Origin of the sequence: Micromonospora sp. DH13, from assembly GCF_020873825.1 — a bacterium.
In the GTDB taxonomy this organism is placed as follows: Bacteria; Actinomycetota; Actinomycetes; order Mycobacteriales; family Micromonosporaceae; genus Micromonospora; species Micromonospora haikouensis.
In genome coordinates, this window is record NZ_JAHWGR010000009.1 from 112829 (window position 1) to 169529 (window position 56701).

A 56701-nucleotide genomic window follows, 5' to 3' on the forward strand; every position below is an offset into this window, starting at 1 on the left:
GGCGCCGGCCCGGCCCTGAGCGCACGGGAGCCGGCGCGGACGCGCCGGGGCGGCCCGCTGCACCGCGCTGCGGTGGGCGGACCGCCCCGGCGACGTGCGTCGGTCGGTCAGGCGGTCGGGGTCAGGGACGACTCGGGGCGGGTGTCGGTCGGGTCGCCGGTGAGGTCGGCGACGGGGGCTTCCATCTGCCGGGCGCGGCGGCGCTCGGCCACCACGTCCCGGATCCGCCGCTGCATCTGCCGACGGATCCGGATCATCTCGCTGTTGCTGATCACGCTGGCTCCTCCCCCGAAGGCGCGTGCCGGGGCATACCCGGTATATGAATGGTAAGACGTACGGGCGAGCGAATTAGTTGCCCTGGTCGCGGAAATTTCTCCGACCCGCCCCTGGTGCGGGCGCCGCACCCCGCTACCGCCCCTCCACTACGGTTGCTTCCATGAGTGACAGGGCTGCCAGGAGCGACAGCAGCGGGCGCGGTCCGGCCCGCGAGCCGGGGCGGGAGCGGCACCGGGGCGCGGTCACGCTGCGTCGCGGCGCGATCCCGACCAGCACCGCCGACCAGCGGCTGCTGGACTCGCGCGGCCGTGGCGACTGGAAGACGAAGGACGCCTGGCGGGCGCTGCGCATCCTGTCCGAGTTCGTGGAGGGTTTCGACACCCTGGCCGACCTGCCGCCCGCGGTCAGCGTCTTCGGCTCTGCCCGCAGCAAGCCGGACAGCCCCGAGTGTCGGCTGGCCGAGGAACTGGGCGCCGCCCTGGCCCGCGCGGGCTACGCCGTGATCACCGGCGGCGGGCCGGGCGTGATGGAGGCGGCCAACCGGGGCGCCAGCGAGGCCGGCGGGCTCTCCGTCGGGCTCGGCATCGAGCTGCCCTTCGAGCAGGGCCTCAACGACTGGGTCGACCTGGCCATCGACTTCCGCTACTTCTTCGCCCGCAAGACCATGTTCGTCAAGTACGCCCAGGCGTTCGTGGTGCTGCCCGGCGGGTTCGGCACCATGGACGAGCTGTTCGAGGCGTTGACGCTGGTGCAGACCGGCAAGGTCACCCGGTTCCCGGTGGTGCTGATGGGCACGGACTACTGGCGGGGCCTGCTCGACTGGCTGCGCGACACGATGGCCGCCGACGGCAAGATCGGGCCGGTCGACCTGGAGCTGATCTGCCTCACCGACGACGTGGACGCCGCCGTGCGGCACATCGTGGCCGCCGAGGCGGCCCTCTCCGCCGAGCAGGAGGCGATCCGCGAGGAGGCGGTCGCGCGCACCGAGGCCGACCAGCGGGCCGCTGCCGAGGGTGCCGCCGCCGACCAGGCCCGGGAGGGCTGAGCCGGTGGCCGCGATCTGCGTGTTCTGCGCGTCCTCCCGCACCCTCGACCAGCGCTGGCTGGACCTCGCCGCCGAGACCGGCCGGGAGATCGCCCGGCGCGGGCACACCCTGGTCAGCGGCGGCGGCTGTGTCGGGATGATGGGGGCGGTGGTGGACGGTGCCCGGTCGGCCGGCGGCCGCACGGTCGGGGTGATCCCGCAGTCCCTGGTCGACCTGGAGGTCGCCGACCTCGCCTCGGACGAGCTGCTGGTCACCGCCAGCATGGCCGACCGCAAGACGCTGATGATCGAGAAGTCGGACGCCTTCCTCACCCTGCCCGGCGGGCTGGGCACCCTGGACGAGCTGTTCGAGGTCTGGACGACCGCCACCCTCGCCCTGCACACCAAGCCGATGGTGCTGGTTGACGCGGACGGCTTCTACCGCCCCCTGCTCGACTGGCTCACCACTCTCACGGACCGCCACTTCCTCAAGCCGGCGGGCCAGGACCTCCTCCTGGTGGCCGACACCATCCCCGCCGCCCTGACCACCCTGGAATCCCACCTCCCCTGACCCGCCCCCTTGCCCCTTGCTCCGCCCCGCTCCGCCTCCTCCCGCCCCCCGCAGGGCGAGGCTGCGGAGGGAGGGGCCGGGGCCGGGGCGGGGGTGGGAGGAGGCGGAGCGGGGCGGGGAGGCCCGGGGTGGGGTGAGTGTCGGTGGGGCGTGGTGGGATGGGGGGATGCAGGCGTACCGGCTGGTGCGCCGGCCTGTCGAGGCGGCCCGGGGGGACCGCCGGTCCGACGGGGCGGCGTTGGGGGGCGGTCGGCCCGAAGGGGCGGCCGGGCGGGAGCGTCGGGCCGGCGGGCCGGGCGGCGATGGCGCGCAGGCCGACCACGGCGGGCAGACCGGTCACGGCGGGTTCGACAACGGCGCGCGGCAGGGCGTTGGCGTGCGGCCGGGCGACGACGTTCGGCAGCCCGTTGGCCTGCGGCAGCGCGTTGACCTGCGGCAGGACGTCGACGTGCGGCAAGACGATGACACACCGCCGGGCGACGGCGTGCGGGGTGGCGCGGCGGGGCTGGCGTGGGGCGACGGGTGGCGGGACGACCCGGTGCAGGCCGAGGTCGTGGCGCACACCGACGGGCCGATGCTGGTCGTCGGTGGGCCGGGCACCGGCAAGAGCAGCGTGCTGGTGGAGGCGGTCGCTGCCCGGGTGGCCGAGGGGGTCGACCCGGAGCGGGTTCTGGTGCTCACCTTCGGCCGGCGGCAGGCCACCGACCTGCGCCGCCGGATCGAGGCCCGGGTGGCCGGCGACGGGCAGCGGGCGCTGCGCGAGCCGCTGGTGCGCACCTTCCCGGCGTACGCCTATGGGCTGCTGCGCCGGGCCGCCGCCGAACGGGGCGAGCCGTCGCCGCGCCTGCTCACGGGTCCCGAGCAGGATCTGATCATCCGGGAGCTGCTGGACGTGGTCGGCGAGGAGCCCGACGACGACCCGGTCGGCTGGCCGGAGGACCTGCGGCCGGCCCTGCGCACCCGGGCGTTCGCGGCCCAGCTCCGCGACCTGCTGATGCGGGCGGCGGAGCGCGGGGTGGGCCCGGTGGAGCTGGCCCGGTTGGGCGAGCGGCTGGGTCGCGCCGACTGGCCGGCCGCCGCGCGTTTCCTGCGGGAGTACGTGGCCGTGCTCGCGCTGCGCGACGTCAGCAACCGTGGCTCGGTCGCGTACGACCCGGCGGAGCTGGTCCGGGCCGCCACCGGCCTGCTGCTCGACGACCCGGGGCTGCTGGACGCCGAGCGCCGCCGCCTCGCCCACGTCTACGTCGACGAGCTGGCCGACACCGACCCCGCCCAGCTCGACCTGCTCGCCGTGCTGGCCGGCGGCGGCAAGTCCCTGGTCGCGTTCGCCGACCCCGACTCGGCCACGTACGCGTTCCGGGGCACCGACCCGGCCGGGGTGGCCGCCTTCCCGCACCGCTTCCGCACCGCCTCCGGGGCGCCGGCCGCCCAGGTCGTGCTGACCACGTCGTACCGGGCGGGGCCGGGGCTGATCGCCGCGACCCGGCGGCTCGCCGGCCGGCTGCGTGGCCCGGCGGCCCACCGGCGGCTGCGCCCGCTGCCCGACGCCCCGCCCGGCACGGTGGAGGTGCGCACCTTCCGCTCGGCCACCAGCGAGGCCGCCTGGCTCGCCCAGGCGCTGCGCGCCGCGCACCTGCTCGACGGGGTGCCGTGGTCGCGGATGGCGGTGCTGGTGCGCTCGACGGCCCGGCAGTTGCCGGCGCTGCGCCGGGCCCTGCACACGGCCGGGGTGCCGACCGTGGTGCACGGCGAGGACCTGCCGTTGCACCTCCAGCCGGCGGTCGCCCCGCTGCTGCTCCTGCTGCGCTGCGCCCTGGAGCCGGCCCGGTTGGACGAGGAGGCGGCGGTGGCGCTGCTGCACTCGCCGCTGGGCGGGGCCGACCCGCTGGCCGAGCGGCGGCTGCGCCAGGGGCTGCGGGCGCTCGCCCTGGCGGTCGGTGACCGCCGCCCCTCCGGCGAGCTGATCGTCGACGCGCTGCGCGACCCGGAGGAGCTGTCCGGGATCGACCGGCACTGGGCGGAGCCGGCGCAGGCGGTGGCCGGGCTGCTGGCGATCGCCCGGGAGGCGGCCCAGCGGCCGGGTGCCACCGCCGAGGACGTGCTCTGGGCGGTGTGGGACGCCAGCGGCCTGGCCGAGCGCTGGGCGGGCGCGATCGCGCTCGGACGGGCGGCGACCGGGGAGCACGAGACCGCGCGGCGGTGGCGGGCCGAGGCCGCCGACCGGGATCTCGACGCCGTGCTGGTGCTCTTCGACGCGGCGGCCCGGTTCGCCGACCGGCTGCCCGGCGCGCGCACCGAGGTCTTCCTCGACCACGTGCTCGGCCAGGATCTGCCGGCCGACACCCTGGCGCCGACGGCGGACCGGGGGGAGGCCGTCCGGCTCCTCACCGCGCACGCGGCGAAGGGGCTGGAGTGGGACCTGGTCGCCGTCGCCGGGGTGCAGGAGGGCGTCTGGCCGGACCTGCGGCTGCGCGGCAGCCTGCTCGGCTCCGAGCGACTGGTGGACGTGCTCGCCGGCCGCGACGCCGGCGGGAACGACATCGGCGGGAACGACATCGGCGGGTACGACATCGGCCAGACCGGGCGGGCCGCCGGCGACGGCGGCCGCGGTGGGCAGGCTCCGGGCGACGGCGGGCGGGCGGTCCTCGTCGGGCAGACCTCCGCCCTGCTCGACGAGGAGCGCCGGCTCTTCCACGTGGCCGTGACCCGGGCCCGCCGCCGGCTGCTGGTCAGCGCGGTCGCCTCGGCCGCGGTGGGCGGCGACGACCACGAGGAGCAGCCCAGCCGGTTCCTGTACGAGCTGGACCCGACCCCGCCGCCGGGCGGCGACTCCGCCGGCCCGGCCCCCGACGGCGGCCCGGACGGCGGTGGCGACACCGGCCCTGCGACGAGCGGCGAAGCGGGGGCCACCCCTGTGGCGAGCGGCGGCCATGCGGGCGGCGAGGCGGGGGCCGGCACGCCGGCCGACGGCGGTGCGGAGCCCGGCCGGGGGAGTCTGCCGGTGGCCGGGCCGCCCCGGGCGCTGACCCTGCCGGCGTTGGTGGCGGAGCTGCGTACCGCCGTGGCCGACCCGGCCGCGCCCTACCACCGGCGCAGCGCGGCGGCGGCCGAGCTGGCCCGCCTCGCCGCCGCCGGGGTGTCCGGCGCGCACCCCGACGACTGGTGGGGGCTGCGCGGCCTCTCCGACGACCGGCCGCTGGTCGACGAGGGGGAGCCGGTGCGGGTCACCCCGTCGGGCATGGAGAGCGCTTTGCGGTGCAGCCTGCGCTGGCTGCTGGAGCGGCACGGCGGCAGCGGCCCGGCCAGCGCCGCGCAGGGGGTGGGCAACCTGGTGCACGCCGCCGCGATGCTCGCCGAGGACGCCAGCGCCGACCGGTCGGCGCTGCTGGAGTACGTGGCGGCCCGGTTCGACGCGATCGAGCTGGCCGCCCGGTGGATGGTGGGTCCCGAGCGGGAACGCGCCGAGGCGATGGTGGACAAGCTGCTGCGCTGGCTGGCGGGCAACCCGCGCCGGCTGTTGGCCATCGAGCACGAGTTCGCCGTGCGCCTGGACGATCCGCAGCGGCCCGTCGAGCTGACCGGCCGGGTCGACCGGCTGGAGGTCGACGCCGACGGCCGGCTGGTGGTGGTCGACCTGAAGACCGGCAAGTCCACCGTGGTCACCGAGCGGGAGATCGGCGAGCACCCGCAGCTCGGGGCGTACCAGGCGGCGGTCGAGGCGGGGGCGTTCGCCGAGTACGGCGACGAGTCCGGCGGGGCGGCCCTGGTACAGCTCGGCACGGGGGCGCGCGACGCCCGGGAGCAGAGCCAGCCGGCGGCGGGGCAGGGGCCGGCGGCCGGCTGGGCGACCGCGCTGGTCCGGCGCACCGCCGATACGATGGCCGCCGCCACCTTCGCCGCGGTCGCCAACTCCAAGTGCCGGGTCTGCCCGGTGCGCACGAGTTGCCCGGTGTCCGGGCAGGGGCGCCAGGTGGTCGAGCCGCCGACCCTCCGCCGGGAGCAGCCAGAGTGAGCTTGCGAGTCGCGCAGTCGCGAACTGAGGACCTCCCGTGACCCAGCCCGCCCTGTTCAGCGCCGCCACCCCGGCGCCCCGGGCCGCCGACTCCGGCCCCCGCTACACGCCGGTCGAGCTGGCGAAGCTGCTCCGGCTGCCCGCGCCCACCCGGGAGCAGGCCGCGATCATCGCCGCGCCGGTCGAGCCGCTGCTGGTGGTCGCGGGGGCCGGCTCGGGCAAGACCGAGACGATGGCCGCCCGGGTGGTCTGGCTGGTGGCCAACGCGTACGTCCGGCCGGAGCAGGTCCTCGGCCTGACGTTCACCCGCAAGGCGGCCGGCGAGCTGGCGCACCGGGTGCGTACCCGGCTCGACCAGTTGGTGCGCCGGCTGGGGCGGCGGGGCCGTGACCCGCTCGACGACCCGCTGGCCGGCGAGCCGACGGTGTCCACCTACCACTCGTACGCGGGGCGGATCGTCACCGAGCACGGGCTGCGCGCCGGGTACGAGCCGACCACCCGGCTGCTCACCGAGGCGTCCCGCTGGCAGCTCGTGGACCTGCTGGTGCGCAACTACGACGGCGACATGACCGGCGTGGACCGGATGCCCAGCACGATCACCGACGCGGTGCTGGCCCTGGCCGGCGAGCTGGACGAGCACCTGGTCGACCCGGACGCCCTGGCCGCCTGGACGGGCCGGTTCTTCGCCGACGTGCAGTCCCGCCCCGGCCGGGTCTACGCCGACGTGCGCAAAGCGCTCGCCCTGCAGCAGACCCGGCTGAAGCTGCTGCCGCTGGTCCGCGCGTACGGCCGGCGCAAGGACGACTTCGAGGCGATGGACTTCGCCGACCAGCTCGCCCGGGCGGCCCGGGTGGCCCGGGACCACCCGGCGGTCGGGGCGATCGAGCGGGACCGGTTCCGGGTGGTGCTGCTCGACGAATACCAGGACACCAGCCACGCGCAGGTGGTGCTGCTCAACGCGCTGTTCGGCGGCGGTCACCCGGTGACCGCCGTCGGCGATCCCTGCCAGTCCATCTACGGCTGGCGCGGGGCCAGCGCGGGCACCCTGGACCGCTTCCCGGCCGAGTTCGCCCGCGTCGACGGCACGCCCGCCGCCGTGCTGGGGCTCACCACGAGCTGGCGTAACCGCCCGGAGATCCTGGGGGTGGCGAACGCCCTGGCCACGCCGCTGCGGGCGGCGGGGGCCCGGGTGCCGGAGCTGCGCGCCGCGCTCAGCGTCGCCGACCCGATCGGCCACCGCACGCCGGGTGGCCTGGCCGCCGGCACCGTGCACTGCGCGCTCCTGCCGACGTACGCCGACGAGGCCGACTGGATCGCCGACAGCGTTCTCGCGGCGTGGCGGGGGGCGGCGGGGATGCCGGGCGCGCTGCCCGAGCACGTACCGGTGCCGCTGCGGCCCACCACCGCCGTGCTGGTGCGGCTGCGCAGCCAGATCCCGGCGCTGGCCACGGCGCTGCGCGCCCGGGGGCTGCCCGTCGAGGTGGTGGGGCTGGGCGGGCTGCTGGACACCCCCGAGGTGCGGGACGTGGTGTGCACCCTGCGGGTGCTGGCCGACCCGACCGACGGGGCGGCGCTGCTGCGGCTGCTCACCGGGGCGCGTTGGCGGATCGGGCCGCGCGACCTGGTGGCCCTGCACCGGCGGGCCCGGTCGATCGCCGCCCAGCGTCGCCGGCTCGCCGCCGGGGACGAGCCGGAGGTCGCCGTGGACCTGCTCGACGAGGCCACCCACGTGGAGGCGCTGGCCGACCTCGGGCCGGCCCAGGCGTACTCCGACCAGGGGTACGCGCGGCTGCGCGCGTACGGCGAGGAGCTGGCCCTGCTGCGCTACCGCCTGGACCAGACGCTGCCGGAGCTGATCGCGGACGTGGAGCGGACCATCGGCCTGGACGTGGAGGTGGCGGTGCGGGCGGGCCGGGACGGCACCGGCGACGCCGGCCTGGCCCGGGGCCACCTGGACGCCCTCGGCGACGTGGCGGCCCGGTTCAGCGGGGAGTCCCCGGCGGCGACCCTGTCGGGGTTCCTCGCCTACCTGGCCGCCGCCGAGGACGAGGAGCGCGGCCTCGCCCCGGGCGAGGTGGAGGTGGTCGACGGCGCGGTGCAGATCCTCACCGCGCACGCCGCGAAGGGCCTGGAGTGGGACGTGGTGGCGGTCGCCGGCCTGAGCCGGGGCGTCTGGCCGGGGCCGGTGCGCAACTCCGACCACTGGCTGGGCGGGCTGGGGGTGTTGCCGTTCCCGCTGCGCGGGGACGCCGACGGGCTGCCCGAGCTGGGCCTGGCCGACGCCGCCGACCAGCGCGCGGTGGCGCGGGCGCTGGCCGACTTCACCGACGCGTGGCGGGCGCACGACGAGCGGGAGGAGCGCCGCCTGGCGTACGTGGCGGTGACCCGCCCCCGGCGGCTGCTGCTCTGCTCCGGCTACTGGTGGGGCGAGGGCACGAAGCGCCCGCGCGGCCCGTCGGCGTTCCTGCGGGAGGTGTACGACGCGTGCTCCGGCGGCGGCGACGGGCTGCTGGTGGACCGGTGGGCCCCGGAGCCGGCCGGTGACGCGGTGAACCCGACCACGGAGGTGGTGCTGCGCGCCGAGTGGCCGGCCGATCCGCTGGGCGGGCGTCGTCCGGCGCTGGCCGAGGCTGCCGCGCTGGTGCGCCGCTTCCTCGCCGACCCGGACGCAGAACCGATCGCCCCGGGTGCAGGCCCGGCCGTCCCCGGCGGCGAGGCCGCCGTCCCGGGTGGACGCTCCGGCCGCGCCGGCGACGAGCGGGGGCCGGTCGTCGCCGAGGACCCGGAGGTGGCGCGCTGGCGGCGGGAGGCCGACCTGCTCCTCGCCGAGCGGGCCGAGCTGGTTGCCGGGGCGGGGGCGGTCGAGGTGGTCCTGCCCGGGCAGCTTTCCGTCACCCAGCTGGTGGCGCTGCGCCGCGACCCGGGTGAGCTGGCCCGCGCCCTGCGCCGGCCGATGCCGAGCGTGCCGAACCCGTACGCCCGGCGGGGCACCGCGTTCCACACCTGGCTGGAGCAGCGCTTCGGCGCGGACCGGCTGCTCGACGTGGACGAGCTGCCCGGGGCGGCCGATGCCGACGCCGCGCCGGACGAGGCGCTCGCGGAGTTGCAGGCGCGCTTCCTGGCCGGCGAGTGGGCGCAGCGGGTGCCGGTGGAGGTGGAGGTGCCGTTCGCCACGGTGATCGCCGGGGTGGTGGTGCGGGGCCGGATGGACGTGGTGTTCGCCCGGCCGGGCGGGCGGTTCGACGTGGTGGACTGGAAGACCGGGCGGCAGCCGGTCGGGGTGGAGGCCGAGGCGGCGGCGGTGCAGCTCGCCGTCTACCGGCTGGCCTGGGCCGAGCTGGCCGGGGTGCCGGTCGACCGGGTCGGCGCGGCCTTCCACTACGTGCGGGACGGGGTGACCGTCCGCCCGGCGGACCTGCTGGACGCCGATGGGCTCACCGCGCTGGTCGCGGGCGTGCCGGAGGCCGGCCGCGGCCACGTCGCCACGGGCGCCGACGCTCCGGCGGCCGGGGCGCGGCCAAAAATTTCCGGGTGACGGGCGACAAGATCCGTGCTAGCCTTGCTGCGTTGCAGTTATGGTTCCCAGAGACTCTGTGTGCGCCTGGCGGATTGTGGCCCCAGGCGCTCTTTGTTGTGTCCGGAGTTCTCCGGGCGGGGCGACCAGAAGCGACAGGCGATTCGCGCATCCCGCGCGGAGCGCTCCTCTTCGGGCCCGCAACAGGTGCGGGTCCGACGTTCCGTCAAGGAGACGAAACACATGGCAATTGGCACCGTCAAGTGGTTCAACGCTGACAAGGGCTTCGGCTTCATCACCCCGGACGGCGGCGGCGCCGACGTCTTCGCCCACTTCTCGGCGATCCAGACCTCCGGCTACCGGAGCCTGGACGAGAACCAGCGGGTCGAGTTCGAGATCACCCAGGGCCAGAAGGGCCCGCAGGCGGAGAACATCCGCCCGCTCTGATCTCCGGCACCCGTTCCACCCGTAACATCCGTCGCGCCCTCCGGGCGTGACGACGTGGCCGGTCCGCCCCTCGTGCGGCGGGCCGGCCACGACCCCATTCGGTTCGTGCTTGTGAGTCCGGGCGGCCCCGGCCGCCGCTCGACAGCGCCATCCCGGCGCCCTCCCTCGACACGTGCCGCGTCGAGGAAGGCTTTGCCATGACCACCGTTCTGCCCTCTTTCTCCGCCACCGGCCTGGCGCCCGCGCTGCTTGCCGAGCTGACCGCGCAGGGCATCACCGAGCCGTTCCCGATCCAGTCGGCGACGCTGCCGGATTCGCTGGCCGGCCGGGACGTGCTCGGCCGGGGCCGCACCGGCTCGGGCAAGACCCTCGCCTTCGGGCTGCCGCTGCTGCACCGCACCGCCGGCCGCCGCGCCCGCCCCGGGCGTCCGCTGGCGCTGGTGCTGGTGCCGACCCGTGAGCTGGCCCAGCAGGTGACCACCGCGCTCGCCCCGTACGCCCGGGTGCTGGGGCTGCGCGTCGCCACCGTGGTCGGCGGCCTGTCGCTGGGGCGGCAGGCGGACGCGCTGCGCGCCGGCGCCGAGGTGGTCGTGGCCACCCCCGGCCGGCTGCACGACCTGATCAACCGCGGTGACGCCCGGCTCGACCAGGTGGCCGTGACGGTGCTGGACGAGGCCGACCAGATGGCCGACATGGGCTTCCTGCCGCAGGTCACCAAGCTGCTGGAGCAGGTGGCCGGCGACGGCCAGCGGATGCTCTTCTCCGCCACCCTCGACGGCGGCGTGGACAAGCTGGTCCGCCGGTTCCTCACCGACCCGGTCTCGCACTCCGTCGACCCCGGCACGGCCACGGTCACCGCGATGACCCACCACGTGCTGCACGTCGAGGCGGAGGACAAGCCGGCCACGCTGACCCGGATCGCGGCCCGCGAGGGCCGCACCATCCTGTTCATGGGCACCAAGCACCGCGCCGACCGGCTGGCCCGCCAGCTGCTGGCCAAGGGCGTGCGGGCCGCCGCCCTGCACGGCGGCAAGTCCCAGCCGCAGCGCACCCGGATCCTGGAGCAGTTCCGCACCGGTCAGGTGACCGCGTTGGTCGCCACCGACGTGGCGGCCCGGGGCATCCACGTCGACGGCCTCGACATGGTGGTCAACGTCGACCCGCCGACCGAGGCGAAGGACTACCTGCACCGGGGTGGGCGCACGGCGCGGGCCGGCGAGTCGGGGACCGTGGTCACCCTGGTCCTGCCCGAGCAGCGCCGGGAGGTGTCCCGGCTGATGGCCACCGCCGGCATCCGGCCGCAGGCCACCCAGGTCCGCCCGGGCGAGGAGGCGGCGCTGGCCCGGGTCACCGGTGCCCGCGAGCCGTCGGGTGTGCCGGTGACCGTCGTCGCCCCGCCGCCGCAGCGGTCCGCCCCGGCGGCATCCGGCCGGGGCTCGCGGTCCGCCCGCGCCGCCCACGGCACCGCCGCGTCCGGCGGCACGCCCCGTTCCGCCGGTGCCCAGGGGGACACCCCGGCCGGCCGTGACGCGGCGGGCGGTGACGGGCGACGCACCGGGCACCGCGCGTCGGGCCGGTCGCGTCGCCCGCGTCGCCCCCGTTCCGCCTGACCCGTCGCCGCCCGGAGGGGCCGTGCCCCGGCTCCTGGCTGCCCCACTCGCCGGTCGTGGACCGCGCCCCGGTTCCTGGCTGAGTCGATAATCAGGCTACTGAGTCGGGAATCAGGCAGGCGCGGGTCCGATCGGTGACTGTCGCCCGCGCGCCTGGTGGAAGATGCTAGCCGTGGGGGAACACGGCCGGTGGGGACCGGCCTTGCTGGGGGGAGGAAGACCATGACGGGCGACGTCGAGTCGGGGGCGGCACGGGAGCTGCTGGTGGTGTTGGCGGTCGCGGGGGCGGGGCTGCTGCTCGCCACGGCGGCGGCCTTCTCGCCGTGGCATCCCACCCGCAGTGCCCGACAGCCCGCCGGGGTGGTGGGGCTGCACAATCCGGACGGGGCGGACGCGAAGCTCACCGGCGCCGTCATCGGGGTGACCGACCGGTCCGCCGGCTGAGCCCGCACCTCCGACTGCCGGGGTGCTGCTGCCGGCCGGCGACCAGCCGGCGAGCCCGTGCCGCCCAGCCCGCTGAGCCGGCACCGCCTCGCCGGTGGACCGGCCGGTCAGGCCCCGCCGACCGGGTCGGCGACGGGCGTGGCGGCGGCCCCGGCCGTCGCCACGGCCCCGTCCCGGGCGGCCGGTTCCCGGCCCTCACCGGTGAGCAGGTCGGCCAGGGTCGTCCGGTCCACCACCAGGGCGATCGCCCCGTCGACCGCCAGCCACACGTCGCGCAGTCCGGCGGCCACGCCGTGATAGCCGGCGACCTCGGCCGGCAGGCCGCGCACCGAGGTGAGCGACCCGCCGACCGCGCGGAGCACGTCTCCGACGCTGATCTCGGTGGCCGGCCGGGCCAGGGCGTAGCCGCCGTCGGTGCCCCGGTGGCTGAACAGCAGCCCGGCCCGCCGCAGGTCGAGCAGGATGCCCTGGAGGAAGCTCAGCGGGATGGCCTGACTCTCCGCCAGGGCCGCCGCCTTGGCGAGTTCGCCGCCGGGCGCGGTGCCCGGGCCGTGGGCCGTGGCGGCGACGGCCAGCATGGCCCGGAGCGCGTAGTCGCTGCGCGCGGAGACGTACACGTCACTGCCCGGCCTGGTCCAGCACGCCCCAGCGGCGGCGGATCGCCTGGTCCGCCGCCCCGAACGCGGCGTCGACCCCGAGGCCGACGACCAGGATGACGATCATCGTGGAGAGCAGCCAGGGCGCGTCGGCCAGCTCCCGGGCGTACGTCAGCTGCGCGCCGAGCGAGGTCTGCGAGATGCCCACCACGATCAGCTCGCCGGCCATCAGGCTGCGCCAGGAGAACGCCCAGCCCTGCTTCAGCCCGGCGACGATGGCGGGCAGGGCGGCCGGGGCGATGACGTACCGGTAGAGGTTGAGCCCCCGGGCGCCGAGGTTGCGCCCGGCCCGTTGCAGCAGCGGCGGCACGTAGTCCACCCCGCTGATCACCCCGTTGGCGATGGACGGGGCCGCGCCGAGCACCACGACGAAGAAGATGGCCTTCTCGCTGAGCTCGAACAGCAGGATCGCCAGCGGGAACCAGGCGATCGACGGCATGGTCTGCAACGCGGTGATCATCGAGCCGATGGCCGCCCGCAGCACCCGGAACCGGGCCACGGCGAGGCCGAGCAGCAGGCCGACGCCGACGGAGAAGACGTACCCGAGGGCGGCCCGGCGCAGGGTGGTGACCAGGCCGTCCCAGAGCTGCGGCCCGCTGGCCTGACGGACCAGCTCCTGCCAGACCGGGCCGGGCCCGGGCAGCGAGTACGGCGGCCAGATCTCCGCCCACACCACGACCTGCCAGACGGCGATGGCGATGGCGAGCGCGGCCAGCTTCGGCCAGGTGGACGCCCAGAGGGTCGCGGCCCGGGTGGTCGTCTTCTGCCGGCCGGCGATCTCCAGCGCGTCGAGCCCGGAGATCTCCGCGTCGGCGCGCGCCTCGGCGATCGTGTCACTGGCCATGGCGGCCCACCTCCGTACGGAGCCGGTCGGTGACGTCGGCGGCGATCGACGCGATCTCCGGGGAGTCGATGCGTCGGGGCCGGGGCACGTCGACCCGGGTGGAGTAGATGATCCGGCCGGGCCGGCTGGACAGCAGGATGATCCGGTCGGCGAGCCGCGCCGCCTCCCGGACGTTGTGGGTCACGAAGAGCACGGTGAGCTTGCGCTCGGCCCAGATCCGCTCCAGCTCGTCGTGCAGGATGTCCCGGGTCATCGCGTCGAGCGCGCCGAACGGCTCGTCCATCAGCAGGACCGGGGTGTCCAGGGCGAGGGTGCGGGCGAGCGCGACCCGCTGCCGCATGCCGCCGGAGAGCTGGTGCGGGCGCTTGCGGCCGAACTCGGCTAGGTGCACCGTGCGCAGCAGCTCGGCGACCCGTTCCCGGCGCTGCGCCCGGGGCAGCCGGCGCAGCTTGAGCGGCACGTCGACGTTGCCCTCGACGGTGAGCCACGGGAAGAGGGCGGACTCCTGGAACATCAGGCCGGGGTTGACCCCGTCGCCCAGCTCGATCCGCCCGCCGCTGACCTTGTCGAGGCCGGCGACCAGGTTGAGCAGGGTGCTCTTGCCGCAGCCGGAGGCGCCCACGAGGCAGACGAACTCGCCGGGCGCGACGTCGAGGGAGACCCCGTCCAGGGCGAGGACGGCGTGCTCGCCCTGCCCGTACACCTTGGTCACGCCGTGCAGCGCGACCGAGCCGGTCGCGCTGCGGGGCGTCGTCGTGGTCGACGTCATGGTTGGGTGACCTCGGGCTTGCCCTGGGTCTTCAGCACCTCGTTGAGGTACTTCAGGTCGTAGAGCCCGTCGAGGCTGACCGGCTGGGTCAGCTCGACGGCGACCGCGTGGTCCAAGCCGGCCTTCAGCGAGGAGGCGATGGGGTCGTTGGTGAACTCCAGCGTCGGCCACGCCTGCTTGATGAGCTTGACGTCCAGCGGCTTGCCGGTGATCTTGCCGATGTGGTCGGAGATGGCCTGCTGCGACTCGTCGGGCTTGGTGTTGACGAACTCGTTGGCCGCCACCTGGCCCTCGACCAGCTTCTTCACCACGTCGGGGTGGGCCTTGAGGAACTTGGTGGAGACGATCAGGTTGGTGATGACGAACTTCTTGTCCGGCCACAGGTCGCGCTCGTCGACGAGCACCTTGCCGCCGGCGTTGACCAGCCGGGAGACGAACGGCTCGGGCACCCACGCCCCGTCGATCGTCCCGCTGTTGAACGTCTCCACGGTCTGGGCGTTCTCCTGGGGGACGACCTTGACGTCGCCGCCGCCCTCCTTGGTGGCGGTGAGCCCCTTCTCTTTGAGCCAGTAGCGCAGCGCCACGTCCTGGGTGTTGCCGAGCTGCGGGGTGGCGATCTTCTTGCCCTTGAGCTGCTCGACGGAGGTGATCTCCGGCTTGACCACCAGGGCCACGCCGCCGGACGCCGCGCCGGAGATCACCCGGACCGCCTCGCCCTTGGACTTGGAGAACGCGTTGACCGTCGGGTTGGGACCGATGTACGTCGCGTCGAGCGCGCCGGAGAAGATTGCCTCGATGGCGGCCGGGCCGGCGTTGAAGGTCTTCGTCTCCAGTTTGACGTCGCTGCCGAGCTTCTCGGCGAAGATGCCCTTCTCCACCCCGACGACGGCCGGTGCGTGGGTGATGTTGGGGAAGTAGCCGAGCCGGAGCGTGACCGGGCCGGAGCCGCCCGCGGCCGCGCCGTCGTCCTCGCCGCAGGCGGCGGTGGCTCCCAGGGTCGCCGCGCCCAGCACGGCGAGGGCGGCCAGGGTCACCGTCCGACGGAGGGGTAGCCGTCTCATCGTCTGTCCAATCCGCAGTATTCCTACTTAGTTGGTAGGAAGACTGGGGCAGCGTTCCGGTGGCGTCAAGAGCCGTCCACATCGCGGGATTCGTGCTCGGGATTATTCCCGGTTTTCCTACCTTCTTGCTAGGTTTGGTCGATGTGACCTACCACTGGTTTCTCCCCACGTCCGGCGACGGGCACCAGGTCGGCGCCGCCACCGTCACCGCCGGCGCGGCCCGGCACGAGCGGGCCGCCACCGTCGGCTACCTGGCCGAGGTCGCCCGGGCCGCCGAGGCGGCCGGCTTCGCCGCGCTGCTCACCCCGGTCGGCTCCGGCTGCCCCGACCCGTGGATCGTCTGCGCCGCCGTCGCCCAGCACACCGACCGGATCGGCATGCTGGTCGCCGTGCGGACCGGGTTCGCCCTGCCCACGCTGGTCGCCGCCCAGGCCGAGGCATTCCAGGCCGTCTCCGGCGGGCGGCTCGCGCTCAACGTCGTCACCGGCGGCGACCCCGCCGAACAGCGGGCGTACGGGGACTTCCTCGACCACGACGACCGGTACGCGCGCACCGGCGAGTTCATCGACGTGCTCCGCCGCACCTGGCGCGGTACCCCGTTCGACTTCACCGGCGCGCACTATCGGATCGCCGGCGGCGGCCTGACCGCCCCGCTGACCGAGCCGCCGCCCGTCTACCTCGGCGGGGCGTCCCCGGCCGCCGAGGCGGTGGCGGCGCGGCACGCCGACGCGTACCTCATGTGGGGTGAGCCGCCGGCCGCGATCGCCGCCCGGGTGGCCCGGGTGCGGGCCCTGGCCGCCGAGCGGGGCCGCACCCTGCGCACCGGCCTGCGGCTGCACGTCATCGCCCGGCCGACCGCGGGCGAGGCGTGGGCCGAGGCGGACCGGCTGCTGGCCGGGATGAGCCCCGAGCGGATCGCCGCCGCGCAGGCCCGGTTCCACCGGATGGACTCCGTCGGCCAGGCCCGGATGGCCGCCCTGCACGGCGGGTCCGCCGACGCGCTCACCGTCGCGCCGAACCTGTGGGCCGGGATCGGCCTGGTCCGCGAGGGCGCGGGCACTGCGCTCGTCGGCAGCTACGCCGAGGTCGCGGCCAGAATCGACGAGTACGCCTCGCACGGCGTCGACGAGTTCGTGCTGTCCGGCTGGCCGCACCGGGAGGAGGCCGAGCGGGTCGGCGCGGAGGTCCTGCCCCGGGTGGCCGCCGTCGCACCCGTGGGCTGACCCGACGCGCTAGGGTCGACCCGTGGCGGCGCGGAGATCCAGAATTCCAGCGACGAAGTACCCGGTCGAGCGGTTCACCCTCGACAACGGCCTGCGGGTGGTGCTCACCCCCGACCGCAGCGCACCGGTGATCGGGGTGGCGGTCGTCTACGACGTCGGCATCCGCTCCGAGCCCGAGGGGCGCACGGGCTTCGCCCACCTCTTCGAGCACCTGATGTTCCAGGGCTCGGAGAACCTGGAGAAGCTGGCCCACTTCCGGCACGTGCAGGGCGCGGGCGGCACCTTCAACGGGTCGACCCACCACGACTACACGGACTACTACGAGACGCTGCCGAGCAACGCCCTGGAGCGGGCGCTGTTCCTGGAGGCCGACCGGATGCGCGGCCCCCGGCTGACCGAGGAGAACCTGCGCAACCAGGTCGACGTGGTCAAGGAGGAGATCCGGGTCAACGTGCTCAACCGGCCGTACGGCGGGTTCCCCTGGCTGACCCTGCCGCCGGTCATGTTCGACACGTTCCCCAACGCGCACGACGGCTACGGCTCCTTCGACGACCTGGAGTCCGCGACCGTCGACGACGCGGCCGACTTCTTCCGCCGCTACTACGCCAGCGGCAACGCCGTCCTCGCGATCAGCGGGGACGTCGACGTGGCCGAGGCCACCGGGCTGGTGCAGCGGCACTTCGGCGACGTGCCGGCCCGGCCCGCCCCCGACCGCCCCGACTTCGCCGAGCCCGACCTGACCGCCGAGCGGCGCTCGTCGTACACCGACGCCCTGGCCCCGCTGCCGGCGGTGGCCTCGGCCTGGCGGGTGCCCGATCCGATCACCGACTTCGCCGGCTACCTGCCCTACGTGGTGCTCGCCGAGGTGCTCACCGACGGCGACGCGTCCCGGCTGGTCGAGCGGCTCGTCCAGCGGGACCGCGCGGTCACCAGCCTCGGCGGGTACGTGGGCTTCATGGGCGACCCGTTCGACGTGCGCGACCCCACCGCCCTGCTGCTCCAGGCGCACCTGCCGCCCGGCGGGGACGTCGACAAGGTGCTGCGCACCGTCGACGAGGAGCTCGACCGGCTGGCCACCGACGGCCCGACCGACGGCGAGCTGGCCCGCACCCAGGCCCGGATGGCCACCCACCTGCTGCGCGACACCGACGCGGTGCTCGGCCGCGCGCTGCGGATGGCGGTGCTGGAGCAGCAGCGCGGCGAGCCGGGGCTGCTCAACGACCTGCCCCGGCTGGTCGGCGAGGTCACCGACGAGCAGGTCCGGGCCGCCGCCGCCACCCTGCGGCCGGAGCGCCGCGCGTCCATCGAGGTTGTTCCTGGGGGTGCCCGATGAGTGTGGCAGACGTGTCGCCGCGGGCGTTGCCGCCGCTCGGCCCGAACCGCAGGCTCAAGCTGCCCAAGCAGGCCGAGCGGAGGCTCGGCAACGGGCTGACCGTCATCGCGGTACGCCGCCCGGCCGTCCCCCTGGTCGAGCTGCGGCTGTGGATGCCGACGGGCCGGACCCACCTGGCCCGGGGGGCGATGCTCGCGCAGACCATGCTCTCCGGCACGCAGTCGATGACCAGCGTGCAGATCGCCGCCGAGCTGCAGGCGGTCGGCGGCGGGCTGTCGGCCGGCATCGACCCGGACCGGCTGATGCTCTCCGGCGCGGGCCTGGTCACCGGGCTGGACCGGATGCTGGAGATCCTGGCCGACGTGCTGACCGGCGCGACGTACCCGGGTCAGGAGGTCGGCACCGAGCGGGACCGGCTGGTCGACCGCATCCAGGTGGCGCAGAGCCAGCCGGCCCACCTGGCCCGCACCGCCCTGCTGCGCCGGGTCTACGGCAAGCACCCGTACGCGGTGCAGACCCCCGAGCCGGAGCAGGTGCGCGCGGTCCGGCCGGCGGCGCTGCGCCGGCTGCACGCCGAGCGGGTGCACCCGGCCGACGCGGTGCTGGTGCTGGTCGGCGACGTGCAGCCCGAGCGGGCCCTGGACGCCGCCGAGAAGGCCCTCGCCGCCTGGAACGGCGCTGGCCACACCGCCGAGCTGCCGCCCGCCCCGCCGCTGGAGCCGGGCCCGCTGCTGCTGGTCGACCGGCCCGGGTCGGTGCAGTCGTCGCTGCGCATCGCCCTGCCGGCGGTGCCCCGCACCCACCCCGACCACGCCGCGCTGCAACTGGCCAACCTGCTCTTCGGCGGCTACTTCTCCTCCCGCTGGGTGGAGAACATCCGGGAGGACAAGGGCTACACGTACGGGCCGCACTCGCTGGTCGAGCACTCGGTGGCCGGGTCGGTGCTGGTCGCCGGTGCCGAGGTGGCCACCGAGGTGACCGGGCCGGCGCTGCTGGAGACGACGTACGAGCTGGGCCGCCTCGCCACGCTCCCGCCGAAGCCGGACGAGCTGGAGCAGGCCCGCCAGTACGCCCTCGGCACCCTCCAGCTCGGCATGTCCACCCAGGCCGGGCTGGCGTCGCTGACCAGCGCGTACGCGGGCAGCGGGCTGCGCCTGGAGTTCCTCGCCGAGCACGCCGCCCGGCTGGCGAAGGCCACGGTCGACGACGTGGCCGAGGTGGCCCAGCGCTACCTGGCCCCGGCCCGGGCGGTCACCGTGGTGCTCGGCGACGCCGAGCGGGTCGCCCCCGCGTTGTCGGCCCTCGCCCCCGTCCGCACCGAGCCGGTCCGGCCGTGACCGCCGGGGGCGGGCCGGCCCGGGGCGGGGGCGGGGAGACTGCCCCGCCGCTGGCCCGGTCCACCCTGGACCGGGCCGCGCACCGGCGCACCGACCCGCAGTGGCTGGCCGAGGCGTGGGAGCGGGCCCGGGTCCTGGTGCTCGACTCCGCCGCCGACGGCCGGGCCCTGGTCCGCGCCGACGCGTCCCCGCCGGAGCTGGTGCTGCTCGGCTCGGGCGAGCTGCCCGAGGTGCCCCGCTCCGTGCCGATGTTCCTCGGCGTCGAGCCCGACGGCGCGCCCGTGTTCGCGGTGGACTCGCCGCTGCCGGAGCTGCCGGGCACCCGGGCCGTGGGCCTGCGGGAGGTCGGGCACCTGCTGTTGGACCGCGACGCCGGCATCTTCACCGCCGCGCTGGCGCTGACCAACTGGCACGCCCGGCACGGCTACTCCTCGGTCACCGGCCAGCCGACCCGGGTCGACGAGGCCGGCTGGTCCCGCGTCGACGAGACCGGCGACCGGGTCTGGCCGCGCACCGACCCGGCGATGATCGCGCTGGTGCACGACGGGGTGGCCGGGCCCGAGGGCACCTGCCTGCTCGGCAGCAACGCGGCCTGGCCGCGCACCGGGGGCGGCCTCCGCTTCTCCTGCTTCGCCGGCTACGTGGAGCCCGGCGAGTCGGCCGAGGACGCCGTCGTGCGCGAGGTCCACGAGGAGGTCGGCGTCGCGGTCGGGACCATCACGTACGCGGGCAGCCAGTCCTGGCCGTTTCCCGGCTCGCTGATGCTGGGCTTCGTCGCCCTGGCCGACCCGGCGCAGCCGGTGCGCGTGGACCCGACGGAGATCGCGTACGCCCGCTGGTTCAGCCGCCGGGAGATCGGCGCGGCGCTGGCCGGGCGGCCGGTGGCCGTCGACGGCGGCGAGCACCTGCTCCTGCCCCCGCCCTCGTCGATCGCGCTCTTCCTGATCCACCGCTGGCTCGACGGCCACTGCTGACACCGGCGCGGCTCGGCTCGTGCTCGCGGCGACCTGGCGGCGACGGCCGCGGCCGCGGCGGGTGCGGCGGGTGCCTGACGCGCGGCCCGCAGGGGCGGCTCGCCGTCACCCTGAGTTCGCAGAATTCGCCCGCGTGGCCCCGGCGGCAACCCTGCGCTCCGCCCCCTTTGCTCTGCACCCGGATCCGCAACGGTTGCCGAAAGTAGTGGAACCATCTGGCCGCCGCCGGCCACCCTCTTGCAAAGTCACTGCTCACCACGGGTGCTGCGTGGGCGGGTGCAGAGCAAAGGGAGCGCGGGATGTGTGGCGGGGCCGAGAGGCATGACGGAGGGTGAGATCGGCCAGAGCCCGGGAGCGCCTCGGCCGTCAGTGCGGAGAGTGAGCGGCGCAGGGGTCAGGCCCAGCAACGGGTCGGGTCCAGCAGGGAGCAGGTCCAGCAGCGGGCCGGCTCCAGCGGGGCCGGCTCCAGCGGGGCCGGGCTCAGCGGGGAGGGGCGTCGTCGAGCGGCAGCACCTTGACGCGCTGCCTGCCGCGGCGGACCGCGCCCACCGTGGACAGGGCCCGGGCCAGCAGCAGGGCGGCCTCCCGGTCCTCGGCGTGCACCACCTGGCGGCGCGGTTCGGGGGAGACGATCTCGTCGCGCACCCGGCCACCGCCGGCCCAGGCGACCGCGATGTCGACGTCGGCGGCGGCGCGGATGTCGGTGCGAACGATCAGGAACCGCATGATGGTCTCCGGATGCGACGGTGACGCACGGCACTCGGTGGAAGTTCCACGTCACTCTGTCGACACATGTTACGCGCGGCCCGCGTCCCAGCAAATGGAACGAGACGGTCGGAGCGCCGTATCCCCCAATCGGATGACGTCGCGCCGCGCGTGGTCGCGGGCCTGAACGGCAGATCGGGGCCGCCGGCACAAGGCCGGCGGCCCCGATCGGGCCGGGACGATCAGCTCAGGTCGAACTGCCCGTCCTTCGTGCCTGCGATGAAGCCCGCCCAGCCGGCACGGTCGAAGAGCAGCACCGGCCCGCCGCGGTCCTTGCTGTCCCGCAGCGCCACGGCCGCCGGGCCGCCGGGCAGCGGAGCCACCTCGACGCAGTTGGAGGTCTGGCTGCGGGTGCTGGTCCGCCAGGGCGCGTCGGCCAGCCGCCGGGCGAGAACGGAGGACATGTCGGGGATCTCGTTCATGGTCTGCTCCTGATTGGACTGTACCGATGGAACGAGTGGCTTCGCGCGCCCGGGCGAGCCGGTCCTCACCGATCCGTCAGGCGGTCGGAGTGCCGGCGGCGTTGGGCCGGCGCCGTTGCCGACCCGTGGGCCGCCGTGGACGGGCCTGCCGCCTCGGCCAGCCGCCCCGCCGCCTCGAAGAGCCAGGAGGTGGTGTCCGTCGCGGAGAGCGCCGCCGAGCGCAACCACTCGAAAGCCACTTTATAGGCATTTAGGGTGTTTACCTCGGTCGACATGGCGTTGGTGAAGCCACCTTCTATCGCCAGCGTCTCCGGGTCGAGCGGGTCGGCGAACCGGTAGATCGAGAACGCGGTCGGCGGGAGATACCAGTTGCCGATCGGGGTGTCCCGCAACAGCACGTGCAGCGTGACGTGCGGCAGCATGGCCAGGTCACACAGCTGGGCGAGCTGTTCCCGCAGCACCTCCGGCGGACCGGCCCGCCGGCCCAGCGCCGACTCCTCCAGCACCGCCGTGTAGCGCGGCGCGTCGGGATGGCTCAGCAGCGACTGGCGGGCCACCCGGGCGGCCACCTCGTCCTCCGGCGTCCCGCCGTGCTCCGACTCGCCGGCCCAGGACTCGATCTGGCGGGCGGAGACGATCCGCAGCCGGGCGTACCCGATGGTCTGCAACAGCCCCGGAACCAGGACCGGGTTGTACTCCAGGATCTCCGCGCAGCCTGCCTCCAGCTCGGCGAAGCTCCGCTGCTGCGGGGTCATCACCGAGTACTTGCGCAGCCAGCCCCGCATGTCCCCGGCCTCGCCGGTGATGCCGAGCAGCTCGCCGCGCTGCGCCTCGGTCACGCCGAAGAGGTCGAGCAGCGCGGCGACGTCGGCGGGGTCGGGACGGCTGCGGCCGTTCTCCAGCCGGGACAGTTTCGACGCGGATGCCCAGCCGACCCGCGCGATGACCTGGTCGCCCGTCAGGCCGGCGGCTTCGCGCAGCTTACGCAGCTCAAGGCCCAACCTGCGGCGGCGCAGCACTGGGCTCGGTCCGGTAGGAGGCACGGTGTCCTCATCTCCGTCGACCGCCGCGGGACGCGACGGTAACTGTATGAAATTCGCCCCCCACGGTCAGTATGGACGGCGCGGCCGGCGTCGGGAGCCTCCGACAGGCGCGTGTCTTCCAGAAACCCGAGAACAGAAACCCCTCCCCGCCCCGAGAAGAGGAACCCGATGCGCACCGTCCTGGGTCGCCCCGACTTCCGCCTGCTGTTCGGCGCACTCCTGGCCAGCATGGCCGCCGAGTCGATCCTGCTGCTCGCCCTGGCGATCTGGGTCAAGGATCTGACCGGCTCCGACGGGCTGGCCGGCGCGACCATCTTCGCGATCATCGCGCCGATGGTGCTCGCGCCGCTGGTCGGCTGGGCCGTCGACCGGCACCCCCGGCGGCCCTTCTTCGTCGCCGCGAACCTCGCCACCGCCGCCCTGCTCACCCCGCTGTTCACGGTCTCCCGGGCCGGCGACGTCTGGATCATCTATGTGGTCGCGGGCCTCTACGGGCTGTCGTACCTGACGCTGAGCGCGGCGCTGGCCGGGCTGATCCGGCAACTCGTTCCGGTCGAGCTGCTCGCCGACGCCAACGGCGTCCTGCAGACCGTGCGGCAGGGGCTGCGGCTGGTCGGCCCGCTCGCCGGGGCCGCGCTCTACGCCGCCGTCGGCGGCTGGCTGCTGACCGGGCTGGCGATGACCGGGTTCGTCACGGCCGCCGCCGTGGTCGCCCTGCTGCGCGCGCCCGAGGCCACGCCCGCCGACGGCGGGTCGCGCTGGACGGCCGAGCTGGGCGCCGGGCTGCGCCACCTGGCCGGCGAGCCGGCGCTGCGCCGCGCCCTGCTCGGCTACGGCCTCGGCTCCCTGGTGATGGGCTTCACCGAGTCGCTGATCTTCGCGTACGTCGACCAGGGCCTGCGCCGCGACGCCGCGTTCGTCGGCGTGCTGGTCACCGTGCAGGGCATCGGCGGCCTGGTCGGCGGCCTCTTCTCCGCCGCCCTGGTGCGCCGCGCCGGCGAGGTCGGCGCGCTGGCCACCGGGGTGACCCTGTTCGGCCCCGCCGCCGTCGCCCTGGCCTACCCGAGCATCTGGCTGGGGTTCGCGGCGCTGCTGCTGGCCGGGCTCTCGCTCCCGCTGATCACGGTGGGCCTCAACACGCTCATCCAGCGCCGCACCCCGCCGGGCCTGCTCGGCCGGGTGGTCGCGGCGGCGGAGGCGCTGGTCAGCGGGCCGCAGGCGATCTCCATCGGGGCCGGCGCGCTGCTCGTCGGCGTGCTCGACTACCGGGTGCTGTTCGTGCTCGTCGGCGTGGTCACCACCGCGGCCGGCGTCTTCCTCTGGCGGGGCCGCCGGCTCTCCGCGCCCGCGCCCAGCGTGCCCCGGATCCCGCTGCAACGCCGGCCCGCCGCAGCCGCCGCCGGGGCCGAGCCCGAGCCGCAGGTGGCGCACCCCACCCGCTGACGCGCGAAGGTGGCCGCCCCGCAGCTCGGGGCGGCCACCTTCGGGTGGCGCGGGGTCCGGCTCAGCCCGGCAGACCGGCGAGGTGCTGCTTGACCTGGGTGATCGACGGGTTGGTGAGCGCGCTGCCGTCGGCGAAGCGCAGCGTCGGGACGGTCTGGTTGCCGCCGTTGACGCTCATCACGAACTCGGCCGCCTTCGGGTCCTGCTCGATGTCGACCACCTGGTAGGCGATGCCCTCCCGGTCGAGCTGCGACTTGAGCCGGTGGCAGTAGCCGCACCACGGGGTCGAGTACATCGTCAACATGATCGCGTCCTCCAAGGTCCGTTCCGCCCGTCCGATCAGGCCAGGCTAACCGCTGCAACATCCGGGACAGCTGAGATGATTCCTCGCTGTGGGGGTTCACTCAGGCTCGGAACGGGTGCTCGCCGGGCTGGACCCGGAGCAGCGCGCCGCGGTGACCGCCCCGGCCGGCCCGGTCTGCGTCCTGGCCGGCGCCGGCACCGGCAAGACCCGGGCGGTCACCTCCCGCATCGCCCACCGCGCCCTGACCGGCGAGGTCTCCGCCCGGCACGTGCTCGCGGTGACCTTCACCGCCCGCGCCGCCGCCGAGCTGCGGGCCCGGCTCACCGCGCTCGGGGTCGGCGGGGTGCAGGCGCGCACGTTCCACGCCGCCGCGCTGCGGCAGGTGCGCTACTTCGCGCCCCGCCTGCTCGCCGGGCGGGCGATGCCGGAGCTGCTGGACAGCAAGGCGCGGATCGTCACGCTCGCCGCCGCCCGGGTGGGCCTGCGCGCCGACCGGGCCGCCGCCCGGGACCTGGCCGGCGAGATCGAGTGGGCCAAGTCGTCCCTCGTGGAGCCGGGGGATTACGTGGTCGCCGCCGCCAAGGCGCTGCGCGACACCCCGCACGAGCCGGCGAAGGTGGCCGAGGTCTTCGTCGCGTACGAGAAGCTCAAGCGGGCCAACGGCGTGATCGACTTCGAGGACATGCTGCGCGCCGCGGTCTGGGGCATCGAGGAGCACCCGGACGTCGCCGAGCAGGTCCGGGGGCAGTACCGGCACTTCGTGGTCGACGAGTACCAGGACGTCAACCCGTTGCAGCAGCGGTTGCTGGAGGCGTGGCTCGGCGGCCGGGACGACGTGACCGTGGTCGGCGACGCCAGCCAGACCATCTACTCGTTCACCGGGGCCACCTCGGCGTACCTGGTCGACTTCCCCCGCCGCCACCGGGGGGCGACCGTGGTCCGGCTGGTCCGCGACTACCGCTCCACCCCGCAGGTGGTCGGCCTGGCCAACGCGGTGATCTCCCAGGCCCGGGGCACCGAGGCGCGGCTGCGCCTGGAACTGGTCGGGCAGCGCCCGCCGGGCCCCGAGCCGGAGCTGCGGATCTTCACCGACGAGCCGGCCGAGGCCGCCGCCGTGGCGACCCGCTGCAAGGCCCTGGTCGACGCCGGCACCCCGGCCCGGGAGATCGCCGTGCTGTTCCGCACCAACGCCCAGTCCGAGGCGTACGAGAAGGCGCTCACCGAGGCCGAGGTGCCGTACGTGGTGCAGGGGGCCGAGCGGTTCTTCGAGCGGGCCGAGGTGCGCCAGGCGATGGTGGCGCTGCGGGCCGCCACCCGCTCGATCCCCGGCGAGACCCCGCTGCGCGACGCCGTGGTGGAGGGGCTCGCGGCGGTCGGCTGGACCCCCGACGCCGCCCCGGCCGGCGGCGCGGCCCGGGAACGCTGGGAGGCGCTCGCGGCCCTGGTGCAGCTCGCCGAGGAGCACGCGGCCAGCCCGCCCGTGCTGCCGATCGGCGAGGCCGCCGCCGTGCAGCGCCTCGTGACGCTGGCCGACTTCACCGACGAGTTGGCCCGCCGCGCCGCCGCGCAGCACGTGCCGACCGTCGAGGGGGTGACCCTGGCGTCCCTGCACTCGGCGAAGGGCCTGGAGTGGGACGCCGTCTTCCTGGTCGGGCTCTCCGAGGGCACCCTGCCCACCACGTACGCGCGCACCGCCGAGCAGGTCGAGGAGGAGCGCCGGCTGCTCTACGTCGGCATCACCCGCGCCCGGCAGTGGCTCTGGCTGTCGTACGCGGTGGCCCGCTCGCCGGGCGGCCGGGCCCGGCGGCCGTCGCGGTTCCTGCCCCAGCTCGACCGTTCCGGCGGTGGGACGGAGCGGGCCGGCGCGGCGGCGCCCAAGCGGGCCGAGCGTCGCCGCAACCAGGTGGTCTCCTGCCGGATCTGCGGCGCGACGCTGCTCGCCGGCCCCGACCGCAAGCTCGGCCGCTGCCCCACCTGCCCCTCCGACATCGACGAGGAGCTGTACGAGCGGCTGCGCGACTGGCGGGCCCGGGTGGCCGCCGCGCAGAAGGTCCCCGCGTACGTGGTCTTCACCGACGCCACCATCACCGCGCTGGCCGAGCGGCGGCCCGGCCGGGCCGAGGAGTTGGTCGCGATCGCCGGCATCGGCCCCCGCAAGATCGGCCTGTACGGCGAGCCGGTGCTGGCCCTCGTGGCCGGCGCGGCGGTCGAGGAAGTCTGCCCAGAGAAAACTTTGGAAATCGACCCGTAAATTCGTTTGCCCTCGCCCCGGGGCGAGGAATAGCCTCAGGACACACCTCGCGAGCAGCGCCATTCCGGCTGCTCACGGGGGTGGAGACCCAGTCGGCATCGAGGAAACGTCAGGGAGGTGGCACCAATGGAGATCTACATCAACGAGCGTCCGCTGGCGCTGCCCGCTGCCGTCGTCCCGCTGTCGGCTGTCCGGGTGGCCCCGGCCGCTCGACCGTCGGCTCCGTGGGCGCACCAGGTCCGGGTTCAGGCCGAGCTGAACCTGACCGTCGCGCCGCTCACCGAAGCCGAGGGGACCAGTGGCTTCACGGGCATGGGCATCGACGGCGCCAAGCAGCGCACTGATGTCCGCGGCGTTCCACCTCGAGGTAGACCGGTCTGATCACCAGACCAACCGGCTCACCTCGAGGCCGCGGAACCCGCTACCGGGATCCGCGGCCTCAGTTTTTTGCCCCGCCGAAGTACGTCGGAAATCCGATCCACGAGATCGAAGTGAGAGAGAGGTGACCGGAAGATGAGTCTGGCGTTGGCCCCCGTCGACCTGAGCGTCGAGCTGGAGGCGAACCTGCCCTGCCGGAAGTTCGACCCCGACCTGTGGTTCTCCGACCAGCCCGCCGAGCTGGAGTTGGCCAAGTCGCTCTGCGGGGACTGCCCGCTGCGCGTCGAGTGCCTCGCCGGCGCGGTCGAGCGGGCCGAGCCCTGGGGCGTCTGGGGCGGCGAGATCTTCGAGCGTGGCGCGGTCGTCCCGCGCAAGCGGCCCCGGGGCCGCCCGCGCAAGGAGGACGTCGCGCGGGACGCCGCACTGAAGGTCGAGGCCGAGGCGCGACTGGCGGCCAGTGGGCTGTCCGCGTCGCGTCACGCCGTCCGGTTGGCTGCCTGACACACCCGATCCGCACCACCCCCCGCCGGTGTCCACCGGCCCGAGCACATCAGAGAAGGTCGATACCCATGCTGCACATGCCCCACGGAGCCGTCGAGATGCAACTACTCCACGAAGCGTTGTCCCGGGCCCGAATGCCCCGGCCTCAGGCCGGTCGCACCACCACGAGCACTGAGGCAACCCGCACCATCCGAACCGCCCGTACCGTCGCGATGAGCAGCCGCAGCCAGTCGGCGCGCGACCTGGGCGTCTACTAACCGATCACCACACCCGCGCGGGGCGGGTCGGCCGCCGGCCGACCCGCCCCGCGTCGTCGTGCCGGCTCAGCCGACGGTCCTCACCGCTCCGGCTCAGCCGACCGGGGCGAAGCCCGGCAGCCAGCGCTCCAGGATCGACCGGTAGGGCGCCTTCGCCTCCAACTGGCACAGCACCCCGATCGAGCCGAGCGTCACCCGGTGGATCAGCAGGTACGACGGCGGCAGGTTCAGCTGCCGGCTGAGCTGGTACGCGGGCGAGCGCGGGCTGGCCAGCCGGGTCGCCTCGGCCCGCAGCCAGGCCCGGGTGAACCGGAACTCCTCCTCGGCCACCGGGTCCAGCATGGGCCGGATGAAGTCGAGCACGGCCTGGGCGTCGATCTGCTCCGTCCGGCTGACGAAGCCCTCCTCGCGCAGCCCGTCGACCACCGCGTCCGCCTCGCCGCGCAGGGCCAGCCCGGCCAGCCGGCCGATCGGCTCGGGCGTGCCCTCCGGCATGCGGGCCACCGCGCCGAAGTCGATGACGCCGAGCCGGCCGTCGGGCAGCAGCCGGAAGTTCCCCGGGTGCGGGTCGGCGTGCAGCAGCCCGGCGCGGGCCGGCGCGGACAGGTGCAGGATCGCCATGAGCCGCCCGGCCTCGTCGCGCTGCTCCTCGCTGCCCTCGCGGATGATCTCGGCGAGCGGCGTGCCCTCGATCCACTCGGTGACCAGCACCCGGGGGGTGGCGGTGAGCACCGCCGGGATGAAGATCTCGTCGTCGCCGGCGTACGCCGCGGCGAAGGCACGCTGGGACTCGGCCTCCAGCTCGTAGTCCAGTTCCTCGGTGATCCGCTCCCGCAGCTCGACCAGCAGCGGCTTGACGTCCAGACCCGGCTGGATCGCGCGGAACATGCCGCCCAGCCGGGAGAGCTGCTTGAGGTCGGCCAGCAGCGCGTCCCCGGCCCCCGGATACTGGATCTTGACCGCGACGTCGCGGGGCGCGCCGTCGTCCGGGTCCCGCCACACGGCCCGGTGCACCTGGCCGATGCTGGCCGCGGCGGCCGGAGTGTCGTCGAAGGAGACGAAGCGTTCCCGCCAGGCCGGGCCGAGCTGCTCGGCGAGCACCCGGTGCACGGTGGCCGCGGGCAGCGGCGGGGCGGCCTCCTGGAGCTTGGTGAGGGCCTGCCGATAGGGGGCGGCGATCTCCTCGGGCAGGGCCGCCTCGAAGACCGACAGCGCCTGGCCGAACTTCATCGCCCCGCCCTTGAGCTGGCCCAGCACGCTGAACAGCTGCTCGGCGGTGCGTTGCTGGATCTCGGCGGAGATCACGTCGGACGCCAGCCCGGTGACGCGCTTGCCCATGCCGAGGACGGTCCGGCCGGCGAAGCCGAGCGGCAGAGCGGCGAGCTTGGCGGTCCGGGACACGGCCCGGCGCGGGATGTCGGTCACCCGGCCATTGTTACCGACTCGGCGGCCCTGCGGCTGCTCCGCTGCCGGGCCGGGGCCGTCCGCCCCCGGATCGTGGCGGTCCGCCCCCGGATCGTGGTCGTGCGTGCCGCCACCGGGCAGGGCCCGCCGGGTGGATCAGCGGCGCGGCCCGGCAGGGCGGCCCGGCACGGCGGCCCGTCGCGTGGGGGCGGCGCGTGGGCCAGCGGCTCGACCCGGCGCGGTGGCCCGGCGCGGTGGCCCGGCGCGTGGGCGGCCGGAAGGGGGGCGGGAGTCAGCGGCTCGGCCCGGCGCAACGGCAGGACGGGTGGGGCGGCCAGGTCCGCCGGCGTAGCCGGCCCGGTCCGGCGACCTGCACGGCGCAGCCGAGGGTATCCGGGGTGCCGCCGTCGAGGTGGGCCAGCGCCTCGGCGGCGGCGTACCCGGCTGCGGCGAGCAGGGTCGCCGTCCCGCCGGCCTGATCCGGGGCGTCGGTGGCGAGCTGGGCGGCGAGCGTCGGCCAGCCCGGGTCCCGGTCCGTGCGGTGCAGGTCGACGCAGCGCAGGCAGGGCCCGATCGGCGGACGGACCAGCGGCCCGACCGTGGGCACCCCCTCGCGGAGGCCGAGCAGCAGGTGCGGCTGACGACGCTGGGCGAAACCGGCCGCGACGAGGGCCGCCGGCCGGTCGAGGCCGAGCAGGAGCACGAGATCGGGTCGACCGCCGCGCAGCGGGCGGGTGGCGGTGCCGGGGGCGACCCGGTCCACCGCGTCGCGTACGGCGGCGGCGAGCGGCCGGCCCAGGTCGGCGGCGGCGAGACCCGTGCCCACCAGGTCGGCCGGGCACACCGGCCCGGCCAGGTCGGGGCGTACGTGCCCGACCCCGGCCTGGGCGAGCGCGACGGCGACCGGTGCGCCGAGCCGTCCGGCGCCGGTGACCAGTACCCGCGCGGCGCGGCGCCGCCGCAGCACCTGGGCCGGTGTGCCGGGCAGCGCGGGCGCGGCGAACGCCAGCGCCCCGGCCTCCGCGCTGAGCCGCCGCCGCGCCGGCCCCGCGAGGTCGCGGGGCAGCAGCGTGTGCGCGGGTACGACCAGCCCGGCGGCGCACAGCGCGTCGACGAGCCCGCGTGCCTCGTCCCGTGGCACGTCGGCCCCGGCGGCGTGGGCGAGGACGAGGCGCTCGCTGCGGGTGCCGTCGAGCAGGTCGAGCACCCGGACGGCGCGGGGGTTGGCCACCTCGACGAGGACGGCCCGGCCCGGCTCCAGCCCGAGCTGGAGGGTGTGCCGGTCCCGCCAGAGGCGGGTCAGGCCGGGCAGCAGGGTGGGGCGGGGCAGCGGTTCGCGGTCCATGACGACGAATCGTGACCGAGTCCCTGCTTTCCGTCGATCGTTGTCCACAGGTGCGCACCCGCCTACGCAGGGTTATCCACAGCGAATGGCGGGTTATCCACAACTCGCCGGTAACTGTGTCGGGTGACCGACACGGGCGCGCACCGGCAACGCGACGGGGGAGGGCGACCGGTGGCCACCCTCCCCCGTGCCGGACCCGAACGGGTCAGACCTTCGCCTTGCCCAGGATGCGGTTCACTGTTGTGCCGCACACCGGACACTTGCCCTTGGCCATGTTCATCCCGGTCTTCGAGACCTCGACGTGCCCCTCGAAGTCCCGCTTCTCCTTGCACTTGACGCAGTAACCGTTGTAGGTCTGGGCCTGGTCGGCCACGGTCGTCCTCCTCGTCTCGTCCGCCGGTCAATCCGGTTCCGGCGGGTTGCCCGGCGGCGGGCCACAGGGGGCGCCGACGCCGGGACTTCTCCGCGGCCACGCTCGTGACCGCTGGTCCGCGGACCCTACCCAGGTGCGGGCGGTTCCATGTCAGCTGTGCTTCGACACTGTGAGCAAGTCGACGTCGAGAGTGTGCATGCCGAATTACGTCGGATAAGTCAGTTTCGCGGGGACACGCCGGGTGAACCCCCTCAGATCGCCCGAGAGGCGGCCCCCGGCGGGCGGCCGGCGGCGTGATCACATACCGTGGGGCGGAGGCGCGCGGCTTCCCGACGCGGCCACCACGAACCGTGACGGAGCCCCTCCGTGACGGTCCGCAAGGATTTTTTTCGGGACTCCTGGTCACCAACCATGACTTTCCGGGCGCGTGTCGTGGTGTTGACTCTTGCGGACCCCTGGTCAGTACCCATTAGCTTTCCTTCGTGACAGCAATCCAAGGCTGCGCGGCCCGCTGATGGCAGGGGCGCGGAAGCCGGTCGTCGAAGTACGGCGCAGCCAGCGCCGGCGACGCACGGTGTCCGCCTACCGCGACGGGGAACGGGTCGTGGTGCTGATCCCCGACCAGTTCTCCCGGGCCGAGGAGACCGAGTGGGTCGACCGGATGCTGGCCCGGCTGGCGGCCCGCGAGGGGCGCCTGGTCCGCACCGACGACGAGCTGTTCGGCCGCGCCACCCGGCTGCGCGGCCTCTACCTCGCCGAGTACGGCGACCAGGCCGTCCCGGTGAGCGTCCGCTGGGTGACCAACCAGAACGGCCGGTGGGGCTCCTGCACCCCCGCCGACCGCACCATCCGCATCTCGCACCGCATCCAGGACATGCCCGACTGGGTGATCGACTACGTCCTGCTGCACGAGCTGGCCCACCTCATCGTGCCCAGCCACAACGCCCGGTTCTGGGCGCTGGTCGGGCGCTACCCCAAGGCCGAGCGCGCCCGCGGTTACCTGGAGGGCGTGGCCGCCGCCTCCGGCACCCCCCTGACCGACTGACCCATCCACCCCAGCCCGGGCCGACCGCGCCCCCCAGCCCGCGCCGATCTTGCAGTTGGGGCCCCGGCGAATGGTGTGAAACGGGCTTTCGGGGGGCCGAAAGTGCAAGATCTGTGAAGGTCTTTGTCAAGCGGCGGCTTCGAGGGTGCGCCAGATTTGTCGGGCTATGTAGCGTTTGAGGCTGCGGGTGATCTCGGCTGGGGTGCGGCCTTCGGTGGTGCGGCGGTTGACGTAGTCCTTGGTGGGTTGGTGGCATCGTTGCCGAGCTTTGGCGATGGTGTGTAAGGCGGCGTTGAGGGTCCGGTCGCCGCCTCGGTTGAGGCGGTGGCGGGTGATGCGCCCGGAGCTGGCGGGTACAGGGCTGACGCCGGCGAGTGAGGCGAAGGCGGCTTCGTTGCGGAACCGGCCGGGGTGTGACCAGGCGGTCAGGGCGATCGCGGCGGTCACGGGGCCGATCCCGGGCTGGTCGAGCAGAGTCGGGCAGAGCTTGTCGACCAAGGCGCGGATCTCGGTGAGATTGTCTTTCAGGAGCCGTTCGAGGGTCAGGATCTGCGCGGCGAGGGCTGCCAGTTGAGTGCGGCGCAGTCGGTCAAGTCCGCTGCCGCTGGTGGTGAGGGTGGTGGCGCGTTGGACCTGTCGCAGGGTGCTCAGCCCACGCATCTGCGTGCGGAGGTCGTCGTCGGCGGTCAGGATCACTGATTTGAACAGGTTGATGGTGGCGGTGCGGGTGTCGCTGTAGTGGCGGCGGCAGACGTGCAGCAGGCGCAGGGCTTCCCGGTCGCCGTCGGTGCGGGGTGTGGCGACGTGGTCGGCGGCCAGCACGCCACGAGCGGCGTGCACGGCGTCCAGCGCGTCGGACTTGCCGCCTCGCCGGCGGCGCCCGGTAGTGGGTTTGGGGGCTTCCAGGACGTACTCGCCCGCGGCGCGCAGGACGCGCAGCAGGCCGACACCGTGGCACCGGGCGCCCTCCAGGGCCCAGGCCCGCCGGCCCGTTCCCAGCCCGCTCGTCTGCCGCCCGGCCCAGGCCAGCAGGACAGCGGCGCCGTCGTTGGTGGCCGGCACGGTGATCTCGGTCAACACCGTCCCGACCGGGGTGAGCACCGCAGCGGTGTGCGTATCGGTATGGGTGTCCACACCGATGACCGCGTCGACACGGTCAGCCAAACGTTCTGCCAGGATGGGAAGCACGGACGGTTCTCCCTTGCACGGGACGACGTTCGGACGGCGTCGGCCCGGGAGACGATCACCCGGCGGCATATCTGTGATGAGTCACGCGGCCCGGGCTGCACACCCTCCGCGGACAGGCTTCTGATCAGGCCAGCAAGGTGGGCCGGGCCGACGCCGGCAACCCACGAGGACAAGTCGGCACCACGGCACACCACCTGACGGCGGCCAGATCTTGCACGAGTCACTCGTCGATCACCAACGTCGAACCCAACCGATACCAACCTCCCGGAACCGGCCCACCTATAGAAGCGTCGGCGCGGGCTGGGTGGGGGCGGGAGTGGCGGCAGGGGCGGGAGTGGCGGCGGGAGCGGGAGTGCGGGTGGGAGGGTGTGCGGATGACGCCACTCGACGCCAAGGCCGACCTGCACCGATACCTTTGTGACGCCCGCGAGGCCCTGCTGTGGAAGCTCGACGGGCTCTCCGAGTACGACATCCGCCGGCCCGTCACCCCGACCGGCACCAACCTGCTGGGGCTGGTCAAGCACCTGGCCGGCGTCGAGTTCGGCTACTTCGGGCCGACGTTCGGCCGGCCGCACGACGAGTCGATGCTGTGGCTCGACTCCGACACCGACCCCAACGCGGACATGTGGGCGACCGCCGACGAGTCCCGCGAGCAGATCGTCGCGCTCTACCGTCGGGCCTGGGCACACGCCGACGCGACGATCGAGGCGCTGCCGCTCGACGCGATCGGCACCGTCCCCTGGTGGCCGGCCGGCCGTAACCGGCTGACCCTGCACGGGGTCCTGGTGCACGTGACCGCCGAGAGCCACCGGCACGCCGGGCACGCCGACATCGTCCGGGAGACGATCGACGGCACCGCCGGGCTGCTGCGGGACATCGACAACCTGCCGTACGCCGAGGCGAGCCGATGGGCGGAGCACCGCGCCCGGGTGCAGCGGGCTGCCGAACAGGCGTCGGACGGGTAGGGAACGGCATCCTGCCGCCCCGCAAATGGGAGATCTTGGAAGTTTATGGCCCCTCTGGGGGCCGAAATCTTCCAAGATCTACGCCGACTGCCGCTCGCTGGCAGGGGCTGGGCGCGGTCAGGGCTTGCGCAGCCACGTCTCCGGATCGGTGACAAAGATGCCCTTGCCCTGGTGACGGCTGATCACCCCGAGCGCCTCCAGCCGCACGTTGACGAGGTTGATCGTCGACGCGCTGACCTTGAACCGGCTGCACTGCTCACTGATCGAGGGCAGCTTGTCCCCCGGCTTGTACTTACCCGACCTGACGTCGGCAACTATCTCGTCAGAGATCCGGATGTAGTCCGGTGTCGCAGGCATGGCACTCCTCGCGTGGCACCTCCGATTCGATCACGCCCCGATCACCACCTGCAACCACGCACGGCAAGCGGTCGTTGACTCTTTCCAGTTCCTCAAATAAGTTGGGCGGTGAGCGCTCCTCGCGTGGCAACGAGTAGGGCTCTTCCCCCGGTCGGGGCGGGTGTCGAAGCTGGAAGGGATACGCCCGCCCCGACCGCCTTCCCCGGCAGCACCGTTCCCGGCTGCCCTTGCGGAGAGGTGGTCCTCATCGTGCGCAGGTTCCTCCGGCTGTTGCGCCCGAACCGGTCGACGACTACCCGCCGAGCTGCGGTAGCCGAGCGACCCCCCGACCACCGGCCACCGGCCCGGCACCGCGCCACCAGCCGACCCACGAGCAGCCATGTCGACAACCGGCCCGCCATCCGCTCCACCGCCCGATCCGGGCCGCCGGGGCGGCGCAACGCGGGCCACCATCACCGGTCGGCGGCGTACCGGCCGCTCTGCGCCACGCAGGTGCGGCAGCAGCGGTTCGGCCGCTGCCGCAGCGGGCTGGACCCGGCCGAGGTGGACGGCTACCTGCGCCGGATCGCCGACGAGCTGGCCGCGCTGCACGCCGAGTTGGCCCGTACCCGGGAGGAGAACGCGCGGATCAAGGGCGCGCTCCGCGACTGGCAGTCCCGGTTCGGGCCCCGGGTGGTGCGCGGGTGACCGCCGCGACCGGGCGCGAGCGGTACGTCGTACACCTGACGGTCGCCGCCGACGACCTGCCGGCGGCGCGGCTGCTGGCCCGCGCGATCGGCCGGTCGCTGGCGTTCCTGCCGGAGCTGGTGCTCGGCGAGACGACGGTGTCGGAGGAGGGCGCGCCGGACGCGCAGCACCAGGTCTTCTGCGACCGGAGGCTCGGCGGTCGACGCCGCTGCGTGCGCCGCGTCGATCATGCCGGCGGCTGCACCTCGTGACGCGCTCCCGGGAACCGGCACGGCTCGGGCCGGTCACCCCTTGTGCGGGGCGACCGGCCCGAGCCGATGCGCGTGCAATGCCGAGGTGTTAGGAGGGGGCCCTTCCTATACAGAAAGCGTTAACAGGGGGCCCTTCCTTGCACCTACGGCGCTACGGTGACCGTTACCTCGTTGATGCCGCGCGCGGCGGTCACGGTGGTGTCGCCGTTGCCGTGCCGGGACAGCGCCCGCAGCGTCCAGGTGCCCGGGGCGGCGAAGAACCGGAACTGGCCGGCCGGGGAGGTGACCACCTCGGCGGTGAACTCACCGGTCGAGTCGAGCAGCCGGACGTACGCGCCCGCGACGGCGTCGCCCGCCTCGGACCGGACGGCACCGGTGATGACGGTCTCCTTCTCCAGGTCCAGGCTGGCCGGCAGCGGGGCGGCCTGGTCGGGCGCGGCGCACCCGGCAGCGGTAGGAGCGGTGGGAGCAGTCATGGCTCAGGCCTCCCCGGGCTCGTCGCCGAGCGCGACCGGCACGCCGACCAGCGAGCCGTACTCGGTCCAGGATCCGTCGTAGTTCTTCACGTTGGCGTGGCCGAGCAGCTCCTGGAGCACGAACCAGGTGTGCGAGGAGCGCTCGCCGATCCGGCAGTAGGCGATGGTCTCCAAGCTGTCGTCCAGCCCGGCCGCGGCGTAGATCTTGCGCAGCTCGTCGTCGGACTTGAACGTGCCGTCCTCGTTCGCCGCCTTGGACCACGGCACGCTGATCGCGGTGGGGATGTGACCGGCGCGCTGGGCCTGCTCCTGCGGGAGGTGGGCGGGGGCGAGCAGCCGGCCGGCGAACTCGTCGGGGCTGCGCACGTCGACCAGGTTCTTGGTGCCGATCGCGGCGACGACCTCGTCGCGGAAGGCACGGATCGAGGTGTCCGGCTCCTGCGCGACGTACTGGGTGGCCGGGCGGGTCACCGCGTCGGTCACCAGCGGGCGGGCGTCCAGCTCCCACTTCTTGCGGCCGCCGTCGAGCAGCTTGACGTCGCGGTGGCCGTAGAGCTTGAAGTACCAGTACGCGTACGCGGCGAACCAGTTGTTGTTGCCGCCGTACAGGACGACGACGTCGTCGTTGGAGATGCCGCGCTCGGAGAGCAGCGCCTCGAACTGGGACTTGTTGACGAAGTCCCGGCGGACCGGGTCCTGCAGGTCGGTGCGCCAGTCGAGCTTGATGGCGCCGGCGATGTGGCCGGTGTCGTAGGCCGAGGTGTCTTCGTCGACCTCGACGAAGACGACGCCCGGGGCGTCGATGTTCTTCTCGGCCCACTCGGCCGAGACGAGTGCGGTGTCGCGACTCATCAGATCACTCCCTGGTGAGGTGGATGGTGAGCCTGCGCGAGTACGAAGTCTGTAGCTGTCGCACCCCGCGCGGGACCCAGAGGAAGGACGGGATCACGGGTTCGTGCGACGGCGCCGCTGCCGGGCGTTCAGGGGGAAGAACCGGGAGGGTACGCAGACCCTGTGGCCGGTGGCCGCCGTCAGGCGGCCGAGGACAGCCCCGCCGTCAGATGACGGGGCGACACAGGCAGGTGGCCACGCGGCACAGGTCGACCGCGCGCCGTTTGGTGAGGAGCGTCCCCATGAGCAGGGACACTACCAGCGATCCCGGATCCCGCCACCGGCCCGACCAGCATCCGGGACGCCCGTCCCGACCGACAGTCGCCGGCCGGGCGCACGCCGTGCGGACGGGCGCGGGCGGTCAGCCGGCCGAGTTGATCGGGACGTCTTTGGCGCCTGCGGTCACCGCCAGGCCCTGCGGCAGCGGCTTGACCTCGCGCACCGCGAGCTGGAAGGGCAGGTCGGGCAGGGGGACGTCGATCGAGATGTCCTTGGCGTAGTTGCTCAGCAGGGTGCGGGCCAGCGGGATGTTCGGCAGCCCCTCGGCGTCGACGTCGTTGAAGCGCAGCGAGATCGCGCCCTCCTTGCCGACGGTCACGTCGGCGGTCCCGGTGAGCGTCAGCTTCTGCCCGAGGATGTCGACGGGGGCGGTGACGGCGAGCCGGCCGTCGCGCTCGCCGAGGGTCAGGCCGGGCCGGTTGAGGAGCGCGGCCAGGCTCTCGTACGTGATGGTGCCGGTGCCGTCGACGGTCTCGGCGACCACGTCGCCCTGCTGGGTGCGCAGGGTCTCCAGGGAGGCCCGCACGTTGCGGGCGTCGACGTCGAGTTCGGGCAGGGCCACCGCGTCGCCGTTCACCGAGCCCTGCACGTCGCGCAGCCGGATGGAGATCCGCTCGTACCTGCCGTCGAGCACCTGGGTGAGGAAGGGGAAGCCGCCGACCTCGACCTCGGGCGGCGAGGACTGGGCGCCCTGCTTGGTGATCTCCTGGCTGACCTGGTCGGTGATGGCCCGTTCGGCCACCCCGGCGGCGACCCGGTCGGCAGCGACCAGCAGCCCGCCCAGGATCAGCAGCAGGACCAGCAGCGTGATGAGCACCTTGCGCCCGCGTCGCCGGGGACGTTCCTCGTACGCCGGGTGGGCCGTCGCCACGCCGCCTCCTTCTGTCGTGCCGGCGCGCCCCTGGCACCGGTGCCGCCCGAGCGGCGCCCCGGAGAGTACCCGAAGCGGGAAAGCCCCAACCGCCTGTCGCGCCGCGCGGTCCGACCAGCCGGCCGCCCCTCGGACGGTCGGAGGAGCGGCCGGGGAGCGGCCGGAGGACCGGTCAGAGGAACAGCACGCACATGGCGTACGCCGCCGGGGCGGCCAGGGCGAAGCCGCCGAGCGGGCCCTGCATGTGCCGGGCGACCCACATCGTCGGCGGCTCGCCGGCCATCAGGCGCCCCGCCTCCGCGTATCCGACGGCGAGGTCGGCGAGCACGGCGGTGGCGGCGGTGACCAGGCCGATCACCGCTCCGCTGGTCGGGGTGAAGCCGACCAGGAAGCTGCCGAGGACCGCGCTGGCGAGGGTGCCGACCATCGCGCCGATCACGACGCCGGCCGCGCCCCGGGGCACCTGCGGGGCGAGCCGGGGCCAGGGCAGCACCGCGTCGGTGATCCGGGCCACGGTCAGCGCGACGCCGGTGGCGGTGAGGCAGACGGTGATCGCCTGGGTGCCCGCCGGGATCCGGCTGAGCACGATCAGCGTGGCGAACGCGACCACGCCGACGACGATCAGCAGCGTGGTGCCGAGCGAGTCGGTGACCCGGACGCGGTCGACCCGGCGGACCAGTTGACCGAGCACGCCGAGCAGGAAGCCCCCGGCCGCGAGGTAGCCCAGCGGGGCGAGGCCGGCGACGTCGGACCGCACGGCGGCGGTGTCGGCGGCGGCGGCCACCACGGCGCTGGTGAGCGCCACCAGCAGCAGGGCGGGCGGGCGCATGGCCATCGTCCAGGCCAGGACGAAGATCAGTTGTACGCCGAAGATGATGAGCGCGAACGGCAGCCGGTGCCCGGGACCGGCGGTCTGCGCGCCGAGCACCAGGCCGACGCCGAGCAGCGCGGCGAACCCGGCGACGGTCAGGGCGAGCGGCCGGCGTATTTCGACCGGCTCGATCTCCTCCTCGTCCAGCTCTTCGACGGCCTCGTCGTCGGGACGCCGGGCGGGTTCGCCGCCCCGGCGCAGCCGGCGGGGCCGCCCACGGCGTGCCGGAGGGGCGTCGTCGTCGACGTCCGGGCCGGTGCGCGGGGCCGGTGGGTGCGCACGACCGGCCGGCCCAGGGTGGGCCTCGTCGGCCCACGGGTCCCGGCCGGCCTCGGAGGAGGTCGAGGGAAACACGCCCTGATCGTGCCAGACCGGGGTGTCGGATCGGTGGCCACGGTTTCCGCGACGTTAAAACCTGCGGCGCGATCGTGGGCAAGGCCGACAAACGGGAAACGACCTGGAGGCACGGACGGAGCGATCGGTTACGCTCAAGCCGTTACCCGCCCGTCAGCGACGCCGGGACCCACGCAAGTTCTCAGCGCACCCCGCCTCAGGGTGCTGCTGGTCGCGCGCGGCCTTGAGGGCCGCCGGGACGGAGGTGATCGTGTGGAGATCCTGCTGCTGGTGACCGCGCGCGCAGGTGAACCATCGGTGGTGCTGCCGGCGCTCGACCTGCTGCCACACTCGGTGCGCACCGCGCCCCGCGACGTCCGCACGCTGGTTGCCGGCCCGAGCCCGGACGCCGTCCTCGTGGACGCGCGTTCGGAGCTGAGCGAGGCCCGGGCGACCTGCCGGATGTTGCACGCCACCGGGCTCGGTGTGCCGCTGGTCGCGGTGGTCACCGAGGCCGGGCTGATCGCGCTGAACGCGGACTGGGGCGTCGACGACGTCATCCTCGCCAGCGCCGGTCCGGCCGAGGTGGAGGCGCGGCTGCGGCTTGCGGTCGGTCGGTTGAGCAACGCCACGTCCGGGGCGGGCGGCTCGATCCGGGCCGGCGAGCTGAGCATCGACCCCGACACGTACGCCGCGAAGCTCAAGGGCCGGCCGCTCGACCTGACGTACAAGGAGTTCGAGCTGTTGAAGTTCCTGGCCCAGCACCCGGGCCGGGTCTTCACCCGGGACCAGCTGCTGCGCGAGGTCTGGGGCTACGACTACTTCGGCGGCACCCGCACCGTGGACGTGCACGTGCGGCGGCTGCGGGCGAAGCTCGGCTCGGAGTACGAGTCGATGATCGGCACCGTGCGGCAGGTCGGCTACAAGTTCGTCGTGCCGCCGTCGCGGTCGCTGCCCGAGTCGGAGCACGCCCCGATCCCGGTCTGACCGCCCGTTCAGCTTCCGCCCGGCCCTGTCCCCCGGCTGACCCGCCCGGTGCCAGCCCGAGCCACGTGATTGCCGGTTTGCCCTTTTTGCACCACTAGCCAGTTTTATCCTGACTGGCGAAGTGGCCGAGGAAAGGGGCGACGGTGCGTGCGATGACCACGGGGGCGACGAGGGGCCGGCCCCCGCAACCGAGCGGCGGCGACCACTGATGCGCGTCGACGCGACCGGGCGGTTCGTGGCGCTCGCCACCCTCGTGGTGGTCTCCCTGCTCGGCTCCGCGTACGCGCTGGGCCGCAGCATGGTGCCCGGCCCGACCCGGCAGGCCACCGGGATTACGGCGAGCGCGGACGACCCGAGCTTCGCCGACCAGCCCGCGCAGACCGGCCCCGGCCGGGGCGGGGCGCCGCCCTCCTCCGCCGGCGGTCCCGCCGCGCCCACCGAGGCCGGTCAGGACGGCGGAACCGCGCAGTCACCGGAGAGCGGGGGCGACGGCCTGTTCGGCGCCCGGGTCACCACCGGGTCGGCGCAGGTGGCGCTGACCTTCGACGACGGGCCGGACCCGCAGTACACGCCGCAGGTCCTGGCGCTGCTGCGGGAGTACGGCGTCACGGCCACGTTCTGCGTGGTCGGCGAGAACGCGCAGAGCCACCCCGACCTGATCCAGGCGATCGTGGCCGACGGCCACACCCTGTGCAACCACTCCTGGCACCACGACGAGCTGCTCGGCAAGCGGTCGACCGACGTCATCCGGGCCGACCTGCTGCGCACCAACGCGGCGATCCGGGCCGCCGTGCCGGACGCCGAGATCGCCTACTACCGCCAGCCGGGCGGCGCGTGGACGTACCCGGTGGTGTCGGTGGCCGAGGAGCTGGGGCTGGTCCCCCTGCACTGGACCGTCGACCCGTCGGACTGGAAGGCCCCGGGGGCGACCCGGATCGTCCACGACGTCTCCGCCGAGGCGCAGCCGGGCTCGATCGTGCTGCTGCACGACGCCGGCGGCAACCGGCAGGGCACGGTGGACGCGCTGCGCAGCCTCCTGCCGGATCTGGCCGCCCGGTTCCGGCTGGAGGCCCTGCCGACGGGCACCACCTGAGCCGACGGCCGGTGCCCGGGCCGGCTGTCGAGCCTGCCCCCGCGGAACTCGCCCAGGCCCACACCGAACGCGACGACGCCTGCCGGCCCCGCCCGGCCGGCGGTCCCGCTACCGTTGGTCGGATGAGCAGCGCCGAGCCGACGACCGACCGGGTGACCCGGGCCGACCTGCTGACGCCGGGCGAGGCGGCCGATGTGCTGGCCCTGGCCCGCGCGGCGGGCGACGCCGACGGGGCCGACCCGTTCGACGAGCACACGCTGCTGCGGCTGCGCGACCCGCACGCCCCGGCCGTGCACCTCACGGCCCGCGCGCCGGACGGCGCCCTGACCGGGTACGCCCACCTGGACACCACCGACCCGGCCGGGGGCGTCGGCGTGGAGCTGGCCGTGCACCCCGCGCACCGGCGGCGGGGCACCGGCCGGGCGCTGGCCCGGGAGGTCCTCGCCGCCGCCACCGGGCCGGTACGCGCGTGGGCGCACGGCGACCACCCGTCCGCCGCCGCGCTGGGCGTCGACCTCGGCCTCACCCGGGCCCGGGTGCTCTGGCAGCTGCGCCGGCCGTTGGCCGACCCGCCGCCCGAGCCGCGCCTGCCCGACGGGGTGACGCTGCGCGCGTTCGTGCCGGGGCGGGACGACGCGGAGTGGCTCGCGCTCAACGCCCGGGCCTTCGCCAGCCACCCCGAGCAGGGCCGCTGGACGGCGGACGACCTGCGGGTACGCCTCGCCGAGCCGTGGTTCGATCCGGCCGGTTTCCTGCTCGCCGTCGCCACGGACACCGGCCGGCTGCTCGGCTTCCACTGGACCAAGGTGCATTCCCGGCCCGGCGCGGCCGGCATCGGCGAGGTGTACGTGCTCGGGGTCGACCCGGCCGCGCACGGCGGCGGGCTCGGCAAGGCGCTCACCTCGGCCGGTTTGGCTCACCTGCGCCGCCGCGGGCTGGACCGGGTGATGCTCTACGTGGACGAGTCGAACACCGGGGCGGTCGCCCTCTACGAGCGGGCCGGCTTCGCCCGCTGGTGCGCGCACGTCAACTACCACCTCGGCTGAGGCTCTACTTCCCCCGGCTTTCGCGTCACGGCGATGTCACACCACGGCCTCGGCGCGATAACGACTGCCCGGATATATCGCATTAATAGCGATAGTCGGCCGCGAGTTCACGAAATGGACAACCCTTCCTCAGCCCACGGCCACCCGCCCGGCCGCACCTGTTCACTCCTCGTTCACTTGCGACCGGCGATCCGGCTACCTGGCCCTCCTAACTTTCAGTTCAGCCGGGTCACGCCGGCCCTCCCCCGGGCCCACCCAGCCGGGAACGGCCCGTCCAGACGTGAAGGGAAACCCCTCAGGTGAAGCTCCAGCGGCACGGCACTATCGCCTGCCTCGCTCTTACTGCGGTGCTCGGTCTCAGTGCATGCGGCTCGGACAACAACGAGCCCGCCAGCGGCGCCTCCGCGTCCGGCTCGGCCGCCGCGGCCGACTGCGCCACCGGCACCCTGAACGCGCAGGGCTCGTCGGCCCAGAAGAACGCCATGGCCGAGTGGATCAAGGCGTACCAGCAGAAGTGCGCCGGCAGCACGATCAACTACGAGCCGTCCGGCTCGGGCGCGGGCATCCAGGCGTTCATCGCCGGCACCGCCGACTTCGCCGGCTCCGACTCGGCCCTCAAGCCCGAGGAGCAGCCGCAGGCCGACGCCAAGTGCACCGGCGGCCAGGCCATCCACCTGCCGATGGTGATCGGCCCGGTCGCCGTCGCCTACAACGTCAGCGGCGTGGACAGCCTCCAGCTCAAGCCGGCCACCCTCGCGAAGATCTTCGCGGGCAAGGTCACCAAGTGGGACGACCCGGCGATCAAGGCCGACAACCCGGACGCCAAGCTGCCGTCGACCACCATCCAGACGGTGCACCGCTCCGACGAGTCCGGCACCACCGACAACTTCACCAAGTTCCTGGCCAAGACCTCGGCCGCGGACTGGACCTTCGAGAACGCCAAGGCGTGGAAGGCCCCGGGCGGCACCGGCGCCAAGGGCTCGGACGGCGTGGCCAGCTCCGTCAAGGGCGCGGACGGCTCGATCGGCTACATGGAGTGGTCCTTCGCCGAGAACGCCGGCCTGAAGATGGCCAAGATCGGTAACGGCGCGGGCGAGTTCGCCGAGCTGACCGCCGAGAACGCGGGCAAGACCATCGCCGGGGCCAAGATCGAGGGCCAGGGCGACGACCTGAAGATGTCGGTCGACTACAGCACCAAGGAGGCCGGGGCGTACCCGATCGTCCTGGTGACCTACGAGATCGTCTGCAGCAAGGGCATCGCGGCCGACAAGCTGCCGCTGGTCAAGGGCCTGCTGGGCCACGCCGCCAGCGCCCAGGGCCAGGCCGAGCTGACCGAGCTGGGCTACGCCCCGCTGCCGGACTCGGTCCGCACCAAGGTCGAGGCCGCGGTCAAGAACCTCTCCTGACCGGACCCGACACCACCACCTCCCTCAACTCGAAGCGAGCGAGCAGATGGGTGAAACCCCTCCCCGCTCGGCCGACGCCGGCACCGGCGGGATCCACGTGGCCTCCGGCCACGGGCGACCCGCCGGTGCCTCGGCGCGTGTGGCCGAGGCACCAGTCAGCACCCGTACCCCCGGCGGGGACGGCCTCGGCGGCGGCGGTGGCCTGCCCCGGGCGCGGGCCTTCGGCGCGGAACGTGCCTTCCGCGGCCTGACCCTGGCCGCCGGCACCGCCGTCCTGGTGATCATCGCCGCCATCGCGGTCTTCCTGATCGCCAAGGCGGTGCCGGCCCTGCGCGCCAACACCGCGAACTTCTGGACGTACGAGGGCTGGGCACCCAACGAGACGCAGCCGAAGTTCGGCATCGGCACGCTCGCCTTCGGCACGGTGCTCAGCTCGGCGCTGGCGCTGCTGATCGCGGTGCCGGTGGCGCTGGGCATCGCGCTCTACCTGTCCCACTACGCGCCGCGCCGCCTCGGCACCGCGCTGGGCTTCCTGATCGACCTGCTCGCCGCCGTGCCGAGCGTGGTCTTCGGCCTCTGGGGGCGGGACATCTTCGTCAACCCGGTCCGGGACTTCTCGGTCTGGCTGAACACCTACTTCGGCTGGATCCCGATCTTCGGCGGCGACGGCCCGTTCGGTAAGTCGATCATGCTCGGCGCGCTGGTGCTGGCGATCATGGTGCTGCCGATCATCACCTCGCTCTCCCGCGAGGTGTTCCTCCAGACCCCGACCGCCAACGAGGAGGCGGCCCTCGCGCTCGGCGCGACCCGGTGGGAGATGATCCGCACCGCCGTCCTGCCGTACGGCCGCCCCGGCATCATCGCCGCCGTGATGCTCGGCCTCGGCCGCGCGCTCGGCGAGACCATCGCGCTGGCGATGACCCTCGGCATCACCTTCGGCATCTCGTTCAACCTGATCGAGAGCGGCGGCAACACCATCGCCGCCAACATCGCCAACGCGTTCGGCGAGGCGAACGACACCGGGCGGGGCGCCCTCATCGCCTCCGGCCTGGTGCTGTTCACCATCACGCTGATCGTCAACATCACGGCGCGGGCGATCATCTACCGCCGCCGGGAGTTCACGGAGTCGGCCGCATGAGCACCACTGTCGCCAACCACCGCACCCGGCCGCCGGCCCAGCCGGCCAGCCTCCGGGCGAAGCGGCTGCCGAAGTACGCCCCGCCGGCCATCGCCGTCGGGGCGGTCGCGGTCGCCGCCGCCGTCGTGTACGGGGCGAACATCGGCGGCCCCGTGCTCGTCGTGGCCGTCGCCGCGCTGCTCTACCTGGCCGGCCTCTTCGCCGCCGCGCACGCCGTCGAGGGGCGGCGCTCGGCCCGCAACCGCACCTGGAGCGCGCTGATCCACTCCGCGTTCGTGCTGGCCGTGCTGCCCCTGGCCTCCGTGGTGTGGACGCTGGTCAGCAAGGGCGTCGAGCGGCTCGACGGCAACTTCTTCGGCACCTCGATGAACAACATCGGGGCCCGGGACGCCAACGGCGGCGCGTACCACGCGATCGTCGGGACGCTGGAGCAGGTCGGCATCGCCGCGCTGATCACCGTCCCGCTGGGCATCCTCTGCGCGATCTACATCGTCGAGTACGGCCGGGGCCGGTTCGCCTTCGCGATCCGGTTCTTCGTCGACGTGATGACCGGCATCCCGTCCATCGTCTCCGGCCTGTTCGTGCTGGCCTTCTGGGTGCTGGTCGTCTCGCCGGTGTTCAACGACGGCCGGCCGGGCTTCTCCGGCTTCGCCGCCGCGCTGGCGCTGAGCGTGCTCATGCTGCCCACCGTGGTCCGCTCCACCGAGGAGATGCTGCGGCTCGTCCCGGCGCCGCTGCGCGAGGGGGCGTACGCCCTCGGCGTGCCGAAGTGGAAGACCATCCTGCGGGTCGTGCTCCCCACCGCACTGCCCGGCATCGTCACCGGCGTCATGCTCGCCATCGCGCGGGCGGCCGGCGAGACCGCGCCGGTGCTGCTCGTGGCCGGCGGCGGCGCGGCGATCAACTTCAACCCGTTCGAGAACAACCAGTCGTCGCTGGCCCTGTTCGTCTACCAGCAGGCCGGCGACGCGTCGAAGTACGCCCCGGCCCGCGCGTGGACGGCGGCGCTGACCCTGGTCGCCCTCGTGCTGATCCTGACGATCGCGGCGAAGCTGCTGGCTCGCCGGAACCGGCTCGGCCGATGAATCCCGGAGGTACCACCACCATGGCCAAGCGCGTCGACGCCACCAACGTCACCGCCTACTACGGCGGCTTCAAGGCGATCGAGAACATCAACCTGACCGTCGAGCCGAAGACCGTGACCGCCCTCATCGGGCCGTCGGGCTGCGGCAAGTCGACGTTCCTGCGGTCGATCAACCGGATGCACGAGGTGCTGCCGGGCGCCCGCGTCGAGGGCGACCTCACCATCGACGGGCAGAACATCTACGACCGCGACGTGGACGTCACCGCCGTACGCCGGATGATCGGCATGGTCTTCCAGCGGCCCAACCCGTTCCCCACCATGAGCATCTACGAGAACGTGGTGGCCGGGCTGCGGCTCAACGGGGTGCGCAAGAAGTCCATCCTGGACGAGGCGGCCGAGAACTCGCTGCGCGCGGCGAACCTCTGGAACGAGGTGAAGGACCGCCTCGGCAAGCCGGGCGCGGGCCTGTCCGGCGGCCAGCAGCAGCGGCTCTGCATCGCCCGCACGATCGCCGTCGAGCCGCAGGTGGTGCTGATGGACGAGCCGTGCTCGGCGCTGGACCCGATCTCCACGCTGGCGATCGAGGACCTGATGTTCCAGCTCAAGGACAAGTTCACCATCATCATCGTCACGCACAACATGCAGCAGGCCGCCCGCGTCTCCGACCGCACGGCCTTCTTCTCGATCGAGAAGACGGGCGACCCGGGCCGCCTCATCGAGTACGACAACACCCAGAAGATCTTCAGCAACCCGAGCCAGAAGAAGACCGAGGACTACATCACGGGCCGCTTCGGCTGAGCCGCGTGCAAGGAGCTGCGCAAGGAAGGGCCCCCTGTTAACGCTTTCTGTCGTACAGGGGGCCCTTCCTAACCCGAGCGCCGCGCCCGGCGGGCCGCGCCGCCGTCAGGGCAGGTTGCCGTCGCCGCCGAGGTTGGCGACCACCCGGCGCAGGACGTCGATCGTCGCGGCGTACTCGTCCGCGGTGATGCCGGCCCGCACCCGCTCGTGAGCCCGGGACGTGCGGTCGCGGGCCCGCAGCCGACCGGCCTCGCCCGCCTCGGTGAGCCGGAACGCCCCGTCCGCCTCGGTCAGCCAGCCGCGCCCGACCAGGTCGTCGAACACGCCGCCGAAGTCCGTGCCGAGATCGTCGTACGGCGTCAACCGCTCGGCGAGCGTCGTCCGCCCCCAGCGGCCGGGGTCGCCGGCGACGTGGTTGAGCGTCCACCAGTGCGGCTGGGTGAGCTGCTCGACGGCCAGCGCCGCGCGGATCTCCCCCACCACCCGGCGGTACGCCTCCCCGCTCCACCAGCCGATCGGCTGCGCGGCGAGTTCGTCCCGGCTGTACTCCCTGACCTCCATCGCGGCCCCTCCCCGTTGGCGAACCGGCCCGCTGGGCGAACCGGCACGCCCACGCTAGGAGTTGAAGCCGCCTTCAGGTCAAGGGCGCTCAGCCGAGCACGAAGCGGGGCTCGCCGTCGGCCGGCAGGTCCAGGCGGGGGGTGATCGGCGTCGCCGCGTCGCGGGTGGCCGACGCCCGGGCCACCCGCGCCAGGTCGCCGGCGGCGGCCACCTCGGCCAGCGTCACCAGGGTCGGCGGCAGCATGGTCAGCTCGCCGGCCTCCGCGCGGGCCAGGGCGTCCGCCGGGCGTACCCACATGGTGTGGTCGGCCTCGCCGGAGACGTCCCGGGTGCGCTGCCCCGTCGGCAGCAGGGCCACGAAGAAGTACGTGTCGAAGCGGCGCGGCTCGAACTCCGGGGTGATCCACCGGCTCCACGGCAGCAGCAGGTCCGACCGGAGGGTCAGCCCCCGCCCGGCGAGCAGCTCGGCGAAGCCCCGCCGGCGGGCCTCCAGGTCCTGCCGGGCGGCCTCCCAGTCGTCCCCGCTGACGTCGCCCACCACGGTCGACGGGTCCGCGCCGGCCAGCAGCACCCCGGACTCCTCGAAGACCTCGCGGGCGGCGGCGCACACCACCGCCTGGGCGGCGTCCGGCGCGACGCCCAGCCGCCCGGCCCAGCCCGCCGGCTCGGGCCCGGCCCAGTCGAGGTGCGCCGCCGAGTCGGACGGGTCCACCCCGCCGCCGGGAAACGCGTACACGCCGCCGAAGGCCATCGCGGCGACGCGACGGATGACGTACACCTCGAAGTCGTCGCCGGCCGGGCGCAGCAGCAGCACGGTGGCCGCGACCCGGGGCCGCGCGGGCGTGCCACCCTCGGCGCGGAACCGCCGGGCGTGCTCGACGAGGGCCGGCGGGGCGGGGAAACCGTGGCTGTCGATCGTCATGCCGCGAGCGTAGTCCCGCAGGATGGATCGGCTGGTCCGGCGGCGGTGGGGGGTCGGCTCCCGCCCGGCTAGCGTGGGCGCATGACACGTTGGGGCATTCTGGCCACCGGCCACATCGCCGGCTGTTTCGCCGAGGACCTGCGGCACGTGCCGGGGGCCGAGCTGGTCGCGGTCGGCTCGCGGACGCCGGAGGCGGCACGGGCGTTCGCAGACCGGCACGGCGCGCAGCGGGCGTACGGCTCCTGGGCGGAGCTGGCCGCCGACGACGAGGTGGACGCGATCTACGTGGCGACCCCGCACGCGGCGCACCACGAGGCCACCATGATCTGCCTGGCGGCGGGCCGGGCGGTGCTGGTGGAGAAGCCGTTCACCCTCGACCTGGCCGACAGCACCGAGCTGGTCGAGGCGGCCCGCTCCCGGGGGCTCTTCCTCATGGAGGCCATGTGGATGCGCACGAACCCGCTGATCCTGCGGGTGGTCGAGCTGCTCGCCGAGGGGGCGATCGGGCAGGTCACCGGCGTGCAGGCCGACTTCGGGGTGGCCGGGCCGTTCGCGCCGGAGAGCCGGATGCGGGCCCGCGCGCTGGGCGGGGGCGCGCTGCTGGACCTGGGCGTCTACCCGGTCAGCCTGGCCCACCTGCTGCTCGGCGTCCCGCAGCACGTGCGGTCGTGGGCGAAGATCGGCCCGGAGGGGGTCGACGAGAACACCGGCATCGTGTTCGGCTACGACTCGGGGGCCGTGGCGACGCTGAGCTGCGGCATGATCGGGGCCAGCCCGCTGGTCGCCTCGATCACCGGCACCGCCGGACGCATCGACCTGCCCGCGCCGTTCTTCCGGCCGCCGTCGGCGACGCTGCACCGGGCCGGCGCGGAGCCGGAGACGATCCCGGCCGACCTGACCGGCGGCGGCTACCAGTACGAGGCGATCGAGGTGCAGCGCTGCCTCGCGGCGGGGCTGACGGAGAGCCCGCTGGTGCCGCACGCCACCACGCTTGAGGTGATGGGCCTGCTGGACGCGATCCGCGAGCAGATCGGCGTGCAGTACAAGTGAGGTGCAAGGAAGGGCCCCCTGTTAACGCATTCTGTTGTACAGGGGGCCCTTCCTAACCGCCGGGCGGCGGGCGGCGAGCGGCGGCCGGCGGGACCGCCGGACGGCGAGCGCGGCAGGCCGTCAGCCGAAGAGGGGGCGGACCAGCAGGTAGGTGACGCAGGCGATCAGCGCCGCCGCCGGGAACGTGATGATCCACGCGACCACGATGTTGCCGGCCACGTTCCAGCGCACCGCGGAGAGCCGCTTCGTCGCCCCCACGCCCATGATCGCCGAGGTGATCGTGTGGGTGGTGGAGATCGGCGCGTGGAGCACCAGCGCGTTGAAGTAGAGCACCGAGCTGGCCACCGTCTCGGCGGCGAAGCCCTCCGGCGGGCCCAGGTCGATGATCTTGCGGCCGAGCGTGCGGATGATCCGCCAGCCACCGGCGTACGTGCCGGCCGCCAGCATCGCCGCCGACGTCCAGAACACCCAGCCGGGGATGTGGGTCTTGTCGTCCTGGAAGCCGCCCGTGTAGAGGGCGAGGACCACGATGCCCATGGTCTTCGCGGCGTCCTGCATGCCGTGGCCGACGGACATGGCCGCCGCCGACGCGGTCTGCGCCCAGCGGAAGCCCCGGTTCAGCTTGCCCGGCTGCCCGTTGCGGAACAGCCACAGGATCGCCAGCATCAGCAGGTAGCCCAGCGTCAGGCCGACGATCGGCGAGAGCACCATCGGCAGCAGGACCTTCTCGGCGATGTTGACCCACTGCACGATGCCGCCGGTGGCCAGCAGGGTCGCCCCGACCAGGCCGCCGAACAGCGCGTGCGAGGACGACGACGGCAGGCCGAAGTACCAGGTGATCAGGTTCCAGGCGATCGCGCCGAGCACCCCGGCGAAGACCACCCCCAGGCTCGCGATGCCGGTGGGCAGGGTGACGAGGTTGTCGCCGACGGTCTTGGCGACCCCCGCGCCGAAGTGGGCGCCGACGAAGTTGCCGACGGCGGCGAGGGCGAGCGCCATCCGGGGTGTCAGGGCGCGGGTGGAGACGCTGGTCGCGATCGCGTTGGCGGCGTCGTGGAAGCCGTTGGTGTAGTCGAACGCCAGGGCCACCGCGATCACCGCCAGCACGGCGATGAGTTCGGGACTCACAGGATCAGGACTCCTTGACCGCGATGGTCTCGACGGTGTTGGCCACGTGCTCGAAGGCGTCGCAGGCGGCCTCCAGCTCGTCGGCGACCTCCTTCATCTTGAGCACCGTGAGGGCGTCGTACTCGCCTGAGAAGAGGCGGACCAGCAACATCCGGTACGCCTGGTCGCCGTCGTTCTCCAGCCGGTTGCACTCGATCCAGTAGTCCTCGAGATCCTTCATCGACTTGAGCCGGGGCATCGCCTCGGCGGTCAGCTTCGCCTGCTGGTCCAGCACGTTGACCAGCTCGTGCAGCTCGCGCGGGAGCGCCGGCAGCTTGGTCAGCCCGTAGAGGTAGAGCAGGTTGCCCACGGCCTCCAGGTGGTCCATCACGTCGTCGAGCAGCGACCCCAGCCGGTAGATGTCCTCCCGGTCGAACGGGGTGATGAAGGTGGAGTTGATCTTCTTGTAGAGGTCGTGGGTGATCTGGTCGCTGTCGTGCTCGACCTCGGTCAGCCGCTCGCTCACCGACTGCACGTCCACGCCCGGCAGGGCCAGCTCGTTGAGCAGCTCGGTGCCCCGCACCAGGTTCTGCGCGGCCCTGGTGAAGAGCTCGTAGAAGGCGCCCTCGGTGGGGCGGAAGGAAAACTTCACAGCCTGGACCTCGTCGTGTCGGTGGAAGGGTGGCGGACGCCCCGGGGGTGCCTGCAACGGGAATGCTAGGAAACGGCCGGGCCGCGAATTCGTCGGCCCACCCCTGGCCAGCCGCCATTTACTGGTCGTTCACCTGCCGTTCACCTGGAACCGGTCAGCCGGCCCGCAACCGCCGGCCGACCGCACGCCGGCGCCGCCCGACCGCCACGCGGGCGCGCCGCTGGTCAGGTGCCGTCGCGCTGCCGGTCAGGTGCCGCACAGGCGGCTGCGCTCCGCCGCCACGTCGAAGTCCGCCGGCGGATACCCGAGATCCAGGTCGTCGAACGTCTCCCGCAGCAGGTGCGCCACCGCCCAGTCGCGATACCACTTCCGGTCGGCCGGCACCACGTGCCACGGCGCGGCGTCCGTGCCGCACCGGCTCAGGGCCTCGGCGTACGCGGCCTGGTAGTCGCCCCAGCGGGCCCGGGAGTCCAGGTCGCTCGGGTTGTACTTCCAGTGCTTCGTCGGGTCGGTCAGCCGCGCCAGCAGCCGCTCGCCCTGCTCGGCGTGCGAGATGTGCAGCATGACCTTGACCAGCCGCACCCCGGAGCCGGTCAGCTCCCGCTCGAAGGCGTTGATCTCGTCGTACCGGGCCCGCCAGGTGGCCTCCGGCACCAGCGACTCCACCCGGGCGATCAGCACGTCCTCGTAGTGCGACCGGTTGAAGACCCCGACGTACCCGGGCGGCGGCAGGGCCCGGCGGATCCGCCACAGGAAGTCGTGCCGCCGCTCCTCGTCGGTGGGCGGGCCGAACGAGCGGATGTGCAGCCCGAGCGGGTTCATCGCCCCGGCGACCCGCCGGATCGTGCCGTCCTTGCCGCCGCAGTCCATGGCCTGGAGCACCAGCAGCACCCGGTCGGGTCGGCCCCGCCCCGGCGCGACGTCGGCCGTCGTGGGAGCACCGGTGGGCGCGCCCGGGCCGGCGGCGGCCTGCGCGGTGGCGTACAGCATCTCCTGCTGCCGCCCCAGGGCCGCGCCGAGCAGCCGCACCTGCTCCCGCGCCCACGCCTTGCGGCTCCCGTCGCCCTCGGCGGCGGACGCCGGCAGCCCTGGCGTCGACCGGGGATCGATCGCCGCCAGGTCGACGGCACCCCCGCCCACCCGCAGCAACTCCCGCATCGTCGCCCCCTCGGGCGGCACGACGTCCCGGACAGCGTGGGCGACATCTGACCGCGCACCATCGAACCGGCTCATGACTGGATCATCACCCACCCCGGCCACTCCCGCCCGTCGAGCGCCCGTGTCACGTTCCCGGTCGCCGGGACGTCGAGGGGTGGGGAGAATCATGCGCGTGGAAGGTGGCGGCGTGCCGGAGCTGGTCGACGGGTTCGAGGCGGAGCGGGGGCGGCTGACCGCCCTGGCGTACCGGATGCTGGGCAGCCGCAGCGAGGCCGAGGACGCCGTGCAGGAGACCTGGCTACGCTGCGCCGGCGCGCTGGGCGACCCGGTGAGGCGGGCGGAGGTCGGCAACCTGGCCGCCTGGCTCACCACCACCTGCGGGCGGATCTGCCTGGACGTGCTGCGCTCGGCGCGGGTCCGCCGGGAGACGTACCCGGGGCAGTGGCTGCCCGAGCCGGTCGTGACGCCGCTGGACGGCGAAGGTTTCGCGCCCGACCCGGCCGAACGCGCCGTCCGGGCCGACCGGGTCGGCACGGCCCTGCTGGTGCTGCTGGAGCGGCTCGGCCCCGAGCAGCGGGTCGCCCTGGTCCTGCACGACGTGTTCGCGGTGCCGTTCGGCGAGGTCGCCGAGGTGCTCGGCACGACGGCGGTGGCCGCCCGGCAGCTCGCCTCGCGGGCCCGGCGGGCCCTCGCCGCGCCCGACGCGCCCCGGCACACGGCCGACCTGGCCGAGCAGCGGCGGGTGGTGGCCGCGTTCGTCGCGGCGACCGAGTCCGGCGAGCTGGCCGAACTGGTGCGGGTGCTCGCCCCGGACGTGGTGCTGATCGGCGACGGCGGCGGGCACTTCCCGGCGGCCCGGCGGCCGGTCACCGGCGCCGACGCGGTGGGCCGGTTCGTCCTGGGCCTGTTCGGGCGGGCGGGCCGCTACGGCGCGCGGGTGCGGTCCCGGCCGGTGCTGGTGGACGGCGCGCTCGGGTTGCAGTTCGAGACCGTGCACACCGACGGTCGGCCGCTGCGCCTGGTCACCGCCTTCGCCGTGCACGACGGCCGGATCACCGGCGTCTTCAACCAGCTCAACCCCGACAAGCTGACCCGGGTGCCCGGCCTCGGGCCGGAGGCCGACGGGCCGCCGCACCCGTGACGGCCGGGGGCCGGGAGCGGGCCGGCGGGCTGGCCTCGGGCCGGAGGGCCGGCGGCGGGCCGCGGGCGACCCGGGCTCAGACCACCAGGGCCAGCCACTTCCGGTACGCCGTGGCGAACGGCTCGCTGCCGTCGCCGAGCACGCCCAGCAGCCACCGGGAGGCGGCCTCCGCCTCGGCCACCAGGTCGTCGGGGTAGCCGAACTGCTCCCGGTGCTCGGCGAACTCGTCCTCGTCGCGCAGCTCGACCAGACCGGTGCCCCGACGACGCACCACGTCGAGGTCGAGGTCGAACAGGTGGACGGTGTCGTCGCCCTCCCAGCGGGCCGGGGTGGCGATGTCGCAGTAGACCTCGCTCGTGCGCGGCGGCGGGTTGAACATGCACGTCCACCAGGCGTGGTGCGGCACCAGCAGCACGAAGGGGATCTGCTCGACCGACGGCCGGCCATGGTAGACGGACTCGGTGCCGGCCGGGACGCCGAGCCACACGCCGAGGTCGTCCGTGGTCAGGAGGCGGGCCGGGTAGTCGCGGTGGGCGCTGCCGTCGTACTTGCGGTAGATCACGCGGACCACGTCGCTCGGCATGAGTCGCACCCTAGTCGATTCCGCCCACCGATCGCGCGGGGGGAAGTAACGGAATCGATGCCGGGAGATTCCGTACCGTGACCCCGCCACGCGGGGCGGGGGCGGACCGGTGTCGGCGGCGACGGGTACCTTCGCACGGTGACTCCGCCGCGCACCGCTCCCGGTTCCGCCCTCCCCCGCACCTCCCGGCGGCGCGGCAAGCGGGCCGACGCCGGTGAGCTGCTCGCCGCCGCGGTCGGCGCGGTCCCCGGCGGCGCGGCCCGCCCCGGCCAGCAGCAGATGGCCGCGGCGATCGCCGAGTGCGTGGCCTCCGGCGAGCACCTGCTGGTGCAGGCCGGCACCGGCACCGGCAAGTCCCTGGGCTACCTGGCCCCGGCCCTGACCGTGGACGGCCCGGTGGTGGTCTCCACCGCGACCCTGGCGTTGCAGTCCCAGCTCGTCGAGCACGACCTGCCCCGGCTCGCCGAGGCGGTGGAGCCGGTGCTCGGCCGCCGGCCCACCTTCGCCGTGCTCAAGGGCCGCCACCACTACCTGTGCCTGGCCCGGCTGGACAACTCGACGGAGGACGAGCCGACGGACACGCTGTTCGACGCCGTCGAGCCCCGGGCGGGCGGCGGGGGCGGGAGGTGGCTCGGCGAGGCGGGCCGGCTCGGCAAGCAGATCGAGCGGCTGCGCGACTGGGCGATGGAGACCGAGACCGGCGACCGCGACGAGCTTGACCCGGGCGTCGACGACCTGGCCTGGCGGCTGGTGTCGATGCCGGCCCGGGAGTGCGTGGGGGCGTCCCGCTGCCCGTTCGGCGCGGAGTGCTTCGCCGAGGCGTCCCGGGCCCGCGCCCGGGAGGCCGACATCGTGGTCACCAACCACAGCCTGCTCGCCGTCGACATGATCGCCGGCCGGCACATCGTGCCGCCGCACAAGCTGCTGATCGTCGACGAGGCGCACGAGCTGGCCGACCGGGTCTCCTCGGCGGCCCAGGCCGAGCTGGTGCCGGAGCTGATCGACCGGTCCACCCGGCGGGCCCGGCCGCTGCTGCGTCCGGAGGTCGCCGAGCGGCTCACCGAGGCCGGCGACGCGCTCGCCGTCGGGCTGGCCGAGGCCCCCGCCGGTCGCCTCACGGCCGGTCTGCCCGGCCCGCTGCGCGAGGCGTGCACGCTGCTCGACGCCGCCACCCGGGCCGCGCTCGACGCGATCGGCGACGTCAAGTCCGACGACCCCGACCCGGTCCGCAAGCAGCAGGCCAAGGCGGTGCTCGACGAGCTGTCGGCCACCGCCCAGCGGCTGCTGGAGGAGTCCGAGCACGACGTGGCGTGGGTGGAGAAGCCCGACAACGGCAGCCGCCGGGCCTTGGTGGTGGCCCCGCTGTCGGTCGCCGGCACCCTCGCCACCCACCTGTACGACGAGCGCACCGTCGTCGCCACCTCGGCGACCCTGGCGCTGGGCGGCCGGTTCGACACGGTGGCCCGGGCGCTGGGGCTGGAGGCGCCGCCACCCGCCCCGCCGTCCCCGGCCGCCGCCGCGCTGGCCGCCGCGACCGCCCGGGGGGACGCCCCGGCCGGCGCGACGCCGGTGGCCGCCGCCCCGGGCAGCCGCCCCACCACCGGCACCGTGCCCGCCACCGAGGGGCCGGGCTGGCGGTCGCTCGACGTCGGTTCCCCGTTCGACTACGCCCGGCAGGGCATCCTCTACGTGGCGGCGCACCTGCCCCGCCCCGCTGCCTCCGGGCTGCCCGACGCGGCCGGCGAGGAGCTGCTGGCGCTGGTCGGGGCGCTGGGTGGGCGTACCCTCGGGCTGTTCTCCTCCCGGCGGGCCGCGCAGCAGGCGGCGGAGCTGCTGCGCGCGAAGACCGACCTGCCGGTCCTGCTCCAAGGCGAGGAGGCGCTGCCGCTGCTGGTGCGCCGGTTCCGCCAGGAGCAGTCGAGCTGCCTGTTCGGCGTGATGTCGCTGTGGCAGGGGGTCGACGTGCCGGGCGACTCCTGCCAACTCGTGGTGATCGACCGGTTGCCGTTCCCCCGGCCGGACGAGCCGCTCGCGGCGGCCCGCGCCGCCGCCGTGGACGCGGGCGGGGGCTCCGGGTTCTCCGCCGTCAGCGTGCCGATCGCGGCGGTCCGGCTGGCCCAGGGCGTGGGCCGGCTGATCCGGGCCACCGGCGACCGGGGCGTGGTCGCGGTGCTCGACTCGCGGCTGGAGACGGCCCGGGGCTACGGCCCGTTCCTGCGCCGTTCGCTGCCCCCGTTCTGGTATACGACGCGCCCGGAGGTGGCCCGGGGGGCGCTGGAGCGGCTCGGCAGGTCGTGACGCGGCCCGGTCGGCGGTCTGCCCGCCGGCCGGTCAGGGCGCCTGCGAGGCGACCACCACGGCGTCGGGCGGGGTGTCCGGCACCGTACGCGCGGCGAGCCGGCGGACGGCCGTGTTGAGCACCGCGATCAGCGGCACCGAGACCAGCGCGCCGGTGATCCCGGCGAGCACCACGCCCGCCGCGATGCCGATGATCACCGCGAGCGGGTGGATGGCCACCGCCCGACCCATGATCAGCGGCTGGAGCACGTGCCCCTCGACCTGCTGCACGCCGATCACCACGCCGAGGATGATCAGGGCGGTGACCGGGCCGCTGTCGACCAGCGCCACCAGCACCGCGACCCCGCCGGAGAGCGCGGCCCCGACGATCGGGATGAACGCCCCCAGGAAGACCAGCGCCGCCAGCGGGAACGCGAACGGGATGTCGAAGACGACCAGGAAGGTGCCGATGCCGACCGCGTCGATGAACGCGACCAGCACCGTGGCCCGCACGTAGGCGCCCAGCGTCTCCCAGGACGCCCGGCCGGCGTCGTCGACCTTCCACCGGGCCGCCACCGGCAGCAGCCGCACCAGGAACCGCCAGATCCGGCTGCCGTCACGCAGGAAGAAGAACGTGGCGAAGAGCACCAGCACGATGCCGGTGAGCACCTCGGCCAGGGTCGCCGCCGTGGAGACCGCCCCGCTGGTGAACCGCTCGGTGTTGTTGTTGATCCAGGACTGGGCCTCCTCGATGTACCGGTCGAGCTGGCTGTCCGACAGGTGCAGCGGGCCGGTCTTGAGCCAGTCCTGGATCTGCCGGACGCCCTCGGAGGACTTCTTGCTCAGCTCCGGCACGCCCTTGATGAACTCGTTGACCACCAGCGTCAACGTGCCGACCACGGC

General features: G+C 74.3%; 55 protein-coding genes (1 of these 55 only partly in view). 29 read left to right on the top strand and 26 right to left on the bottom strand.

The genetic code is table 11. The features are described from left to right. Positions 1-107: 107 nt before the first annotated feature. On the bottom strand, positions 108-275 hold the full coding sequence (locus LPA42_RS11700; protein ID WP_176734749.1) for a hypothetical protein: 168 nt from the start codon (positions 273-275) through the stop codon (positions 108-110). 161 nt (positions 276-436) lie between these two features. Here LPA42_RS11700 and LPA42_RS11705 point away from each other — a divergent pair, with 161 nt between their 5' ends. From LPA42_RS11705 to LPA42_RS11735, 7 genes are all read left to right on the top strand, one after another. Continuing rightward, positions 437-1321 carry a TIGR00730 family Rossman fold protein gene (locus tag LPA42_RS11705; protein ID WP_077936744.1) on the top strand — a complete coding sequence of 295 codons (885 nt, stop codon included), beginning with the start codon at positions 437-439 and terminating at the stop codon, positions 1319-1321. 4 nt (positions 1322-1325) lie between these two features. Then, the gene (locus LPA42_RS11710) at positions 1326-1871 is read left to right on the top strand and encodes a TIGR00730 family Rossman fold protein (protein ID WP_077936745.1); all 546 of its coding nucleotides are present in this window, start codon (positions 1326-1328) and stop codon (positions 1869-1871) included. Between the two features lie 181 nt (positions 1872-2052). Next, positions 2053-5883: an ATP-dependent DNA helicase gene (locus LPA42_RS11715; RefSeq protein WP_228986554.1), complete on the top strand. Its 3831-nt coding sequence runs from the start codon at positions 2053-2055 to the stop codon at positions 5881-5883. A 37-nt stretch (positions 5884-5920) separates the two neighbouring features. Continuing rightward, complete coding sequence (locus tag LPA42_RS11720) at positions 5921-9418, top strand: ATP-dependent DNA helicase (protein ID WP_228986546.1); 3498 nt, start codon at positions 5921-5923, stop codon at positions 9416-9418. A 222-nt stretch (positions 9419-9640) separates the two neighbouring features. Continuing rightward, positions 9641-9844, top strand: coding sequence for a cold-shock protein (locus LPA42_RS11725; RefSeq protein ID WP_043965813.1), 204 nt, complete (start codon positions 9641-9643; stop codon positions 9842-9844). Between the two features lie 197 nt (positions 9845-10041). Continuing rightward, complete coding sequence (locus LPA42_RS11730; RefSeq protein ID WP_077938420.1) at positions 10042-11454, top strand: DEAD/DEAH box helicase; 1413 nt, start codon at positions 10042-10044, stop codon at positions 11452-11454. A gap of 222 nt (positions 11455-11676) precedes the next feature. Next, on the top strand, positions 11677-11898 hold the full coding sequence (locus LPA42_RS11735; RefSeq protein ID WP_043965817.1) for a hypothetical protein: 222 nt from the start codon (positions 11677-11679) through the stop codon (positions 11896-11898). 107 nt (positions 11899-12005) lie between these two features. Here LPA42_RS11735 and LPA42_RS11740 read toward each other — a convergent pair whose 3' ends face one another. From LPA42_RS11740 to LPA42_RS11755, 4 genes are read right to left on the bottom strand one after another with little or no spacing between them, the layout of a single operon-like run. Beyond that, positions 12006-12515: an Rrf2 family transcriptional regulator gene (locus LPA42_RS11740; RefSeq protein ID WP_077938421.1), complete on the bottom strand. Its 510-nt coding sequence runs from the start codon at positions 12513-12515 to the stop codon at positions 12006-12008. Between the two features lies 1 nt (position 12516). After that, positions 12517-13398, bottom strand: a complete 882-nt coding sequence (locus LPA42_RS11745; RefSeq protein WP_077938422.1) for an ABC transporter permease — start codon at positions 13396-13398, stop codon at positions 12517-12519. Then, positions 13388-14167 (bottom strand): ABC transporter ATP-binding protein, encoded by a 780-nt coding sequence (locus LPA42_RS11750; RefSeq protein WP_043965821.1) that lies wholly within the window; start codon positions 14165-14167, stop codon positions 13388-13390. The genes LPA42_RS11745 and LPA42_RS11750 overlap by 11 nt, the downstream gene beginning before the upstream one ends. Further along, entirely contained in the window at positions 14164-15228 is a 1065-nt protein-coding gene (locus LPA42_RS11755; protein ID WP_077938423.1) for an ABC transporter substrate-binding protein, read from the bottom strand. Before LPA42_RS11755 ends, LPA42_RS11750 begins: the two co-directional genes overlap by 4 nt. A 143-nt stretch (positions 15229-15371) precedes the next feature. On the opposite strand from LPA42_RS11755, the gene LPA42_RS11760 reads away from it, so the two are divergent. From LPA42_RS11760 to nudC, 4 genes are read left to right on the top strand one after another with little or no spacing between them, the layout of a single operon-like run. After that, on the top strand, positions 15372-16451 hold the full coding sequence (locus LPA42_RS11760) for an LLM class flavin-dependent oxidoreductase (RefSeq protein ID WP_077938424.1): 1080 nt from the start codon (positions 15372-15374) through the stop codon (positions 16449-16451). Positions 16452-16473: 22 nt separating this feature from the next. Next, the gene (locus LPA42_RS11765; RefSeq protein WP_077938425.1) at positions 16474-17784 is read left to right on the top strand and encodes a pitrilysin family protein; all 1311 of its coding nucleotides are present in this window, start codon (positions 16474-16476) and stop codon (positions 17782-17784) included. After that, positions 17781-19121: a pitrilysin family protein gene (locus LPA42_RS11770; protein WP_077938426.1), complete on the top strand. Its 1341-nt coding sequence runs from the start codon at positions 17781-17783 to the stop codon at positions 19119-19121. Before LPA42_RS11765 ends, LPA42_RS11770 begins: the two co-directional genes overlap by 4 nt. Next, on the top strand, positions 19118-20095 hold the full coding sequence (gene nudC, locus LPA42_RS11775; RefSeq protein WP_077938427.1) for an NAD(+) diphosphatase: 978 nt from the start codon (positions 19118-19120) through the stop codon (positions 20093-20095). The genes LPA42_RS11770 and nudC overlap by 4 nt, the downstream gene beginning before the upstream one ends. Before the next feature lie 480 nt (positions 20096-20575). Here the strand turns inward: nudC and LPA42_RS11780 are convergent, their stop codons facing one another. From LPA42_RS11780 to LPA42_RS11790, 3 genes are all read right to left on the bottom strand, one after another. Further along, positions 20576-20821, bottom strand: coding sequence for a hypothetical protein (locus tag LPA42_RS11780; RefSeq protein ID WP_043965829.1), 246 nt, complete (start codon positions 20819-20821; stop codon positions 20576-20578). A 221-nt stretch (positions 20822-21042) separates the two neighbouring features. After that, on the bottom strand, positions 21043-21282 hold the full coding sequence (locus LPA42_RS11785; protein WP_077938428.1) for a DUF397 domain-containing protein: 240 nt from the start codon (positions 21280-21282) through the stop codon (positions 21043-21045). A 65-nt stretch (positions 21283-21347) separates the two neighbouring features. Beyond that, on the bottom strand, positions 21348-22325 hold the full coding sequence (locus LPA42_RS11790) for a helix-turn-helix transcriptional regulator (protein WP_077938429.1): 978 nt from the start codon (positions 22323-22325) through the stop codon (positions 21348-21350). 168 nt (positions 22326-22493) lie between these two features. Here LPA42_RS11790 and LPA42_RS11795 point away from each other — a divergent pair, with 168 nt between their 5' ends. Beyond that, positions 22494-23768, top strand: coding sequence for an MFS transporter (locus LPA42_RS11795; protein ID WP_368665524.1), 1275 nt, complete (start codon positions 22494-22496; stop codon positions 23766-23768). Between the two features lie 61 nt (positions 23769-23829). On the opposite strand, the gene LPA42_RS11800 is transcribed toward LPA42_RS11795, so the two are convergent. Next, entirely contained in the window at positions 23830-24072 is a 243-nt protein-coding gene (locus LPA42_RS11800; RefSeq protein ID WP_043965836.1) for a mycoredoxin, read from the bottom strand. An 88-nt stretch (positions 24073-24160) separates the two neighbouring features. Here LPA42_RS11800 and LPA42_RS11805 point away from each other — a divergent pair, with 88 nt between their 5' ends. The 3 genes from LPA42_RS11805 to LPA42_RS11815 all read left to right on the top strand — a co-directional run bounded on the left by LPA42_RS11805 (position 24161) and on the right by LPA42_RS11815 (position 27202). Continuing rightward, a complete protein-coding gene (locus LPA42_RS11805) occupies positions 24161-26323 on the top strand; it encodes an ATP-dependent DNA helicase UvrD2 (RefSeq protein ID WP_077938431.1) in 2163 nt (720 codons plus the stop codon). A 126-nt stretch (positions 26324-26449) separates the two neighbouring features. After that, positions 26450-26704: a hypothetical protein gene (locus LPA42_RS11810; protein WP_043965840.1), complete on the top strand. Its 255-nt coding sequence runs from the start codon at positions 26450-26452 to the stop codon at positions 26702-26704. Between the two features lie 132 nt (positions 26705-26836). After that, complete coding sequence (locus LPA42_RS11815; protein WP_043965842.1) at positions 26837-27202, top strand: WhiB family transcriptional regulator; 366 nt, start codon at positions 26837-26839, stop codon at positions 27200-27202. A 350-nt stretch (positions 27203-27552) separates the two neighbouring features. On the opposite strand, the gene LPA42_RS11820 is transcribed toward LPA42_RS11815, so the two are convergent. From LPA42_RS11820 to LPA42_RS11830, 3 genes are all read right to left on the bottom strand, one after another. Beyond that, positions 27553-28884 (bottom strand): AarF/ABC1/UbiB kinase family protein, encoded by a 1332-nt coding sequence (locus tag LPA42_RS11820; protein ID WP_077938433.1) that lies wholly within the window; start codon positions 28882-28884, stop codon positions 27553-27555. Between the two features lie 271 nt (positions 28885-29155). Further along, on the bottom strand, positions 29156-30208 hold the full coding sequence (locus tag LPA42_RS11825) for a hypothetical protein (protein WP_077938434.1): 1053 nt from the start codon (positions 30206-30208) through the stop codon (positions 29156-29158). Positions 30209-30413: 205 nt separating this feature from the next. Next, complete coding sequence (locus LPA42_RS11830) at positions 30414-30581, bottom strand: DUF5679 domain-containing protein (protein ID WP_007464795.1); 168 nt, start codon at positions 30579-30581, stop codon at positions 30414-30416. A gap of 514 nt (positions 30582-31095) precedes the next feature. On the opposite strand from LPA42_RS11830, the gene LPA42_RS11835 reads away from it, so the two are divergent. Next, entirely contained in the window at positions 31096-31626 is a 531-nt protein-coding gene (locus LPA42_RS11835) for a M48 family metallopeptidase (RefSeq protein ID WP_043965850.1), read from the top strand. A gap of 126 nt (positions 31627-31752) precedes the next feature. Here LPA42_RS11835 and LPA42_RS11840 read toward each other — a convergent pair whose 3' ends face one another. Continuing rightward, complete coding sequence (locus tag LPA42_RS11840; RefSeq protein WP_077938435.1) at positions 31753-32814, bottom strand: IS110 family transposase; 1062 nt, start codon at positions 32812-32814, stop codon at positions 31753-31755. A 374-nt stretch (positions 32815-33188) separates the two neighbouring features. Here LPA42_RS11840 and LPA42_RS11845 point away from each other — a divergent pair, with 374 nt between their 5' ends. After that, complete coding sequence (locus LPA42_RS11845) at positions 33189-33779, top strand: DinB family protein (RefSeq protein WP_077938154.1); 591 nt, start codon at positions 33189-33191, stop codon at positions 33777-33779. A 117-nt stretch (positions 33780-33896) separates the two neighbouring features. Here LPA42_RS11845 and LPA42_RS11850 read toward each other — a convergent pair whose 3' ends face one another. Then, positions 33897-34136, bottom strand: coding sequence for a winged helix-turn-helix domain-containing protein (locus LPA42_RS11850; protein WP_077938152.1), 240 nt, complete (start codon positions 34134-34136; stop codon positions 33897-33899). Positions 34137-34385: 249 nt separating this feature from the next. Here LPA42_RS11850 and LPA42_RS11855 point away from each other — a divergent pair, with 249 nt between their 5' ends. Next, positions 34386-34823 carry a DivIVA domain-containing protein gene (locus tag LPA42_RS11855; protein WP_308291148.1) on the top strand — a complete coding sequence of 146 codons (438 nt, stop codon included), beginning with the start codon at positions 34386-34388 and terminating at the stop codon, positions 34821-34823. Beyond that, positions 34820-35074 carry a hypothetical protein gene (locus tag LPA42_RS11860; protein ID WP_043965219.1) on the top strand — a complete coding sequence of 85 codons (255 nt, stop codon included), beginning with the start codon at positions 34820-34822 and terminating at the stop codon, positions 35072-35074. Before LPA42_RS11855 ends, LPA42_RS11860 begins: the two co-directional genes overlap by 4 nt. 143 nt (positions 35075-35217) lie before the next feature. Here LPA42_RS11860 and LPA42_RS11865 read toward each other — a convergent pair whose 3' ends face one another. The 5 genes from LPA42_RS11865 to LPA42_RS11880 all read right to left on the bottom strand — a co-directional run bounded on the left by LPA42_RS11865 (position 35218) and on the right by LPA42_RS11880 (position 38816). Next, positions 35218-35550, bottom strand: coding sequence for a DUF1416 domain-containing protein (locus tag LPA42_RS11865; RefSeq protein WP_077938151.1), 333 nt, complete (start codon positions 35548-35550; stop codon positions 35218-35220). A 3-nt stretch (positions 35551-35553) separates the two neighbouring features. After that, a complete protein-coding gene (locus LPA42_RS11870) occupies positions 35554-36402 on the bottom strand; it encodes a sulfurtransferase (protein WP_077938150.1) in 849 nt (282 codons plus the stop codon). A gap of 205 nt (positions 36403-36607) precedes the next feature. After that, positions 36608-36685, bottom strand: a complete 78-nt coding sequence (locus tag LPA42_RS34730; RefSeq protein WP_311202345.1) for an Ms5788A family Cys-rich leader peptide — start codon at positions 36683-36685, stop codon at positions 36608-36610. Between the two features lie 117 nt (positions 36686-36802). Beyond that, a complete protein-coding gene (locus tag LPA42_RS11875; RefSeq protein WP_077938149.1) occupies positions 36803-37591 on the bottom strand; it encodes a DUF2993 domain-containing protein in 789 nt (262 codons plus the stop codon). A gap of 172 nt (positions 37592-37763) precedes the next feature. After that, complete coding sequence (locus tag LPA42_RS11880; RefSeq protein WP_077938148.1) at positions 37764-38816, bottom strand: hypothetical protein; 1053 nt, start codon at positions 38814-38816, stop codon at positions 37764-37766. A 252-nt stretch (positions 38817-39068) separates the two neighbouring features. On the opposite strand from LPA42_RS11880, the gene LPA42_RS11885 reads away from it, so the two are divergent. The 7 genes from LPA42_RS11885 (at position 39069) to pstB (ending at position 46347) form a co-directional block, all read left to right on the top strand. Further along, positions 39069-39782 carry a response regulator transcription factor gene (locus tag LPA42_RS11885; protein ID WP_043965210.1) on the top strand — a complete coding sequence of 238 codons (714 nt, stop codon included), beginning with the start codon at positions 39069-39071 and terminating at the stop codon, positions 39780-39782. 208 nt (positions 39783-39990) lie between these two features. Beyond that, positions 39991-40875 carry a polysaccharide deacetylase family protein gene (locus LPA42_RS11890; protein WP_077938147.1) on the top strand — a complete coding sequence of 295 codons (885 nt, stop codon included), beginning with the start codon at positions 39991-39993 and terminating at the stop codon, positions 40873-40875. 122 nt (positions 40876-40997) lie between these two features. Beyond that, positions 40998-41921: a mycothiol synthase gene (gene mshD, locus LPA42_RS11895; RefSeq protein WP_077938146.1), complete on the top strand. Its 924-nt coding sequence runs from the start codon at positions 40998-41000 to the stop codon at positions 41919-41921. Positions 41922-42220: 299 nt separating this feature from the next. Further along, positions 42221-43327, top strand: a complete 1107-nt coding sequence (gene pstS, locus LPA42_RS11900; RefSeq protein ID WP_077938145.1) for a phosphate ABC transporter substrate-binding protein PstS — start codon at positions 42221-42223, stop codon at positions 43325-43327. Between the two features lie 46 nt (positions 43328-43373). Next, complete coding sequence (gene pstC / locus LPA42_RS11905) at positions 43374-44465, top strand: phosphate ABC transporter permease subunit PstC (protein ID WP_077938144.1); 1092 nt, start codon at positions 43374-43376, stop codon at positions 44463-44465. After that, on the top strand, positions 44462-45550 hold the full coding sequence (gene pstA / locus LPA42_RS11910; RefSeq protein ID WP_077938143.1) for a phosphate ABC transporter permease PstA: 1089 nt from the start codon (positions 44462-44464) through the stop codon (positions 45548-45550). Before pstC ends, pstA begins: the two co-directional genes overlap by 4 nt. 20 nt (positions 45551-45570) lie before the next feature. Further along, the gene (gene pstB / locus LPA42_RS11915; RefSeq protein WP_074472378.1) at positions 45571-46347 is read left to right on the top strand and encodes a phosphate ABC transporter ATP-binding protein PstB; all 777 of its coding nucleotides are present in this window, start codon (positions 45571-45573) and stop codon (positions 46345-46347) included. Between the two features lie 105 nt (positions 46348-46452). Here the strand turns inward: pstB and LPA42_RS11920 are convergent, their stop codons facing one another. Both LPA42_RS11920 and LPA42_RS11925 read right to left on the bottom strand, forming a co-directional pair. Next, positions 46453-46908, bottom strand: coding sequence for a MarR family transcriptional regulator (locus LPA42_RS11920; protein ID WP_077938142.1), 456 nt, complete (start codon positions 46906-46908; stop codon positions 46453-46455). Between the two features lie 88 nt (positions 46909-46996). Continuing rightward, positions 46997-47830 carry an NUDIX domain-containing protein gene (locus tag LPA42_RS11925; protein ID WP_077938141.1) on the bottom strand — a complete coding sequence of 278 codons (834 nt, stop codon included), beginning with the start codon at positions 47828-47830 and terminating at the stop codon, positions 46997-46999. An 81-nt stretch (positions 47831-47911) separates the two neighbouring features. Here LPA42_RS11925 and LPA42_RS11930 point away from each other — a divergent pair, with 81 nt between their 5' ends. Then, on the top strand, positions 47912-48880 hold the full coding sequence (locus tag LPA42_RS11930) for a Gfo/Idh/MocA family protein (RefSeq protein ID WP_077938140.1): 969 nt from the start codon (positions 47912-47914) through the stop codon (positions 48878-48880). 120 nt (positions 48881-49000) lie between these two features. Here the strand turns inward: LPA42_RS11930 and LPA42_RS11935 are convergent, their stop codons facing one another. The 3 genes from LPA42_RS11935 to LPA42_RS11945 form a co-directional block, all read right to left on the bottom strand. Then, a complete protein-coding gene (locus tag LPA42_RS11935) occupies positions 49001-50008 on the bottom strand; it encodes an inorganic phosphate transporter (RefSeq protein ID WP_077938139.1) in 1008 nt (335 codons plus the stop codon). 4 nt (positions 50009-50012) lie between these two features. Continuing rightward, complete coding sequence (locus LPA42_RS11940) at positions 50013-50639, bottom strand: DUF47 domain-containing protein (protein WP_043965192.1); 627 nt, start codon at positions 50637-50639, stop codon at positions 50013-50015. A gap of 246 nt (positions 50640-50885) precedes the next feature. Beyond that, positions 50886-51797 (bottom strand): PPK2 family polyphosphate kinase, encoded by a 912-nt coding sequence (locus tag LPA42_RS11945; protein ID WP_198956611.1) that lies wholly within the window; start codon positions 51795-51797, stop codon positions 50886-50888. Positions 51798-51963: 166 nt separating this feature from the next. Between LPA42_RS11945 and sigJ the strand changes: the two genes are divergently transcribed. Then, positions 51964-52938 carry an RNA polymerase sigma factor SigJ gene (sigJ, locus tag LPA42_RS11950; protein WP_096761664.1) on the top strand — a complete coding sequence of 325 codons (975 nt, stop codon included), beginning with the start codon at positions 51964-51966 and terminating at the stop codon, positions 52936-52938. Between the two features lie 76 nt (positions 52939-53014). Here the strand turns inward: sigJ and LPA42_RS11955 are convergent, their stop codons facing one another. Next, positions 53015-53521 (bottom strand): DUF402 domain-containing protein, encoded by a 507-nt coding sequence (locus LPA42_RS11955; RefSeq protein WP_043965189.1) that lies wholly within the window; start codon positions 53519-53521, stop codon positions 53015-53017. A 138-nt stretch (positions 53522-53659) separates the two neighbouring features. On the opposite strand from LPA42_RS11955, the gene LPA42_RS11960 reads away from it, so the two are divergent. Then, complete coding sequence (locus LPA42_RS11960) at positions 53660-55819, top strand: ATP-dependent DNA helicase (protein ID WP_228986547.1); 2160 nt, start codon at positions 53660-53662, stop codon at positions 55817-55819. Between the two features lie 33 nt (positions 55820-55852). Here LPA42_RS11960 and LPA42_RS11965 read toward each other — a convergent pair whose 3' ends face one another. After that, positions 55853-56701: the 3' portion of an AI-2E family transporter gene (locus LPA42_RS11965; protein WP_141722196.1), read on the bottom strand. The gene runs 528 nt beyond the window's last position; 849 of the gene's 1377 nt are visible here — the last part of the coding sequence; the start codon falls outside the window, past its right edge; it ends in the stop codon at positions 55853-55855.

Bases quoted from the DNA above. Each gene is read 5' to 3' on its own strand.
- LPA42_RS11705 (WP_077936744.1), top strand. From the start codon at position 437: ATGAGTGACAGGGCTGCCAGGAGCGACAGCAGCGGGCGCGGTCCGGCC.
- LPA42_RS11725 (WP_043965813.1), top strand. From the start codon at position 9,641: ATGGCAATTGGCACCGTCAAGTGGTTCAACGCTGACAAGGGCTTCGGC.
- LPA42_RS11730 (WP_077938420.1), top strand. From the start codon at position 10,042: ATGACCACCGTTCTGCCCTCTTTCTCCGCCACCGGCCTGGCGCCCGCG.
- LPA42_RS11735 (WP_043965817.1), top strand. From the start codon at position 11,677: ATGACGGGCGACGTCGAGTCGGGGGCGGCACGGGAGCTGCTGGTGGTG.
- LPA42_RS11745 (WP_077938422.1), bottom strand. From the start codon at position 13,398: ATGGCCAGTGACACGATCGCCGAGGCGCGCGCCGACGCGGAGATCTCC.
- LPA42_RS11750 (WP_043965821.1), bottom strand. From the start codon at position 14,167: ATGACGTCGACCACGACGACGCCCCGCAGCGCGACCGGCTCGGTCGCG.
- LPA42_RS11755 (WP_077938423.1), bottom strand. From the start codon at position 15,228: ATGAGACGGCTACCCCTCCGTCGGACGGTGACCCTGGCCGCCCTCGCC.
- LPA42_RS11770 (WP_077938426.1), top strand. From the start codon at position 17,781: ATGAGTGTGGCAGACGTGTCGCCGCGGGCGTTGCCGCCGCTCGGCCCG.
- LPA42_RS11780 (WP_043965829.1), bottom strand. From the start codon at position 20,821: ATGCGGTTCCTGATCGTTCGCACCGACATCCGCGCCGCCGCCGACGTC.
- LPA42_RS11785 (WP_077938428.1), bottom strand. From the start codon at position 21,282: ATGAACGAGATCCCCGACATGTCCTCCGTTCTCGCCCGGCGGCTGGCC.
- LPA42_RS11795 (WP_368665524.1), top strand. From the start codon at position 22,494: ATGCGCACCGTCCTGGGTCGCCCCGACTTCCGCCTGCTGTTCGGCGCA.
- LPA42_RS11800 (WP_043965836.1), bottom strand. From the start codon at position 24,072: ATGTTGACGATGTACTCGACCCCGTGGTGCGGCTACTGCCACCGGCTC.
- LPA42_RS11810 (WP_043965840.1), top strand. From the start codon at position 26,450: ATGGAGATCTACATCAACGAGCGTCCGCTGGCGCTGCCCGCTGCCGTC.
- LPA42_RS11815 (WP_043965842.1), top strand. From the start codon at position 26,837: ATGAGTCTGGCGTTGGCCCCCGTCGACCTGAGCGTCGAGCTGGAGGCG.
- LPA42_RS11825 (WP_077938434.1), bottom strand. From the start codon at position 30,208: ATGGACCGCGAACCGCTGCCCCGCCCCACCCTGCTGCCCGGCCTGACC.
- LPA42_RS11835 (WP_043965850.1), top strand. From the start codon at position 31,096: ATGGCAGGGGCGCGGAAGCCGGTCGTCGAAGTACGGCGCAGCCAGCGC.
- LPA42_RS11845 (WP_077938154.1), top strand. From the start codon at position 33,189: ATGACGCCACTCGACGCCAAGGCCGACCTGCACCGATACCTTTGTGAC.
- LPA42_RS11850 (WP_077938152.1), bottom strand. From the start codon at position 34,136: ATGCCTGCGACACCGGACTACATCCGGATCTCTGACGAGATAGTTGCC.
- LPA42_RS11865 (WP_077938151.1), bottom strand. From the start codon at position 35,550: ATGACTGCTCCCACCGCTCCTACCGCTGCCGGGTGCGCCGCGCCCGAC.
- LPA42_RS11870 (WP_077938150.1), bottom strand. From the start codon at position 36,402: ATGAGTCGCGACACCGCACTCGTCTCGGCCGAGTGGGCCGAGAAGAAC.
- LPA42_RS34730 (WP_311202345.1), bottom strand. From the start codon at position 36,685: ATGGGGACGCTCCTCACCAAACGGCGCGCGGTCGACCTGTGCCGCGTG.
- LPA42_RS11890 (WP_077938147.1), top strand. From the start codon at position 39,991: ATGCGCGTCGACGCGACCGGGCGGTTCGTGGCGCTCGCCACCCTCGTG.
- mshD (WP_077938146.1), top strand. From the start codon at position 40,998: ATGAGCAGCGCCGAGCCGACGACCGACCGGGTGACCCGGGCCGACCTG.
- pstC (WP_077938144.1), top strand. From the start codon at position 43,374: ATGGGTGAAACCCCTCCCCGCTCGGCCGACGCCGGCACCGGCGGGATC.
- pstA (WP_077938143.1), top strand. From the start codon at position 44,462: ATGAGCACCACTGTCGCCAACCACCGCACCCGGCCGCCGGCCCAGCCG.
- pstB (WP_074472378.1), top strand. From the start codon at position 45,571: ATGGCCAAGCGCGTCGACGCCACCAACGTCACCGCCTACTACGGCGGC.
- LPA42_RS11920 (WP_077938142.1), bottom strand. From the start codon at position 46,908: ATGGAGGTCAGGGAGTACAGCCGGGACGAACTCGCCGCGCAGCCGATC.
- LPA42_RS11925 (WP_077938141.1), bottom strand. From the start codon at position 47,830: ATGACGATCGACAGCCACGGTTTCCCCGCCCCGCCGGCCCTCGTCGAG.
- LPA42_RS11930 (WP_077938140.1), top strand. From the start codon at position 47,912: ATGACACGTTGGGGCATTCTGGCCACCGGCCACATCGCCGGCTGTTTC.
- LPA42_RS11945 (WP_198956611.1), bottom strand. From the start codon at position 51,797: ATGCGGGAGTTGCTGCGGGTGGGCGGGGGTGCCGTCGACCTGGCGGCG.
- sigJ (WP_096761664.1), top strand. From the start codon at position 51,964: ATGCGCGTGGAAGGTGGCGGCGTGCCGGAGCTGGTCGACGGGTTCGAG.
- LPA42_RS11955 (WP_043965189.1), bottom strand. From the start codon at position 53,521: ATGCCGAGCGACGTGGTCCGCGTGATCTACCGCAAGTACGACGGCAGC.